Here is a 57,671-nt window from a genome sequence, read left to right on the forward strand (position 1 = left end):
TGGTGTAGCCGGCTTGGCCCCAGGCCATGGCATTGCCGATCATGATTTCTCTCCGATCACCCGCGCCAGCATGATGTCGGCCAGGTCATCCAGACTGAGCGGGCCATCGCGATCGAACCAGTTGGGGGTCCAGCCGGTCATGCCGGTAAGCAGACGGCGCATGATGAAGGGGCCATCCCGGAAGGCACCCTCGGCATGCAGCGCATTGAGGGCATCCAGCCACAGCTGCTCATAAATGCTACGCAGGGCCAATGCCTTGCGCTGCTTGTCTTCGCTGAGGCAGCGCCACTCGGTCACCATCACTGTCATGGCTTCCGCGGTATCCCCCACAATCGACTGCAGCTCGGCGCGAATCAGCGCACGCAACTGCCCCTCAGCGGTGGGCTCGCCGGCCACGGCCTGCTCCAGACGGGCAGTATTGAAATGAATCACCTCTTCCATCACGGCGTAGAGGATGTCTTCCTTGCTCTTGAAGTGATGGAAGATCGAACCACTCTGGATCCCCACCGCCGCCGCAATGTCCCGCACCGTGGTCCGGTCAAACCCCTTGTCCCGAAACAGATGCGCCGCCGCGCTGAGCAGTCGCCCGCGGGGAGAATCATCAATTCCATTGATTGCCAGTGATTCAGCCATTGTTACCCTCATCAATTAAGCCGCGCATTATCCCGGTTCCAGGCGATGGGCAGCAAGGCTGGGGACGAGTTCAAAGTTGAAAGTTTAAAGTTGAAAAGCGCGGGGCGTGCCTTGCCAACCTGGCAGGCTTTGCCCGCGAACCACTTTCGCGGCGGCGCGGCTCAAGCGCGGAATGGTTGGCTCCTTATCCTCACTCGCGCCTTTCAACTTTAAACTTTGAACTTTCAACTACGCTTCTCAGCCCTTTACAAACCAAGCGCTTGCTTGGTAGCTTACGAAACCATGCTCAAACAGGCAAATGGAGCCATCATGACCGACCCGATTCGCATCGGCTGCGCCGCCGGCTTCTGGGGCGACACCAACAGTGCGGCTTTTCAGCTGGTCCACCAGACCGATATCGATTATCTGGTCTTCGACTACCTGGCCGAAGTCACCCTGTCGATCATGGCCGGGGCACGCATGAAAGACCCGAACGCCGGCTATGCCCATGACTTCGTGACCAATGTTATGGCCCCACTGGCCCGGGACATCAAGGCGAAGAAGATCAAGGTGATCAGCAACGCCGGGGGGGTGAATCCCCGTGCCTGTCGTGATGCCCTGCAGAAGGTCTTTGCCGAAGCGGGTGTTGAACTGAATATTGCCCTGGTCGAGGGCGATGATCTGAACCCCCGCCGTGGCGAGTTTGCCGATGCCACAGAGCTGGACAGCGGCGCGGCCCTGCCCCCCGTCACTCTGACCATGAATGCCTATCTGGGCGCACTGCCCATCAAGGTGGCTCTGGATGCGGGTGCCGATATTGTTCTGACAGGACGCATTGCGGATTCTGTTCTGGTGCTTGGCCCGTTGATGCACGAATTCAGCTGGGCCGATGATGACTACGACAAGCTGGCCCAGGGCTCACTGGCGGGCCATGTGATCGAATGCGGTGCCCAGTGCACCGGCGGCAATTTCACCGACTGGCGAGAGGTGCCTGACTTCCACAACATGGGCTTCCCGGTCGCCGAATGTTATGCCGATGGTCACTTTATTATCAGCAAGCCGGACAACACCGGCGGGTTGATTACCCCTGCCACGGTGGGCGAACAGATCGTCTACGAAATCGGAGACCCCCGTGCCTACCTGCTGCCCGATGTGGTCTGTGACTTTACCGGTGTACAACTGGAACAGGTGGGAGAAAACCGGGTCAGTGTCAGCGGCGCCAGAGGCCGCGCCCCCACCGACAGCTACAAGGTGTCCGCCACCTATCCAGACGGCAACAAGATCACCGCCTCCTTCCTGATGGGTGGCATCGATGCCCCCGAGAAAGGCCTGGTGGTCGCCGATGCCATCCTGAAAAAAGTCAGTGGTCTTTATCAGCAGCTGGGCATGGCACCGTTCCGGGAAACCAGCGTGGAAATCCTCGGCAGCGAAAGCACCTATGGGGATCAGCGCCAACGGCAGGACACCCGTGAGGTGGTGGTCAAGATTGCTGCGCTGCACGATGACAAGAAGGCACTGGGCCTGTTCGCCCGGGAAATTGCCCAGGCGGCCACGGGCATGGCGCCGGGTCTGTCCGGTCTGGTCGGCGGCCGGCCCAAGCCATTCCCGCGCATTCGACTGTTCTCGACACTGGTGAACAAAAGCCTCGTGCCGGTCACGGTGGATGTGAATGGAGAAACGGTGCCCGTGGCTATTCCCGCAGGTCAGCCGTTCGACGTGGAGCAACTGCCTGCCGACCCGACACTGGATCTGGCCAATGGCGATGTCACTGTGCCCCTGGTCAAGCTGGCCTGGGCGCGCAGTGGAGACAAGGGCAACCACGCCAATATCGGCGTCATTGCCCGTCAACCCGAGTACCTGCCATTTATCAATGCGGCGCTGACGGAAGCCAGCGTTGCCGATTACATGCAACACGTGCTGGATCCGAATACCGGCAGCGTCAGCCGCTGGGCCATGCCCGGCATGAATGCCTTCAATTTTCTGCTGAAAAATGCGCTGGGCGGTGGCGGCATTGCCTCCCTGCGTATCGATCCGCAGGGCAAGGCCTTCGCCCAGCAGCTGCTGGATATGCCTGTCCCCGTCAGCAAGGACATTGCTGACGAACTGCTCTGATGATTTTGATTTAGGCGTCGGACGTCAGACGACGGACGTCCGACGCTTTCAACAACAAACAAGGAAACACCATGTCATACCGCTCCGTTTTCAAACCCGACCTGTTTGCCGGCAAGAACATCATCGTCACCGGTGGAGGCTCCGGCATTGGCCGCTGTACCGCCCATGAACTGGCTTCTCTGGGTGCCCATGTGGTGTTGATTGGGCGCAAGCAGGAAAAGCTGGATGCGGTTATCGCCGAGATCGAGGAAGACGGAGGCAGCGCCATCGGTTTCTCCTGTGACATCCGCGACGAGGACGCCGTCAAGGCTACCGTGGCCGACGTCTATAAGGCGGTCACTGTTGTCCACGGTCTGGTCAACAACGCTGGCGGTCAGTTCCCTAGTCCATTGGCGTTGATCAGCCAGAAGGGTTGGGAAACCGTGGTGCGCACCAACCTCACCGGCGGCTTCCTGATGGCCCGGGAAGTATTCACCCAGGGCATGAACCAGAATGGCGGTGCCATCGTGAATATCGTGGCGGACATGTGGGGGGGCATGCCAGGCATGGGGCACTCCGGCGCAGCCCGGGCCGGCATGGTGAACTTCACCCAGACGTCCGCCTACGAATGGGGCAGCTGCGGCGTGCGGGTGAACGCCGTCGCGCCCGGCTGGATCATGTCCAGCGGCATGGACACCTACCCGGAAGGGTTCAAACAAACGCTCAAGACGCTCAAGGCCGCCGTCCCCCTGCAGCGCATGGGTAACGAATCAGAGGTGTCCGGTGCCATCTGCTTCCTGCTTAGCGATGCCGCCGCCTTTATCAGCGGCGACACCCTGCGCATTGATGGCGCAGCCAGCCAGGGCAATGTGGCGATCTTCCCGCTGCCTCCCCACGACAAGAGCCAGCCCTTCGATGGTTTCCATCGAGCCACCACCCCGGATGTATTCAAGGATCTCTGATGACTGTTATTGAATCTGCGCTGGATACCCAGAGCAAAGAATACCGCCAGAACCGTGACGCCCTGTTGGCGGCGGTGGCGGAATTCCGTGGCATTGAAAAAACGGTAATGGATGCCACCGAAAGCAAGCGGCCCAAGTTTGAAAAGCGCGGCCAGTTACTGCCCAACGAGCGCATTGCTCGGCTGCTGGATCCGGGTTCGCCGTTTCTGAGCCTGATGAACCTGGCCGGCTTCAAGATGCATGATGACAAGGACGGCACCGAGGCCGGCGGTGGCGTGATCGCCGGGATTGGCTATGTATCCGGTGTTCGTTGCCTGGTCACTGCCTCCAACTCGGCCATCAAGGGGGGCACGGTAACCCCTTCCGGGCTGCACAAGACGCTGCGCCTGCAGCGCATTGCCCTGGAAAACAAACTGCCGGTGGTCAGCCTGTCGGAATCCGGTGGCGCCAACCTGAATTACGCCGCTGACGTGTTCGTGGAAGGTGCGCGCACCTTTGCCAATCAGGCGCGCCTGTCTGCCGCAGGGGTCCCCCAGATTACCGTGGTACACGGCAACGCCACCGCCGGCGGCGCCTACCAGCCTGGTCTGTCGGACTACGTCATCGTGGTACGCAACCGCGCCAAGATGTTTCTGGCCGGCCCACCGCTTCTGAAAGCCGCTACCGGTGAAGTGGCCACCGACGAGGAACTGGGCGGCGCTGAAATGCATGCCGGCATTGCCGGCACCGCCGAATACCTGGTGGAAAACGATGCCGACGGCATTCGTCAGGCCCGTGAGCTGATGAAGATGCTGGGCTGGCAGCGCGCCGCAGAACCCGCTCCTGCTCACCAGGCGCCCGCCTACGACCCGGAAGAACTGCTCGGCGTGATCCCGGCGGATTCCAAAAAACCCTACGACGTGCGCGAAGTGATCGCCCGCGTCGTCGACGGCTCGGAATTTCTGGATTTCAAGAGTGAATGGGACAACGCCACCGTGTGTGGCTGGAGCACCATTGAGGGCAAACCGGTGGGCATCATCGGCAACAACGGCCCTATTACGCCCCGGGGTGCCGCCAAGGCCGCCCAGTTTATCCAGCTGTGCGACCAGACCCGCCGCCCTCTACTGTTTCTTCACAACACCACCGGCTTCATGGTGGGTACCGATGCGGAACAGAACGGCGTGATCAAACACGGCTCCAAGATGCTGCAGGCGGTAGCCAACGCCCGGGTAGCGAAGATTTCAGTGGTCATCGGCGGCTCCTATGGCGCTGGCAATTACGCCATGTGTGGTCGCGGCCTGGATCCGCGTTTCATCTTCGCCTGGCCTAATTCAAAAGTGGCCGTCATGGGCGGTCAACAGGCTGGTACCGTGCTGCGCATCGTGGCCGAAGCCAAACAGCGAGCCTCCGGCATTGAACCCGATGAAAAGGTGCTCGACATGCTACAGCAATCCACCGCCCAAAAACTGGACAGCCAGTCCACTGCCCTCTACGGCACGGCCCGGCTGTGGGACGACGGCATCATCGATCCCAGGGACACCCGCAAGGTTGTCGCCTACGCCCTGGACGTCTGCGCCGACGCCGACCAGCGGCAGCTGCATCCGAATGCGTTTGGCATCGCGAGACTGTAGAGGCAGTTAACAGTGAATAGTGAACAGTTAACAGCAAAACCCCGTCCCTGCCAGCCATGGCGGTTTTGAATTAGCTATTCACTGTTAACTATTAACTGTTCACTCAACCACCAAATTCATAAACAACGACAGATCAAGAAGCGCTCGGCAAACCGAGCCAAACAACAGGACGCTTCCAATGATTTTCACTCAGGAACACGAAGAACTTCGCCGTACCGTCCGCAATTTTGTGGAAAAAGAACTGAATCCCCACGTGCGTGAATGGGAGGACGCCGGGCGTTTTCCGATTCATGAGGTGTTCAAGAAAATGGGGGATCTGGGTCTGCTGGGGGTGACCAAGCCCGAAGAGTTTGGCGGCATGGGGCTGGATTATTCCTACGGCCTGGTCATGAGTGAAGAGATGGGCCGGGTTCACTGCGGCGGCGTGCCATTGGCAGTGGGTGTTCAGACTGACATGGCCACACCAGCACTTGCTCGCTTTGGTAGTGACGAACTGCGCCGTGACTACCTGGCGCCGGCCATCGCCGGCGACATGGTGGCGTCCATCGCTGTGTCAGAACCCCATGCTGGCTCCGATGTGGCCAACACCCGCACCAGCGCCAAAAAAGACGGCGATGACTATGTGATCAACGGCACCAAGATGTGGATCACCAACTCCCCCAGTGCCGACTTCTTCTGCCTGCTGGCCTGCACCTCTGATGACAAGCCGCACATGAACAAGTCACTGATCGTGGTCCCCCGGGATGCCGCCGGCATTACCGTGGACAAGCCGCTGAACAAGCTGGGCATGCGCTCTTCTGAAACCGCACAGGTCTTCTTCGACAACGTGCGCGTGCCGCAACGCAACCTGATTGGTCAGGAAGGCATGGGCTTCATGATGCAGATGATGCAGTTCCAGGAAGAGCGCCTGTTCGCCGCCGCCAACAGCCTGATGGGTATGCAGCATGTGATCGATGAAACCATCGCCTATGCGAAGGACCGCGAGATCTTCGGCATGCCGCTGATCGACAACCAAAGTGTCCATTTCCGTCTCGCCGAACTACAGACCGACCTGGAAGCGCTGCGTGCCCTCACCTACCGTGCCTGCGAAATGTATGTGGGCGGCAAGGATGTGCTGCAGCTGGCCTCCATGGCCAAACTGAAAGTGGGCCGCCTGAGCCGCGAAGTGGCCGACAGCTGCCTGCAGTACTGGGGTGGCAACGGCTTCATGTGGGAAAACCCCGCCGGCCAGCTTTACCGTGACGGACGTCTTGGTTCCATCGGCGGCGGCGCTGATGAAGTGATGCTCGGGATTATCTGCAAGACCATGGACATTCTGCCGGGCAAAAAGAAATAAGAGTCCAAAGTTTAAAGTTGAAAGTTTAAAAGCGCGCTGATGGCCGTGCCACACGAGCAATGTCGTGCCCGCGCATACACGCCGAAGCGCGGCTCAGCGGAATGTCATGAGGCAAAGAATCTGGTCCGCGTTTCAACTTTGAACTTTTAACTTTCAACTCGCTTTTCGCGTCTCAAGCGGCGCTCCTGCAGCGGCTCTGTAGAGAGGATTTTATGGCATTACCCACAACCGAAACACTCAACCTCAGCCTGGACGGCCCAGTGCTGCACGTGACCCTGAACCGCCCCGACAGCCGTAACGCCATGAGCCTGACCATGGTCAACGAGCTGCTGGCGGTGTTTGAGGCGGTGAAAGATGAAGCGGAAGTTCGCGCCATCGTGTTGCGAGGGGCCGGTGGGCACTTCTGTGCCGGAGGCGATATCAAGGATATGGCCGGGGCCCGTCAGCAGGCCGCCGCCGGGGGCGGTGACGCCTATGTGTCCCTGAATCGACGTTTCGGCGAAATGATTACCGCCGCCAATCAGCAACCCCAGGTGGTGATCACCGTGCTGGAAGGCGCGGTGCTGGGCGGCGGTTTCGGGCTGGCCTGTATTTCCGATGTGGCACTTGCCCATAGCGAGGCTACCTTTGGTCTGCCAGAGACCGGCCTGGGCGTGATCCCCGCGCAAATCGCCCCCTTCGTGGTGGAACGCATCGGTCTGACCCAGGCACGCCGGCTGGCGTTGACCGGGGTGCGCTTCAAGGGCGAAGAGGCCCTGCGTCTCGGCATTGTCCATGAAGTCGCCAATGACGAGACTTCACTTGAAGCCGCTCTAGCCAACACCCTCAAGGCGGTGCGCCGCTGTGCGCCCCATGCCAACCGCGTGACCAAGGCGCTGGTTCTCAAGGTGGGCCATGAAGCCATGGATACCCTGCTCGATCAGGCCGCCGTGGATTTCGCCGCCGCCGTCAACGGCGAGGAAGGCCAGGAGGGCACCATGGCCTTCGTGCAAAAACGTCCGGCAAGCTGGAATCAATAGGTGTAGGGCGGAAATGGGCGTCAGCCCATCTCCGCCATGAACAAATCAGTTCGAGCCAATCACAAGGCCATGTCGGAGATGGGCTGACGCCCATTTCCGACCTACGCGGCTAAAGATTAAACCGGGTTGCCGGTAAGGAAACACAATGAGCTTTGAAAAAATCCTGATTGCCAACCGCGGTGAAATTGCCTGCCGGGTTATCCATACCGCCCAGTCGCTGGGTTACCGGACGGTGGCCGTGTATTCCGAGCCGGATGCCGACGCACGGCATGTGCAGCTGGCTGACGAAGCAGTCTGCATTGGCCCTGCCCTTGCCAGTGCGTCTTACCTGAACATGGAGGCCCTGCTTGAGGCCTGCCAGAACACCGGGGCCGATGCGGTGCATCCGGGTTACGGTTTCCTGTCAGAAAATGCTGGCTTCGCCAGGGCCTGCCAGGAAGCAGGCATCACCTTCATCGGCCCGGATGAAGATGCCATTCACCTGATGGGCTCCAAGCGGTTATCAAAGATCGCCATGATTGAGGCGGGAGTGCCCTGTATCCCCGGCTATGAAGGCGAAGACCAGAGTGACGAAACGCTGCTGAAAGAAGCACAACGAATCGGCCTGCCACTGATGATCAAGGCCAGTGCTGGCGGTGGCGGCCGTGGCATGCGGGTGGTGACCGACGCAGACGAGATCACGGCCCAGCTCAAGAGCGCCCGCCAGGAAGCCGCCAGTGCCTTTGGCAGTGATGAACTGATTCTGGAACGGGCGGTGATGGAACCCCGACATGTGGAGATACAGGTCTTTGGTGACCGCCATGGCAATGTCATCCATCTGGGCGAGCGCGACTGCTCGGTGCAGCGCCGACACCAGAAGGTGGTGGAAGAAGCGCCCTCTCCGGCCGTCAACGAAGCGCTGCGTCAACAAATGGGCGAGGCCGCCGTGAATGCCGCCAAGGCCTGCAACTACGTAGGCGCAGGTACGGTAGAGTTCTTGCTCGCCCCCAGCGGCGAATTCTTTTTCCTGGAAATGAATACCCGGCTCCAGGTGGAGCACCCGGTGACCGAACTGGTCACCGGACAGGATCTGGTCGCCTGGCAGATCAAGGTGGCACGTGGCGAGCCCCTGCCTCTCACCCAGGAGCAGGTTCGCCTCAGCGGTCATGCCATGGAAGTACGGCTCTATGCCGAAGACCCGGCGCAGAACTACATGCCCCAGACCGGCCCGGTGCTTCAGTGGCAGCCGGCTACTGGTGATGGCGTCCGCATTGATCACGGCCTGGTCGAAGGCCAGGAAATCGGCAGCCACTACGACCCCATGCTGGCCAAGATCATCGCCTGGGGGGACAGCCGTGAAGATGCCCGCCGTCGGTTGCTCCGTGCCGTGGAAGACACCGGTCTGATGGGCGTGCGGGACAATCGCCAGTACCTGGCCGCCATCCTTCGCCACCCGGTGTTTGCCAGCGGCGATGCCACCACCGCCTTTATCGGCAATGATTTTGCCAATGACCCTTGCCTCACGGGTGCCGATTTGCCCGATAGCCTCTGGGCACTGGCTGCCATGCTGATCAGTCGCCAACACAGTGCCCACCCGGCACTGGCCGGCTGGCACTCCAGCTCGGTGGGGCATCAGCCATTACAACTTGGCTGCCAGGACGAGGAAAGGGCTGTCAGTCTGTACTATTCACAAGACCATATCGCCGTCACCCTGGGAGACAGCACTGTTCGACTGGCTCACACCTGCCAGGGGCGCATCAGCGTGGACGGCATTACCCGGGAATACCAGATGTTCCAGCAGGAGGGACAGCTGTGGCTGCGATTCATGGGCCACACCGCCTGCTTCGAGGATCGTACCCATGCGGCCGTGGGCGGCGCCGATCAGGCCGGCTCCGGGCAGATACGGGCGCCCATGGATGGCGCCATCGTGGAAGTGCAGGTGCAGGCCGGCGACGCCGTCAGCAAGGGCCAGGTGCTGGTCACCCTGGAAGCCATGAAAATGGAGCACAGCCTCAAGGCGGACTGCGACGGCGTGGTGGAATCCCTGTCGCTGAAAGCTGGTGATCAGGTCAAACGCCAGCAGTTACTGGTTAACCTGACGCCCACAGACAGCGCCTCGGCCAATGCATCATAATGGCTGAAATTGCCATCGTGCATTTTGGGCCAAAACCTGCCAGCCCACGTATTTCGCGGGCTGGCAAGGGGCACTCAGCTTGCCCTGCCCTGGTGCTACGGTTAAGGTAAGCGCCCCGCTTGCCAATTTCAGGGCCTGACCGAGACGTCAGGGGAGATCACCATTTTGCCCGCCTTGATTAGGGCAAGGCCTCCCCCTTGAACCTCTCCGGCCTTTCCAAGAACACACATAACATGGAGCTCCCATGAGCAGCGCAGACATCATTACGTTGCCCCAGATCCTGTCCCGGGTTCCCGAACTGGTTTCCAATCTCCCCGCCATGATCAAGGGTTCCCGGATGGCGAAGACCACCGATACCAACAAACCGCTTGGTCTGGGTGTTGCCATCGAGCATGCCACCAGCATCAACCCCAACGGCGCCGCGGTGCTCTATGAGGACACCGAGCTGACCTACAAGCAGTTCAACGCCTGGGCCAACCGTATTGCTGACTATCTGGCGTCCATTGGCCTGAAAAAGGGCGACACCATTGCGGTCAACATCGAGAACCGCCCGGAGTTGCTGGCCACCGTGGTTGGCTGTGCCAAGCTGGGCATCTGTGCCGCCCTGATCAACACCTCGCAACGCGGCAAGGTGCTGGTTCACTCCTTCAACCTGGTCAATCCCAAGGCCGCCATCGTTGGCGCTGAACTGGTGGAGTCCATTGAAGAGGTACGCGCTGATCTGGATCTGAAGGACAACTACTTCTACTTTGCCGATCAGGACACCCTGGAAAACCCGGGTGATGCCCCCGAGGGCTACAAGAACCTGGCCAGCGAAATCAAGGATTGTTCCAGCGAGAATCCTGCCTCCACCCGCCAGACTTTCCTGAAAGACCCGCTGTTCTACATTTACACCTCCGGCACCACTGGCCTGCCCAAAGCGGTCGTGTTCAACCACGGTCGCTGGGAAAAAGCCTACGGCGGCTTTGGCTTCTCTGCAGTTCGCCTTGGCAAGAACGACCGTATCTACACCACCCTTCCCTTCTACCATGCAACCGGCATGGTGGTCTGCTGGGCTTCCGCCATTGCCAACGCGGGCTCTCTGGTAATCGCACGGAAATTCTCCGCCAGCGGCTTCTGGGAAGATATCCGTCGCTACAACTGCACCGCCTTTGGCTATGTGGGTGAGCTGTGCCGCTACCTGCATGAGCAGCCGGAGAAGCCCAACGACCAGGACAACCAGGTGCATACCATTGTTGGCAACGGCCTGCGTCCAAGCATCTGGAAGGACTTCAAACAGCGTTTCGGCATCGACCGTGTGGTTGAGCTGTATGCCTCTTCTGAAGGCAACGTGGCGTTCTCCAATGTGTTCAATTTCGACAACACCGTGGGGTTCTCTCCGGTGAGCTATGCCATCGTCAAGTACGACAAGGAACGCGAAGAGCCGGTACGCAACAGCAACGGCAATATGATCAAGGTGAAGCGTGGTGAAGCGGGGCTGATGCTCGGTGAGATCACCGACAAGACCCCCTTCGATGGTTACACCGATCCGGAAAAGACCGAGAAGTCCATCTTCCGTGATGTATTCAAGAAAGGTGACGCCTGGTTCAACACTGGCGACATGATGCGCGACATCGGCTTCCGTCACGCCCAGTTTGTGGACCGCCTCGGCGACACCTTCCGCTGGAAAGGCGAGAACGTGTCCACCACCGAAGTGGAACAGATTCTGGATGGCTACGATGGTATTCAGGAATCCGTGGTCTACGGTGTGGAAATCCCCAACACCAATGGCCGTGCCGGCATGGCCCAGGTTCGCCTGACCTGCTCCCATGAAGAGTTTGACTACCCGGGTCTGTGTGCTTATCTGAAGCAAGAGCTGCCGCCCTATGCGATTCCGGTATTCCTGCGCATCAACGAGCAGGAAATGGAAACCACGGGCACCTTCAAGCACCAGAAGAACAAGCTGAAAGAGCAAAAGTACGATCTGACCCAGCAGGACAACCCCGTGTATGTCCTTCTGCCCGGTGAGAGCTGCTACCAGCGCCTGGACGAAGAAACCCAGAAAGGCATTGATGGCGGCGCGTACCGTTTCTAAGGCACGCTGCACACATCACGCCTGAGGCAATACGCCAGGGCGCATAAAAGGCCGTCCCCGGCAACGGGGGCGGCTTTTTTTTGGCTCTTCGCGGATTTGAGGGAAAGTTAAGCGGCCTGGTCGAAGGTCGGACGTCAGAAGTCTGACGCCCAAATCAAACCCCGGGTTTGCAGTCATGCTGTTCATTTAGGTCGTGATTTTAGTTTTTTGTGGGAGCGTGCTCGCACGCGAAGCCTTTATTTCAGAGCGCGCCATTCGCGTGCAAGCACGCTCCCACAGAGACCTTGAGCTTAAGTGAACAGCATTGCGGGTTTGCAGTGCTTGTGAGCGTAGTGGCAGGTGCATTGCGCAAGAGCTTGGGGGCTGCCTGTTTTCTGTCTTTTGCGTCAGACGTCCGACTTCAGACGTCTGACCAATCTGCTTTCCCGCTAATCCGCGATGAACCTTTTTTTGTTGCCCGCTTTGCGGGCGCAGCAAGCATCATGCTTCACGCAACATGCTGAAGCCGAAATCGGGAGAAGCCGCACTGTGGGAGCGGGCTTGCGGGCCAAATGGTTTTGGTGAAGGTTGGGAAAGGCTTCGTTTGCAGGCAAACTCCCACAGCGGACAGCGGCACCCGTGGAAGCACTCTGTGCCCTTCAGGGTATGCCTGCATTTCACTGTCGCGGGGCAATCGCCTGCAGGCAGGCTCCTACCGAGAGAGGGTACGACACCTTTCATCTTTTCGTGGTGCGTGAAACCTGATGCATTCGCGAAGTATCGTAGGGTGGAAATGCCTCAGGGCATCTCCGCCACAGAGACCACGGCGGAGACAGGCCTTCGCCTGTTTCCGCCCTACGGCGCCCTTGCCACAGAGCAAACACCCTTGTTCGAGATCTGCCAAGAACCGTTCTCTGTAACCTCTGTGGAAAATAGCGCCTTTAGTCTTTTCGCGTGGGGCATGTTGCCTGGAGCGTGCTGCGGCCGCAGAGCGGCAACAAAAAAAGCCCGCCATAAAGGCGGGCAGCTGTCACTTGCGTCGAGGAAATCACGGCCGGGGTAACGCGGTGAAGCGCACCCGGCCTTATTATTTTAGAACTTGTGTTCCATACCGATACCGAAGATGGTCTCTTCAGTGTCAGCTACGTCGAACTCAAGCTGGGTACCGTAAGCGTAGACCTTGCTGGCTTTGGCCAGTTTGTAGTCTGCACCCAGGCTCACCTGAGTCACTTCTTCTTCAGACACATCACCTTCGGTCATGCCGTACTGGGCTTTCAGCTTCACGCGATCAATCTTGAAGGCAGCGCTGGCCACAACGGAATCTTCTTCGCCATCACCTTCAGTTTCTTCAGCCATCTGGTACAGCAGGCCCAGTTCCAGGTTGCCCGGCTTCAGACCAACCGCGGCGCGGGTGATATCGATTGCGGGGCTAACGCCAGTCTCGTCAGATACCAGCTCGTCTTCCATGTCAGCATCGTGAGAGAGTGCACCGAAGAACATGTCTTTTTCAGCCACCAGAGAGATGGACAGGGTATCAGCCAGGCCAGTTTCAGCTTCGCCGTCACCGTCCAGATCATCGCCTTCAGCGGGGATGAAAGCAGCGTTCAGGGTCAGCATGTCAGCCAGTTTCGGAGTGCTGTACTGGATGATGTTGGAAGCACGGTTTTCACCGGACAGGATGTTCTTGATATCACCGCCGATATCGTTGAACTGGTCGATCTTGCCCTGGGCTTTCTTGGTGGGAGTATCGAATTTACCCACTTTCAGGGTACCGAAACCGCCTTTCAAACCACCGTAGATGTTACGCTGGGTGATGGTCTGGCCACTCTTGTCGCCGTCATCAACGTTGATTTCGAACTCAGCCTGGTAGATGGCTTTCAGGCCAGCAACGTCCAGGTCAAAATCGCCTTTCACGCCCAGACGGGAAGCATTGCTGTTCAGTTCCCACTGGTCTTCGCTCGGGTTAACACCATCATCGAACTCAGCGTTCTCAAGGGATACGTTTACTTTACCGTAAACGGTCGGACCGTCAGCCAGAGCAACAACAGGCATGGCAACGGCAGCCCCCACAGCGATCGCAAGCAAATTCTTCTTCATTCCAACACTCCTTCAATCAGGCAATATGTAATTGGCAAAGCAACAGTGAGACTGATGCCTTGTCTTTAAAGCATCGCTTAACTGCTTGGCTGCGCAGTATGGGGAGTAGTAATGACGGAAAAGTTGCTCTTATATGAAGTTTTTATTTCAGAGGAACAAGCACGGGTAAATACGGGTCAATCTGCAGTTTTTTTCGCTGCTTTCCAGGCCGCCTCCAGGGCCTCAGACCCCAGAGAATTCAAGGGCTGCGGCTGATTCCGTTCCATTGCGCGGAAACGCCGTTCAAACTTGGCGGTGGATTTTCGCAGTGCCTGTTCAGGATCGATTTTCAGGTGCCGGGAGAGGTTGACCAGGGTAAATATGACATCGCCAAGTTCATCTTCGATGGCCGCTTTGTGACCGTTCTGCAGCGCCTCATCCAGTTCCGCCAGCTCCAGATTCACCTGTCCACGCACCGGGTCAGTCTCCGGCCAGTCAAACCCCACCCGGGCGGCCTTCTTCTGGACCTTGGCGGCACGCTGCAGCGCTGGCAGGCCTGCAGGAACACCATCCAGAGCACTGTCATGGTCTCGTCCCTTGGCAGCCCGCTCCTGCTGCTTGATCTGCTCCCAATTGGCTTTCACCGCCTGCTCGTCTGCGGCCGGATCATCGGCAAACACATGGGGGTGGCGACGAACCATCTTGTCGCACAACACCTGAACCACATCATTAAAATCGAACAGCCCCTGCTCCCGGGCCATCTGGGAGTGGAACACCACCTGCAACAGCAGGTCACCCAGCTCCTCCTTCAACTCCGGGTAATCCCGCTGCGCAATCGCCTCCGCCACCTCAAAAGCTTCTTCAATGGTGTAGGGAGCAATGGAATCAAAGTCCTGCTTGATATCCCACGGGCAGCCAGACTCGGGGTCGCGGAGGCGGGCCATGATGGAGAGCAGTTTGGAAATCGGGGAGTCAGACATAGCAGTGAACAGTTAACAGTGAATAGTGAGCAGCGGCGCGGTCACCCGCCGTTCATTCTTCATGGCTTTACGCCGCGCCCATGCCTGAGCGCGGCCCGCGTGCTTCAAATACAGGTAACGCCAGCTCGCGAACTGTTAACTATTCACTGTTAACTGTTCACTACTTTTTATAGCGCCGAACCTCAAGCACCCCCTTGAGCTGATCCATCTTGGCCAGCACCTTGCCCAGGTTGCCCAGGGAGGCGATCTCCAGGGTGAGGAGCATGGTGGCGGTGTTGTCATCCTGATGGGATTGGGTGTGGACCGCGGTGACATTGACCTTTTCGTTGGCCAGCACCGCGATCACATCCTTGAGCAGCCCCTGCCGGTCCCAGGCGCGCAGGAAGATGTCCACCGGGTAGGTAATCCGGTCCGCTTCCCCCCAGGTCACCTCGATAACCCGGTTGGGGTCTTCGCTCTGCATGGCCAACAGTTTTTCACAGTCCGCGCGGTGTACCGTCACGCCACGCCCCTGGGTAATGAAGCCCATGACCAGATCACCGGGGACCGGCTGGCAGCAGCCCGCCATGTGGGTCAGCAGGTTCCCTACCCCCTGGATGGTAACATCACCACTCTGGGTCGCCTTGGGACGGGACGGCACAAAGTCCAGCTCTTGCTGGCTGTGATCCGGCTGCAGGGACTGCACCTGATTGACCACATGGCCGGGGCGCAGATCGCCGGCCCCCAGGGCTGCCAATACGTCGTCGCCGGCTTTCAGATTAAGGTGGGGCGCCAGCTCATCCAGGTCCACCTTGTCCAACGCCAGCCGGGACATCTCTTTTTCGAGAATGGCACGCCCCTGGGTAATATGGACATCACGATCCTGTTTCTTGAACCACTGCTGTATACGGGCGCGGGCCGAGGATGTGGCCACATAGCCCAGTGACGGCGTCAGCCAGTCACGGCTGGGCCCCCCTTCCCTGGCGGTGAGAATGGAAACCTGCTCGCCGGTGTTCAAGGTGTAGTTGAGCGGCACGATCTGGCCGTTCACCTTGGCACCCCGGCAACGATGCCCTACCTCGGTATGGATGTGGTAAGCGAAATCCACCGGCGTAGCACCGGATTCCAGATCCACCACATGGCCTTCCGGGGTGAACACATAGACACGCTCGCTGGCCATGCCATGACGCAGCTCGTCCACCATGGCATCGGGGCTGTCTTCGCCCAGCTCTTCGTGCCACTCCAGTACCTGGCGCAACCAGGCAATGCGCTGTTCGTAATCGCTGACGCCACCCTTGCCTTTCTTGGCCCCTTCCTTGTAGCGCCAATGGGCACAGACACCCAGCTCCGCTTCTTCGTGCATGTCGAAGGTACGGATCTGCACTTCCAACATCTTGCGCTCAGGCCCCACCACCGCAGTGTGCAGGCTCTGGTAGCCATTGCCCTTGGGGCTGGCAATATAGTCGTCGAATTCCTTGGGGACGTGTTTCCACAGGGAATGAACAATCCCCAACACGGCGTAGCAATCCCGGACCTCGGGCACCAGAATGCGCACGGCCCTCACATCATAGACTTCGCCGAAGTCCAGATGCTTTTTCTGCATTTTCCGCCAAATGCTGTAAATGTGCTTGGCCCGACCGTGCACTTCCGCACCCGGGATACCGTTCTTGTCCAGATAACCACGCAGCTGCTCAAGTACATCCTGAATGTACTGCTCGCGATCCAGCCGTTTTTCATCCAGCAACTTGGCGATCTTCTTGTAGGCACCGGGCTGCAGGTACCGGAACGACAGATCTTCCAGTTCCCACTTCAGCTGCCCCACCCCCAGACGGTGTGCCAGTGGCGCATAGATATCGAAGATTTCCTGGGCGACCTTGCGCTGGCGCTCCGGCTCGGCCTCTTTGACTGCACGGATGATAACGGTTCGTTCCGCCAGCTTGACCAGGGCCACGCGCACGTCGTCCACCATGGCCACCAGCATCTTGCGCATGTTGTCCAGCTGGCCATCCTGCTGGCCCAGCACCGCCTTGCGGGTGGGGTTAAGCGAAGTGCTGATGGCCGCCATGCGCAATACGCCCTCAATCAGGCGCGCCAGCTCCGGGCCGAACTCCTTCTCCGCTTCGACCAGGGACATCTGCCCCTCACGCACCGTCCGGTAGAGGATCGCCGCGGGCAGTACATCCGTATCGGCGCCCAGGTCCACCAGCACTTCGGCCATTTCCAGACCGATATCCAGGCAGCCCTTGCCGTAGGGCCAGTGCCGGCCTGCCGCTTCGCCTGCCAGCTGACATTGCTCGGCCCGCTCACAGGCCTGCTCCAGCTGTTCAAGGTTACGCAGCGGCGCACGGGCTTCCAGCTGGGCCAGCCAGTCACGCCAATGACTGGCGGCGCCTTCAGGCTGTCGACGAACAGTTACCATTAGAGTTCCTCACGCAGCACGCAGCACGCTTCACGCACCACGCAACATGCGGAGGTTCTTTTCCCGTGTTGCGTGAAGCGTGCTGCTTGTTGCTATCTTTTTTCAAACAACGCGATGGATTCCACATGAGTGGTGTGCGGGAACATGTCCATCACGCCCGCTGCCTTGAGACGGTATCCCAGGGCAGTCAGTTCCCCGGCATCCCGAGCGAGTGTGGCCGGATTGCAGGAAACGTAAACAATTTTCTTTGCACCAAACCTGGGCATGAGCTTCACCATCTCCAGCGCGCCGGTGCGCGGTGGATCGATGAGAATACGATCATACTCCTTTGTCGCCCACGCCTGACCATGCACATCCTGGCTCAAGTCCCAGGCGTGAAACTCCAGGTTATTCAAGCCGTTACGCTCAGCGTTCTCGTAACCACGCTTGACCATGGACTGACTCACTTCCACACCCACCACCTTGGCCGCCCGTTTTGCCGCCGGGATGGTGAAGTTGCCCAGGCCACAGAACAGATCCAGCACCGTGTGCTCCGGCGCTATGTCCAGCAAATCCAGTGCCAAGGGCACCATCTTGCGGTTGATCTCGGCGTTCACCTGGGTGAAATCCGTGGGGTGGAAAGCCAGCTCCACGTCCGCTGAGGGATGACGATAGTAAAGCCGTTCTTCATGCTCGGCGCCGGTCAGTTCCGGCCAGATGCGATGCACCGTGCTTTCGTTGCCCGGCTGCAGGTAAAGATGCCAACCGAGAGGCTGGCAGAACGCCAGCAGGGCCTGCTGATCGTCTTCGGGCAGTGGATCCAGATGACGAATAATCAACGCCACAATGTCATCGCCCGCCGCCAGTTCGATCTGGGGAATACGGCTACGGCTCTTGAGGCTGTGCATCAGTGCCCGCAACTCATCCAAACGGTGTCCCACCTGGGGTACCAGCACCTCACAGCCATGCAGCTGGGCGATAAAGCTGTTGCGCTTCTCGCGGAAGCCCACCAGGGTTTCCTCCTTGGCCTCCACATATTTCACCCCCATACGCGCCTTGCTGCGGTAACCGGTTACTGGCCCGGTCAAGGGTTCCAGCCACTGCTCCGGGGCCAGCCCGCCGAAATGTTCCAGCTGCTCACGCAGCACCGCTTCCTTGCGCGCGATCTGCACCTCGGGGCTCATGTGCTGCAAACTGCACCCGCCACACAGGTTGCTGTGTTCACAGGGCGGCGTGACCCGGTCCGGCGATGCCTTGACGATCTCTACCGCCTTGCCCTCGTCGAACTTCCTGCGCATGTAGGTGAACTTGAACATCACCTCTTCGCCAGGCAGGGCGTTGTCGATAAAGGTGGTCTTGCCATCCCGGCGGGCAATACCCCGACCATCGTGACTCAGGGATTCAATGCTGGCGGGTTCCGGTGTCTCCGGAAGCGGCTTGCGTTTACGTGCCATGGTTTCTCAATCGGTGGGATTCATGAACCCCAGGACGTCATCACCGACGTCCTGCAGAGTATCGGATTGGTTTCGCTGTTAACTGTTCACTGATAACTGTTAACTGCCTTTTTGCCAGGACTCAAGGAAAGACTGGAAATGCGGCAGGCCCTCTTCCGCCAGGTAGTCCTTGAGCAGGGTCAGTTCCTGCTCATAGCCCACCGGGTCCAGGTCTCCGCGCATCAGTTGGAAGCGCAGATAGACCAGCCAGGTGTTCAACACATCGGTTTCGCAGTAATCACGAATGCCTTTGATGTCCCCGTCCTGGAAGGCATCAAACACCTTGGCACCACTCATGCCCATCTTGCCGGGAAAGCCCAGCAGGGTGGCGATCTGATCCAGCGGTGCATTGGCACGGCCATTGTACATGGCCAGCACATCCATCAGGTCAAGATGGCGCTGATGGTAGCGGCTGAGGTAGTTGTTCCATTTGAAACTGGAATCTTCGTTGCCGGTGTCCCAGTAACGGCGTGCCTGCACACCGTGCTTTAGCGCGCGGTAATGCAGTACAGGCAAATCAAAGCCGCCCCCATTCCAGCTCACCAGATTGGGGGTGAAGCGCTCGATGCCATCGAAGAAGCGCTCGATCAATTCCTTTTCCGAGCTGTCCTCATCGCCCAGCGACCATACCTTGATCCCCTGCGTGGAACGCAGCACCACAGAAATGGCCACGATGCGATGCAGGTGCAGACGCAGGAACTCGGTACCGTTCTCCTGGCGACGCAAATTGAGCAGCGCACTGGCGGTGTCCTTGTCGTTCAGGCCGTCCAGATCATAGATCTTGCGACCGCCATCCAGATCCGGAATGGTTTCAATATCAAATACCAGTACGTTCATCCCTGCTCCTCATTTGCCTGAAATACCCCGGTGGACAGGTAGCGGTCACCGCGATCACAGATAATCGCAACAATCACCGCATTTTCCAGCTGCTCACTCAGGCGCAAAGCACCGGCCACCGCGCCTCCAGACGAGACTCCGCAGCTGATGCCCTCTTCCCGGGCCAGGCGACGCATGGTCTGCTCCGCCAGTGCCTGATCCATATCCATCACCTGATCCACACGGCGATCATCATAAATGGACGGCAGGTACTCCTTTGGCCAGCGACGTATGCCGGGAATGGCAGAGCCCTCGGTGGGCTGGAGACCCACGATCTGGATATCCGGATTCTGTTCCTTCAGATACATGCTGCAGCCCATGATGGTGCCTGTGGTCCCCATGGAGCTGACAAAGTGGGTGATACCACCCGCGGTGTCGCGCCAGATCTCCGGCCCAGTGCTTTCATAGTGAGCCAACGGGTTATCCGGGTTGGCGAACTGGTCCAGCACCCGGCCTTCACCGCGGGCCTGCATGGCCTGGGCCAGATCCCGGGCCCCTTCCATGCCCTCTTCCTTGCTCACGGAAATGAGCTCCGCGCCATAGGCCGCCATGGCATCTCGACGCTCCTGGCTCTGATTGGCCGGCATGATCAATTTCATGCGATACCCGCGCATGGCGGCGGCCATGGCCAGGGCAATACCGGTATTGCCGCTGGTCGCTTCGATCAGGGTGTCACCCGGTTTGATCTCACCGCGGGCTTCCGCCTTGAGAATCATGTTCAGGGCAGGACGGTCCTTCACCGACCCCGCCGGATTATTCCCTTCCAGCTTTACCAGAAGGGTATTGGTGGTATCGCCCGGCATCCGCTGCAGGCGCACCAGGGGCGTGTTGCCCACGGTCTGTTCGATGGTTTTCAGATTCATGGCGCGAATTGTACCTAATTCCGGGAGCCTTGGGCGGCAACATGACAAATGAAACCTGGCCGGGTTGCCGACACCATGGCAGCGCCGGCATTCTCGGGCATAATGACAGGAAACAACAGTGATCACTCACAACCTTTACCCGGGGATTCATGGCAAACCGTAGTCTGCACTCTCGTCTGATGGTCATGGCGGTTCTTCCCGCCATGCTGGCAGCACTGCTGGTGGGCGGCTATGCGCTGATCAGTCACCTGCTGAACGTCCAGGAGAGTAACGCCGAGCGGCAACAGCTGATGACCGAGAGCTTCGCGGCTCAGCTGCAGAGCATACGCCCCAACGATACGCAGACCCAACGGGCGCTGCTGCGTGCGCTGCTTGAAGAAGACGATGTGCGCGCCGCCAATCTGGAGTTTTTCGATGGCCGTCCCCAGCAACATGCCGGCCCACGACTGCTCCCCACAGACAATGCCCGTCGGGACGCCAACGGCCGACTTGATACCGGTGAGAGCTGGCACATCAGCCGCGACATAAACCCGGGCAACCCGGCCACCCTGACCATTGAATTCACCCGCCAGGGCCAGTACGTCGCCATTCTGGAAAGCGTTGTCACCCTGATATTGATCATGCTCGCGGTGGTCATCGTGGCCATGATCCCGGCCCTGCGCTTTGGCCGGCAGTTGACTCTGCCCATCAACGACATGGTCTCGGCAGTCCAGCGTATCCGGGACGGCGACCTGTCCATGACCCTGCATTCCCACGCCAGAGGCGAACTGGCAGACCTGGAAACAGCCCTGCGCCAGATGGTGTCTGCCCTGGCAGACGCCCAGACCGAACTGCAACAGAACGTGGACCAGGCCACCCAGGACCTGCGCGAGACCCTGGAAACCATCGATATCCAGAACATCGAACTGGACATGGCCCGCAAGGAAGCGCTCAAGGCCAGTCAGATCAAGTCGGAATTCCTGGCCAACATGAGTCACGAAATTCGCACCCCGCTCAACGGCATCCTTGGCTTTACCAAGCTGCTGGGGCGCTCTGACATGACCCCGCGCCAGCAGGATTACCTCAACACCATCCACAAGAGCGCAGATTCCCTGCTGGCTATCATCAACGACATTCTCGACTTCTCGAAGATTGAGGCCGGCAAATTGTCCCTTGAGCACAGCCCGCTCAACCTGCACGACCTGATTGAAGATGTGCAGACCATGCTGGCGCCCATGGCGCAGGAGCGAGGCCTGGAGCAGGCGGCCATCATTTATTCCGATGTGCCCTTGAACCTGCTGGGTGATCCCCAGCGCATTCGTCAGGTACTGACCAACCTGATCAACAACGCCATCAAGTTCACCGAAAAGGGGTCCGTAGTCGTACGCGCCATGCTGGAAGAGAACCGTGGTGCGGAAGCAGTGATCAAGATGACGGTCACCGATACGGGCAGTGGCCTCAGACCGGAACAGCAGAAGACCCTGTTCAGTGCCTTTACCCAGGCAGATCAAAGCGCCCGGCGCCATGAAGGTGGCACGGGACTGGGCCTGGCCATCAGCAAGCGGCTGGTGGAAGGCATGGGCGGCGAGATCGGCATCGAGAGCAGCGAGGGGAAAGGGTCCACCTTCTGGTTCACCCTGCGGGCCGAGCGAGATCCCAGACAGCGCCCCTCCATGTTCACCGAGGAGCTCAAACACAAGACCGTCACCCTGGTGGAAACCGACGAGTATGGACGCCTGGGTCTCTACCACATGCTCAGCCACTGGCAGATGGAAATCCGCGAATACCACAGCCTTCAACACCTCATGGAAGCCGCGGACCAGGGCGAACTGCCACAGAGTGATTTTATGGTGGTGGGCGTGCCCAACCTGGATATCAGCCAGCAATTGCAGCAACAGGTCGACGATCTGGCTGCCCTGGGGCGGCCCATGCTGGTACTCAGCAACAACCCGGAAACGGTGTCGCGCTGGCTGGAAGACCTCCCTCACTGTCAGGTGCAGGGCAAACCGGCCACCCGCCAACGGCTGCTCAATGCCCTGTTGGCGCTGGGAGGCGATGAAGGCAGCGACTACCCGGCAACAAACCCCACCCTGCAACTCGAGTACCCGGTCTCTGTGATGGTTGTCGATGATCACCCCGGCAACCTGAAGCTGGCCCGGGTGTTCCTGGAAGAATTGGGAGCGGAAGTCACCGCTTGTGACAGTGGTAGCGCCGCGCTGGAAGCGTTCCGGGAAGAAGACTTTGACCTGGTCTTCATGGACATCCAGATGCCGGGTATGGACGGCAAGACCACCACGGCCGAAATGCGGACAATGGAAAACGGTAGCAAGCACACCCCCATCGTGGCCCTCACCGCCCATGCCCTTGAGAACGAACGCCGGGATCTGCTGGATAGTGGTCTGGACGACTATCTGAGCAAACCCATTAATGAAAAGCAGCTACGCCATACACTGGAAAAATGGGTACTCAAGACAACCCGGGACGACCTGATCCAGCAACAGGAAGAACCGGAGCCCCACAATCTGGAGGTATTTGATGCAGCCCTGGCCCGCCGCCGTGCCGGCGGCCGTGAAAACCTGGCCAATGAAATGCTGACCATGCTGCTGGAAAGCCTGGAGACGGACCGGCCAGCCATTTCGGCCGCGTTTGACCTGGGTGACGATGACACCTTGCTGGAAAAGGTGCACAAGCTCCATGGCGCCACCCGCTACTGCGGAACCCCCCGCCTGGAACAGGCCGCCAAAGCGCTTGAGGAGTCGCTGAAAACCGGCCAGGCCCGAGAAGACTTTGCTCCCCTGGTCGCCACGCTGTGCGATGAAATCTGTGCTCTGGAGCATTACTGCCAGGCTCCGGACGTGGCCGGCTAGAGGAACTCCCTTGCGCATAGACCAGCTGCACCGGCTCGATTAAACTCGCCCTCCATGCGCGACGATACCCGTGATTTCCTCGACCTGTTTCTCAACGACATCCCGCTGATGGATGTTCGCGCGCCCGTGGAGTTCCACAAGGGCGCCTTCCCCCACGCCACCAATCTGGCCCTGATCAACGATGACGAACGTCATCAAATTGGCATCTGCTACAAACAGCACGGCCAACAGGCCGCTATCGACCTGGGCAACCAGCTGGTCAGCGGCGCAGAACGGGAAGCGCGCATGCAGGCCTGGCAGGCCTGGTGGCAGGCCAACCCGCACGGCTATCTGTATTGTTTTCGTGGCGGGCTGCGCAGCCAGACCACCCAGGCCTGGTTGCGCGAGGCGGGGATCGATGCGCCGTTGGTGACCGGTGGCTACAAGGCCATGCGCAGCTTCCTGCTGGAACAGCTGGAACAGTGCATCGCCACCCTGCCGTTCGAGATTCTTTGCGGCCGTACCGGTTGTGCCAAGACCCGTGTGATTGAATCACAGCCCCATGCCGTGGATCTTGAGGGGCTGGCCCACCATCGCGGTTCGGCATTCGGTCGTCGCCCGGGGGGCCAGCCCAGCCAGATCGATTTCGAAAATGCCCTGGCCATCGCCCTCATCAAGATGCGTCATCAGCAGTATCCATGGGTGCTGCTGGAAGACGAGAGCAAGCTCATTGGCCGTTGCCACCTGCCATTTTCCCTGCAGGACAAAATCAAGTCCCGCCCCCGCATCATCATCAATGAGACGCTGGCGTCCCGGGTGGAGGTAACCCTCGAAGATTATGTGGCCGGTCCACTGGAGGAATACCGGCAACACTTTGGGGACGAGGAAGCCCTTCAGCGGCTGGGTGAAGAATTGCTGTCGGCCATGGATCGAATCAAACGACGACTGGGCGGGCTCCGTCACCAGCAGCTGCGCCAACAACTGCAGGAAGCGCTGGCGGTTCAGGCAATCAACGGCGAAACCGAGCTGCATCGCGAGTGGATCCATTCCCTGCTGGCGGATTATTACGACCCCATGTACGACTACATGCTGTCGAAACGCGAAGGCGAGGTGCTTTTCGAGGGCGGTCGGGATGAAGTCAGCGCCTTTCTCAACGAGCGCACAGCCACTAGCTGAAAGACGGTTTTCTACCGAGGTCACAGAGATCACGGAGGGCAAGGTCCGATGGTGCTGCAGGGCCGTGCCCGCGCCTGAGTTATCGGCGCGTCTGAGGGCGGAGAGGCCACCTCCAAATTTCGGCTCGCGTTGTAGCTTGAAGCTTGTAGCTTGCGCTCCTCCGCCAGCAGGCTGCCTCCTGCGGCAAGGGATAATCACCGGCATACCGGCCCTGCCATACTCCTTACAGCCGCACATGGCTAGGCCTGCAGCGCCAGCACGGTTGCCTGCTGGCCCGACCCATCAGTCACGCTGGTCAATGTGACTCCCCCCCCCGGCTTCATAATCGACGGCAATCGTTTAAAAACAACAGGGACTACACCCCATGGCTAAAGATGCAGTAGGTTACGCGCTCACCGCGCTGAACCGGCTCGCCAGCTCCGAAGTGCTGGACAAGATGGGCATGCGCAAAAGCGTTGAGCGCCTTGCCTATACACTCACCAAGAGCGGCTTCCAGGTGATCACCACCACCGCACGTACCTTCAAGTCCAGCAAACCCGGCAACAAGCCCGAGCGTCTCAATGCTCCCGGTCACACCCGTGACCTGTTTGACCTGGGCATTACTGACGAACAACAGATGATTCGCGAGAGCATGCAGGCCTTTGCCCGTGACATTCTTCGCGAGAAGGCCGAGCACGCCGATGCCGAACAGAAAACCGCTGACGAAGTACTGGCACAGGCTCAAGAGCTGGGTCTGAACTTCTTCGCTGTGCCGGAATCCCTGGGCGGTGCCGCCAGTGAGCGCTCTACCGTCACTTCCATGCTGATCGCCGAGGATCTGGCCCACGGCGACATGGGCCAGGCGGTGGCCATTCTGGCTCCCATGAGCGTGGCCAATGCCCTCACCCAATGGGGCAGCGCCCTGCAACAGGACAAATACCTGAGCACCTTCGCGGAAGAAAACCCGCCCAAGGCCACCATTGCCGTCAGCGAACCTCGCCCGCTGTTTGATCCCATGTCCTTGCAGACCACCGCCCGCAAGGACGGCGACAGCTACGTGCTCAATGGCGAGAAATCCCTGGTTCCCCTTGCCGGCGAAGCCGAACTGTTTCTGGTGGCGGCCCAGGTCGAAGACGGCCCCGCCGTGTTCATCATTGAAGGCGGCAGCGAAGGGCTGACCGTGGGCGACGATCCCTCCATGGGCATTCGCGCCAGCGCCCAGCGTCCGCTGACACTGGATAACGTCCGGGTGGCGGCGGAAAACCGTCTGGGCAACGGCGATTTTGATTATCGCGCTTTTGTCGACCTGGGCACCCTGGCCTGGTGTTCACTGGCCATTGGTACCTGTCAGGCGGTACTGGACTATGTGGGGCCGTACTGTAACGAGCGCACGGCGTTTGGTGAGCCCATCAGCCACCGCCAGGCCGTGGCCTTCATGATCGCCGATATGGCCATCGAACTGGATGCCATGCGCATGCTCACCTACCGCGCCGTATGCCGCGCGGAACAGGGCAAATCCTTCCAGCGTGAAGCTCACCTGGCACGCACCCTGGTAAAGGACAAAGCCATGAAGATCGGCACCGACGGCGTACAACTGCTCGGCGGCCACGGCTTTACCCATGAGTACCCGGTCGAGCGTTGGTATCGGGATCTGCGTGCCATCGCTGTCGCCTTTGGCGGCCTGCACCTGTAAGGAGGGTTCAGACAATGAATATCGAGATTCCCAAGAAGTTCAAACCCCTGATCAACAATGCTTATCAGGTGGCGCAAAGCACCCTCCGCCCGCTGTCCCGCAAGTACGACCGCGGCGAGCACGAGTACCCGAAAGAACTGGACATGCTGGCGTCCGTACTGGATGGCTTCAACGAGGGTGACCCGGCCAATTCTGCCGGTGCCGCTACCACCGGTAGCGGCAAGGTTCAGGACGACGGCAGCGTCAAGAATGGTTCCAATATGGGCGTTTGCCTGGGCGCCATGGAAATGTGCTACGGCGACACCGGCTTCCTGCTGGCCATGCCCCGCCAGGGCCTGGGTAACGCCGCCATTGCCGCCGTGGCCAATGACGAACAGCTGGAACGCTTCAAGGGCAAGTGGGCCGCCATGGCCATCACCGAGCCCAGCTGTGGTTCTGACTCCGCCGCCATCCGCACCACCGCCAAAAAGGATGGGGATCACTACGTCCTTAATGGCGAAAAGATCTATGTCACCTCCGGCCAGCGTGCCGACTGCGTGGTGGTGTGGGCCAGCCTGGATCCGAAGCTGGGCCGTGCTGCCATCAAGTCCTTCGTGGTGGACTGGGGCACGCCTGGCATGGAACTGGCTCGGCTGGAAAAGAAACTGGGCATCCGCGCCTCAGATACCGCCGCGATCAACTTTAATGACTGTCGCGTCCCTGCGGAGAATCTGCTCGGCAGCCCGGAAATCGACACCAAGAAAGGGTTTGCCGGGGTGATGGAAACCTTCGACAACACCCGCCCGCTGGTGGCAGCCATGGCCATTGGTTGTGCCAAGGCCTCCCTGGAGCGTATCAAGGAGTTGCTCAAGGACCACATTCAGTACGACTACAGCAAGCCCGTAGACAACTGCTCGGCCATGGAAGCGGAAATCTACAAGATGGAAGCGGAGTGGGAAGCCGCCTACTGGCTGGCGGTGAAAGCCGCCTGGATGGCCGATAACAAGAAAGCCAACACCCTGGAGGCCTCCATCTCCAAGGCCAAAGCCGGCCGGGTGGGCAATGCGATCACCCTGCGCTGTGTGGAACTGGCAGGTACCTTGGGCTATACCGAAGACGAACTGCTGGAAAAGTGGGCCCGTGACTCGAAGATTCTCGATATCTTCGAGGGTACCCAACAGATTCAGCAGCTGGTCATTGCTCGCCGGGTGCTGGGACTGAGTTCCAAAGAGCTGAAGTAACCTCACCCCGCCGTCACGGCCTCGCCCCATGGGCGTGGGCGTGGCGGCAACCCACTGAAAACCAATAAAAAACCAATCTCTGCTTTGTCATACTCCCTCCCCCTGTACCGGCTATCCGAAAAACCCTCCGGCTGACCTTGTGAAGTAGGTGACCGCACAGTCAGATGTTATTTTGCTACCGTATAGCAAATGGATTTTGTCCGATCATGGAACTGAACGATATTTGCGCATGACACTGCATAATAACGAACAACAACAACAAAAAAGCGCAGCCCCAGCCGACTCGAGTGCCCCTGACGCTCCGGCCAGTGCGGCTGAGAAGGCAGAACTCGCCCGTCTCAACAGCCTGCTGAATGAGCGCCTGCGTGAACCCAGAGGCATGCAGCGCGCCTTCCCCGAACCCCTGGAGCGCCTTTACCGCAGTAACCACCTGGCACTGACCCTCAACCAGCAGAAGACATTCTGGCCTTGGGTGGTCGCCACCGTCGGCATGTTCTGTGTGTTCGGCGTGATCATGGCCCAGAACCAGCAGGGGGTCATTTATCCCCTGAATGCGGTGATCTCGCTGGCTGTGCTGGCACCGGTTATCGCCATCAAGGTCAAGGCGCTGTCACGCCACGTGCTGTTTATCAACGGCCTCGCCGCCTCTGTAACCCTGCTGGCCTTTCAAATTGCCAGCGTGGTGTTGCCTGATGCTGCTCGGCAAAAAAGCGTGTCGGAATACGCCATCATCTTTATCACCATTGCTGCCTTTACCATCGCCCGTTTACCGCTGCGCCACGCGGTGATCTGGGTCACCCTGAGCCTGTTGCTGTCCCGCCTGATTGCCCTTGCCCTGGGCGTGGATCTGGAACTGGATCGCCTGCTCTATTTTGGGGGGGGCTCCATCACCTTTGGCTACCTGCTGGGGTTCATCCAGTACGCCCGGGAAAGAACCGTGTTCGCGCAGGAATATCTGCTGGAAGAGGAAAAACGCCAGCTCAGACAGCTTTCCAGCGAACTGGCGCAGCTCTCTCGCAGCGACCAGCTCACCGGCCTGCCCAACCGGCGCTACTTCGATGAAATGCTGGAAATGCAGTGGCAGAAAGCCCTGCGCGAAGGCAGCGATGTGAATCTGATGTTCATGGACATTGATGACTTCAAACTCTACAACGACCACTACGGCCACCAGGCCGGGGATGACTGCCTGCTTCAGGTCGCCAGGGCCCTGGGCGGCCAGGTACTGCGCTCCTCAGACTTTGTGGCCCGCTATGGCGGGGAGGAATTCGTCGCCCTGTTCCACCATACCAATCGGCAAGGCCTGGAGAAGATTGCCCAGCGCCTGATTCAGTCGGTGGACGAACTGGCGCTGCCCCACGAGAAAAGCCGTTGCAGTGACTGCGTGACACTTTCAATCGGTATTGCCAGCTTGCGCCCCGGTGCCGACAACGGCCCGCAGACCCTGATCAAGCTGGCCGATGAAGCGCTCTACGAAGCAAAAAGACAAGGGCGGCATCGCTATCTATTCAGCGACACCGCACAAGCCAACTGAACAATGATTCATCGCCTGGCCGCGGCAAGGGGCGATGAGAAGAAGGCTCCGGCCTTGATCGAGCGCAGAGGTCGACTGACGCCTGACATCAGAATGACAACATTGGTTTACAACGTTCGCTTGTGCCTCACTCAGCGGTTACAGGGATCACAGACAAACTGAGCGCGCTCTTTTTCAGCATCAGGCATCCGGCGTCGAACATCCGCCGAAGAAAGGCTTTCTCACCAGGCAGGAAAACCAAAGGGCGCTGTTATCCCACTGCTGTCCCACCGTTTCCTGAAGGTCCTGAGGGAGCGGAGACGCTTTCTCTTGTGGGAGCTCTCTGTGCTCGTCAGGGTATGCTTGCAAGCGAATTGCCGTTTCCGCACCAACATTCGCCTGCAAGCAGGCTCCCACGAGACAGGCATCTGCGAGCGTCAAACTGTGGGACAGCAGTGGCCGTTACCCCTCAATTCCGCGATGAACCAAAATTTCAACGCAACGCAAAACCTGCAAACAGCACCAGGAAGCCACCGACTTCCGCCACGATGAGCAACAGCATGAAGACCAGCATGGTCGCTCCGGGGACATGAACCCTGCCCAGCTTATGGGGAGACTGTAGCTGATTGCGCGTGTCCCGCAGCCAGCCATGCAGAATATAGCTACCCACCGCCAACGCAAAAAACACTACGCTGGCCAGCACGGCGGCGGTATTCACCGCATTGCTCCAGGCACTCAGCATCGCAAACCGCTCCAGCACCAGGCAGGCAAAGGCATACATCAGGCTGGCCCTGTGGGCCACATCCACATAATAGTGCGCGCGGGATTTTTCACTCTGCGCGATCTGCCAGTATTTCCACACCCCGGTTAACAAGCCGGTGAGGAAAAACAGGCCACAGGCCCAAAGGGCCAACTCTGATGCCAGCATTCAGCCTCCTTAAAGCTCGAAAAATGCCGCCAGCCGAGCCTGCATGGCAGGCTCCGCATGGCAATAACGTCGTCTACCCGCTCGTTCAACGCGGATCAGGCCCGCCTCGGCCAACTCACGGACATGGTGAGACACGGTAGGCGCACCTATATTCAAGCGCTTCATGAAATCACCAAACGCACAACCTGCCGGCACATCCTCCAGATCCGCCTTTCCATGTTCACGACAATGCGACACGATCACCTGATAAATGCGTAACCGGTTAGCGTTGGAAAGCGCCCGAAATGCACCCGCCAGCTGTTCTGCTGTTTGTGTGTCCTTCTGTGCCAAAACGGTAACTCCCCGCCACATTAGTTTGACGGGTATAAAACTAATGGATAGTTTGACCAACATCAAACTAAACAGCCCAGCTAACATTGTACCGGGAGGCCCCGTGAGCTACGCAGATACCCTGAACCAATCCCTGGCGCTGCCGTGCGGCGTGAGTATTCCCAATCGTTTTGGCAAGTCCGCCATGAGCGAAGCCCTTGGCACCATCGACAACCACGTCACCCCCGCTCTGGAAACGCTGTACGGGCGCTGGTCCGATGGCGGCACCGGGCTGCTGATCACCGGCAACATCATGATTGATCGCAACCATACCGGTGAGCCCAACAACGTGGTGCTGGAAAATGAAAACGACCTGCCCCTGCTGCAGCGCTGGGCCGAAGCCGGCAAACGCCAGAACAATCAGATCTGGGTACAGCTCAACCATCCCGGTAAACAGATCCCGCGCATGCTTGCCAGCGGTGACACCCTGGCTCCTTCCGCTGTGCCTTTTGGCAAAGAGCTGAAAAGTGCCTTTAAAACACCACGGGCGCTGACCGAGGAAGAAATCCGCGACATCATTAAACGTTTTGCCACCAGTGCGGCCATTGCCAAAAAAGCTGGCTTTACCGGTGTTCAAATCCATGGCGCCCATGGTTATCTGGTCAGCCAGTTCCTGTCCGGTCACCACAACCAGCGTGACGACCAGTGGGGCGGCTCGCTGGAAAACCGCATGCGCTTCCCGCTGGAAATCTACCGCGCCATTCGTAAAGCCGTGGGCGAGGATTACCCGGTCAGCATCAAGCTCAACTCCGCCGACTTCCAGCGCGGTGGCTTTACCGAAGAAGAATCCATGACAGTGGCTCAGACACTGGCTGAGGAAGGCCTGGATCTGCTGGAAATTTCCGGGGGCAACTATGAAAACCCGGCCATGGCGGGTGCCAAGGGCGTACGTGACAGCACCGCTGCTCGAGAGGCCTACTTTCTGGACTATGCCCACAAGATCCGCGAGCGGGTCTCCATCCCGCTGATGGTCACCGGAGGCTTCCGCTCCGCCAAAGCCATGGCGGAAGCGGTAGACAGCGGCGCCACAGACATCGCCGGCATCGCTCGCCCTCTGGCCGTGGAACCGGACCTGCCAAAACGCATTCTGGCCGGACAGGACGGCGTGGTCAGCCGCGTGACTCCGCGTAAAACCGGCATCAAGGCCATTGATGAAATGGCCATGATGGAAGTGTCCTGGTTCTCCCGTCAGCTGCACCGCATGGGCAAGGGGCAGGAGCCCAAACCGGACGAGAGCGTGTTGCTGTCGCTGTTCAAGGTGATTACCAGCATGGGGCTTGGCAGTTTTCGGACGCGGCGGATGCGGGCAAACACCTAACAGCAGTTAATAGTTAACAGTGAATAGTTAATAGCGAAACAAGAAAGCCCCGCATCGCGGGGCTTTTGATTTTCCTTGTAGCTTGCGGCTTGAAGCTTGTAGCTGTTTATTAAAGCTTCGCTGCGACTTCCGCACCTTGGCGGATGGCGCGTTTGGCATCCAGTTCAGCCGCCAGTTCGGCACCACCAATCAGGTGGAAGTTATCCTTGCCTTCCTGATACAGCTCCTTCAGGGATTCCTGACCGGCACAGAGGATCACATTGTCCACGTCCAGTACCCGGGTCTCCTCACCGATCTTGATGTGCAAACCGGCATCGTCGATTTTCTCGTAGCTGCAGCCCGCCAGCATGTCCACGTTGCGGGCTTTGAGGGTGGCGCGGTGTACCCAGCCGGAGGTCTTGCCGAGATCTTTGCCCAGGGAAGTGGTTTTTCGTTGCAACAGGGTCAATTGGCGAATCGGTTTCTCCACGTCGGTTTCAACCAAACCACCCCGGGCATCGCTGTCCATGTCCACGCCCCATTCCTTCATCCACTCTGGCAGAGGTTGTTCGCCATCACGGGGGGCCTCGGCCAGAAATTCACAGACATCGAAGCCAATGCCGCCAGCGCCGATAACCGCCACTTTCTTGCCCACTTCCGCGTTACCGCGCAGTACATCCACGTAGGACAGCACCTTGGGGTGGTCCACCCCGGGAATGCCCGGGGTACGCGGCGTCACGCCCGTGGCGATGACGATTTCATCAAATCCCTGTTTTTCCAGGTCGGCTACTTCCACACGGGTATTCAGCTTGAGCGTCACGCCGGTGCTCTCAATGCGCTTGGTGAAGTAACGGATGGTGTTATGGAACTCTTCCTTGCCGGGGATCACCTTGGCCATATTGAACTGACCACCGATTTCACCGGCCTGATCAAACAGTGTCACGTCGTGACCACGCTCTGCCGCCACCGTGGCACAGGACAGGCCTGCCGGACCGGCCCCAACCACGGCCACCTTTTTCGGTTTGGCGGTTTTCAGGTACAGCAATTCAGTTTCGTGACAGGCACGAGGGTTCACCAGGCAAGAGGCTCGCTTGAGCTGGAACGTATGATCCAGACAAGCCTGGTTGCAGGCGATGCAGGTGTTGATTTCATCCGCTCGGCCTTCTGCGGCCTTATTGACGAACTCCGCATCCGCCAGCATCGGGCGGGCCATGGATACCGCATCCGCATCGCCATCGGTCAGGATGCTCTCGGCCACATCCGGGTCATTGATCCGGTTGGATGCCACCACAGGAATGGACACCACATCCTTCACCTGGCGCGTCGCCTTTACAAAGGCTGCGCGGGGCACCGATGTCACGATGGTGGGTACCCGTGCTTCGTGCCAGCCGATACCGGAATTGAGGATATCCACACCCGCTTCTTCCAGCTCCCGGGCCAGATCCAGCACTTCTTCCTTGGTACAGCCGTCCGGCACCAGATCAATCACGGACAGGCGGAACATGACGATGAAGTCCGCACCACAGCGATTCCGGATTTCGCGCACGATCTCCAGCGGGAAACGACGGCGATTTTCAGCGCTGCCGCCATATTTGTCCTTGCGCTTGTTGGTACAGGGCGCCGTGAACTGGTTAATCAGGTAACCCTCGGACCCCATGATTTCCACACCGTCATAGCCTGCCTGTTTGGCCAACCACGCGGTGTGGGCGAAATCCTTGACGGTCTTTTCCACTTCTTTGGTGCTCAACGCCTTCGGCTTGAAGGGGTTGATGGGGCTTTTCAGGGCCGACGCCGAGCGGGAAAAGGGGTGGTAGCTATATCGGCCCGCATGGAGGATCTGCAAGGCGATCTTGCCCCCCTCCTGGTGAACGGCGTCAGTCACCTTGCGGTGGTTACGGATATCCAGCCGACGGTTGAAGAGGCTGGCGAAGGGATAAAACCAGCCCTGTTTGTTGGGGTTGAAGCCACCAGTCACCATCAAGCCAACCCCGCCACGGGCACGCTCGGCAAAATACGCGGCCAGCTTGGGAAACTGCCAGAAGCGGTCTTCCAGGCCGGTGTGCATGGAACCCATGATCACGCGGTTCTTCAGTTCGGTCTGGCCCACTTTCAGGGGGGAAAGCAGTTGCGGATAGTGCTTGGCTGTCATGGCGGTGTCTCCGGGGGTTCACCAATGATGGCTGAATTGTATCTGGACAGCGTCAAGTTAAGGGGTTATGTTGACGGTGTCAAGATGGTTTAGAGTGACGCAGCATGCATCACGCTGCACGCAACACGCGAAAGGCTTGAAAAGACAGGACACGCATGGCACAGGGCTTGAAAAGACAGGACACGCATGGCACAGAGCGCCCGTTATCATCATGGAGACCTGCACGACACCCTGCTGCAGGAGGCTAATACCCTGCTCAATGAGCAAGGGGTGGAAGGGTTGTCCCTGCGCAAACTGGCGGAGCGGGCCGGCGTGTCCCGTACTGCCCCTTACCACCATTTCCGCGACAAGAACGCCCTGCTCTGTGCTCTGGCCACCCGTGCCTTCGCCCAGCTGGACGAACTTATCGAGCGCCAGCTGGAAACCGCTGGCAACTCCCCCGATATTCAGGCTTTCGTCATTGAATACCTGCGGTTTGCCACCGAGAACCCGGAACAGTACGAACTAATGTTCGGGCGCACCCTGTGGAAAAGCGGTGAACCCACCCCGGAACTGAAAGAAGTGGCTTACCGCAGCTTCCGGCGCTATGCAGAAGGGCTTGGCGGCTTGCTGAAAGACCGCCTCCCCACCGGGACCGATCCCCTTCGGGTGGCCCAGGCCAGCTGGGCGACCATCCATGGCCTGTGCCGCCTGACCATTGATGGTATCTATGTGAATCAGGAAGACATGGAGGCGGTCAGCCAGCAGGCGGTAGCGCTGATCATGGCGGCGCTGAGTTAAGGAGCCTCTGAATAACTCCTTGCATGCTCAGTCTTTCAGGCTGGCCCACACCCTCGGCAAAGGTAAAGAGGGGCGCACTTTTGAAGGCATGCTGGTTGCCTGTCGAGGCTCACACCTTCAAGAACAGGCAACAACGAGTGTGGGTCAGCCTGGAAGACCCTACGTACCCTGACGGGCATAAAGGCGCGGCCCGGAGCGCCCATCTGCTGCGCCTTTCCTCTCGGAAAGGGAACCACCCTGACCACCGAGACAAGACACAACAGCTGAGCGCTCCAGGTCACGCTGAGTACGCAAGGAGTTATTCAGAGGCTCCTTAACACTGATCGCATCAGGCATCTGCCGTCAGGCGTCCATCATCCTTTTCACTGCCTCAAGCGACTGATACACCGCCATTAACGCCCCTGTGAGTGGTCTGGTCATGTCCTCCCCCCGAGGTTGCCGATAGCCTGATAAAAATTCATCGCAGTATGAGGTGAGAGGGGCTGGCTGAGCATGTTGCTGTCCGAACGCAACCAACCCAACCGAAGCCCGACGCCGGAAGCCTGATGCCTGACGCAAAAGGCGTTATCCGCTCCATCTCGCAAGAAGCACAACAACAAGGATGCCGCCATGAAATCGATCCCCACGTTCTGTCGTGTCTGCGAACCGTCCTGCGCACTGGTAGCACAGGTGGAAGAAGGTCAGGTGAAACGGCTGCAACCGGATCGTGATCATCCGGTCACCCAGGGCTTTGCCTGCCACAAGGGGGTCAACTATCTGGCTATCCATCAGGATCCGGATCGCCTCAATACCCCGTTGATGCGTCAGGGCTCACGGCAACCCGGCGAAGGGCAATGGCAGCCACAGGACTGGGATAGCGCCACTGCCGACGTGGCCGGCGCCCTCAAGCAGATTCTTGAGGCACACGGTCCTGACGCCATTGCGGGCTACATCGGCAACCCCACTGCCTTCAATGCCCTGGGCAGTCAGGCCATTGGCGAATTTTTCATGAGTCTGGGCAGCCGCCGGCTGTTCAACTCCGGCACCCAGGACTGCGCCAACAAGTTCGCCGCCGGTGAAGCGGTGTTCGGCACCAGCACCCTGCACCCGCTGCCGGATTTTGATCACACCGATTGTGTGCTGATCTTTGGTGAGAACCCGAAAGTCTCACACATGAGCTTTATCTCCATCGCCGATCCCATGGCCAAGATCCGGGCCGCCTGCCAGCGCGGCGCCAGCGTCTATTACATCAATCCCCGCAAGATCGAATCTGCCAGCCCCAAAACCGGCGAAGTAATCCAGATTCTGCCGGATACCGACCTCTACCTGATGGCGGCCCTGCTTCACGAGATCGATGCACTGGGCCGCTTTGATGAAGACGTGCTGCGCGAGCATGGCAAGCATGTGCAGGAGCTGCGGGACTTTATCGCGCCCTACTCCGCCGACGCCGTCGCCGACATCGTGGGCCTGCCTGCTGAGCAGATTCGCGCCCTGGCCGCTGAATTCAGTGGCGCCGAGCGTGCCGCAGTGCACATGTCCACCGGGGTCAACATGGGGCGCCATGGCACCCTCTGTTACTGGCTGCTGCAGATGCTCAGCTTTGTTACCGGCAATCTGGACAAGGAAGGCGGCAACTTCTACAGCGAAGGCTTCTACCCCGCGGCCAAGGCCGGCCGGGTACGCAGTGATGAGGTGTTCTGCTCCAGCGCCTACGGCGAGCTACGCCATATCCGTGGCGCCCTGCCCGGCAATTTGCTGCCGGACCTGATTCTCGATGACGACAACCCGATTCGCGCGCTGGTGGTGATTGCCGGCAATCCACTGCTCAGCGTGGGTGGCGAAGCGCGCTGGCGGGAAGCACTGGAAAAACTGGATCTGCTGGTAGTCATCGATCTGTTCCGCAACGCCACCGGCGAGTATGCCCATTACCTGCTGCCCTCGGCAGACATGCTGGAACGGCCCGACATCAACATCTGTGGCCTGGGCATGCAATACCAGCCCTACGTGCAGTACACCGATGCGGTGGTGCCGCCCGCCGAGGAGCGCAAGGAAGAATGGTGGATTCTGTCGCGCCTGTTACAGCAGATGGGCATGCCCGCCTCCCTGCTGGATCAACCGGGCAATCCGTTTGGCCGCCTGGAACACATGATGTCCCGCCATGATCTCAACGTGGAAAAGCTCAAGGCCTCACCCTCCGGAACTGCCGTGCTGGACACCCAATCCATCGGCCGCTTCTACGACGACTTCCTGCAGACCGATGACAAGCGCGTGGACTGCTGCCCGCCCCTGTTTGCGGAGGCCATGGCGCTGGCCAACGCACAGTTCGAGGAACTGAAACAGGATGCCCCCACTTTCCGGCTGATCAATCTGCGCACCAACTACATGCACAACAGCTGGTACCAGAACGTACCGAAACTGAAACGCGGCAAGCATGATCACAACCCGCTGCACATGAGCCCCGAAGACATGGCTGCACTGGGTCTGGAAGATGGCGACAGCCTGACGGTCAGCAATGAGTACGGTGAAGTACAGGCACAAGCGCGGTCCGATGACAGCCTGCGCCCGGGCGTTGTGGCCATGACGCACGGCTGGGGTAACAAGAAGACCCCGGGCATGACCGTGGCCAACCGCTACCCGGGCGTGAACATCAATGCTTTGCTGCCCAACGGGCCCGGCAGTTTCGAGAAGCTCAGTAACCAGGCCTTCATGAGTGGCGTACCGGTGAATATCAGCGCCTGATGCCTGATGCCTGATGTAAAAAGTCCCGCCCGGTAACCCGGGCGGGCTTTCTGGCATCGGTAAAACCCTCGCTATACCCCGCTGTAGGAGCGCATCTTGAGGAGCGAACCGAGCGACAGCGAGGCAATCGCTCCTCCTCCCCGCCCCGCTGTCAGAATGAATGGACGAGAACATCTCTTCCCAATCCGCCTTCTCACCCCTTCGGCCAACAAGTTGGCTCTCCTACACAATCATTTCCTCGCTTAGGCTCGGATCGCGGTCGAACGACCGCTCCTACAGCCGGGGTCGGGCCGCCGCAGAAGATCAAGAGCGTTTCCCGCGGCGCCGGGTTAGCGGGTGGTTGACGCCAGAAAGTCTTTCAACGCTGCAATGTAATCCTCGAACGCTTCAAACTGCGGTACATGACCAATGTCATCCAGTTCTACCAGGGTCGCATCGGGAATGCGGGCGGCGGCCTGTTTGCCCAATTCACCATACTGGCCCAGCGTGTCCCGCATATCCTCAGGCGCCCGGTTCCGGCCCAGCGCAGTGCGGTCCCGTGAGCCGATGATCAGCAGGGTTGGCACAGCCAGGCGTTCAAACTCATGCACTACTGGCTGGCTGAAGATCATGTCGTAGGCCAGGGCCGAGTTCCACGCAATCAGCGGGTAGTCCGGCCCCCGAATCCAGCCTTGCTGCAAGGCCAGCAGTGGGTCATAGGCAGGCTTCCACTCGCCATCGAAATAGCTGCGCGTCATGTAGGCCTTCACCTGTTCCGGCGTTTTGCCCAGATCACCCTTGTACCAGTCATTCACGGATTGCCACGGCACCCCCTTGCGCTGCCAGTCTTCCAGGCCAATGGGATTCACTAGCGACAATGAACTGGTGCGCTCCGGGAACATCAAGGCAAAGCGGGTGGCCAGCATACCGCCCATGGAATGCCCGACCACGGATACCTGCTTTACTTGCAGATGGTCCAGCAACTGCCGGGTATGGTCCGCCAGGGTATGGAATGAGTACTGGAAGGCTTTCGGCTTGGAGGATTTGCCGAAGCCAATCTGGTCCGGCACCACCACCCGGTAACCGGCGTTACTCAACGCGGTGATGGTGTCATGCCAGTAGGCGCCGGAGAAATTCTTGCCATGCAACAGCAGTACCGTCTGACCATTGGCGCTCCCCGGCCGCACATCCATATACGCCATCTGCAAGGACTGCTGCTGACTATTCAGTGCCAGCTCCTTCACCGCAAAGGGGTATGGGTATTCGCTCAGTCGGGCATCCAGTGTCTTGGGGGCCGCCAGCAACGATGAACAGGCAAACAGGCTCAACAACAATCCAAGGACGTGGACTCTCAAGGCAGGCATGGCGTCTCCAGTGTATTGGGTGTGTCAGAACTGAGAACGGCCGGCACCGGCAAAGTTCCCCCTGCTCCAACGACCGGCTATCCGCCTGACCGTACCACACACGCCTCTGCATGTGATGTAATTGGCATAATCAGTGTGACGCCCTATATTCTCCCTATTGGGACGACACCCCCAGTTTGGGGGATAAAATCAGGGATTGGTGGTTTGCGTTGTCTGCCTCTTTGAGGGCAGCACATCAAATACTCTGAGGGGGAAGTCATAATGGAAGCGTTGCTGGATTTCGTGGGGGAAATCTATGAAGCCTCCTACAAGCCTGATCACTGGGATCATGTGATGGAACAGCTTTGCAGCCGTTTCATGCAGGCCAAGTCAGGCGCGATTTTCATCGAAGATCACTCCAGCAATACTCGCAGCATGATTGGCGCCTACGGATTGCCCGCCGCTGTCCGCACCTCCTATCGCTTTGGCATGGGCAAATACGACCATACTTTCAAGATCCAGAGCCGCATGCCCGTGGGCGAAGCCTCTCAAGTCACCGAGGCAGAGCGGGTGCGCAAGGACCACCCCTTTTATTACCGCCTGATCCTGAAACCCAATGACATTGGCTACATCTCTGCCATTAACATCTACAACGATGAGGAATGGCATGTGGGCATTGGTCTGCATCGCTCATTCTCTGCGCCGCCATTCTCTGAACAGGACTGCAAGACCCTGACCCTGCTGTATCCGCACTTCAACCGTGCTCTGCGTATTCACCGTGAATTCCACCGACTTCGCACCCGGCAACAGACCCTGCATGAGGCGCTGTCCCGTTTCATGATCGGGCTCATTATCGTGGGGCCGGATGGGCGCGTCAGCTACCAGAACCCGGTGGCTGAAACCCTGATGGCCAACCACGGCGGGCTCAGCCTGAAAAATGGCAGGCCCAGTGCCCACTACCCTGATGAAGACCACCGCCTGCAGACCCTGATCAACAAACAACGGAATATGGACAGCCAGGACATCAAGGCCAGAACAGAGGCGCTTGGCGTGCATCATCCGGATCGGGAAATGAACATGAATGTGATCGTGTCGCCCCTGGCCACAGAGCAGAACATTGTTCCGCAACAACCGGGCAGCGTGGCACTCTACCTGTCAGACCCGGACTCCGCACTCAACCTGCCGGCCTCTGCGATCCAGTCCCTCTATGGCATGACCCCCAAGGAAGCCCATGTGGCCATCGCCCTGACCAACGGCCTCAACCCCAGCCAGATCAGCGAGCAGAACAACGTGTCCGTGGACACAGTGCGCTCCCAGCTAAAAAGCATCTATTCCAAGATGGGCGTGAACAAACAACAGGACGTGATTCGGGTACTGCTGTGCAGTGCGCAGGTTAATTGAACGCCTGAGGCTGGACGCCTGACGCGGGCAGATTCTTCAGCCTCTGGCATCAGGCATCCAGCAGCCGCGCAGCGGCAAAAAAAACCGGCCTCGAAGGCCGGTTTTTTTTAGGCGCTGTAGCGATTACTTCTCGAGAATCGCTACCACACCCTGACCGCCAGCAGCACACACGGAGATCAGTGCACGGCCGGAGCCCTTCTCGTTCAGCAACTTGGCGGCGTTGGCGATGATACGGCCACCGGTGGCAGCGAACGGGTGACCGGCTGCCAGAGAGGAGCCTTTCACGTTCAGCTTGCTGCGATCGATGCTGCCCAGGACTTCTTTGCGGCCCAGGGTTTCCTTACAGAATTTCTCGTCTTCCCACATCTTCAGGGTAGACAGGACCTGGGAAGCGAAGGCTTCGTGGATTTCGTAGAAATCGAAGTCCTGCAGAGTGATGCCCGCCTTGTCCAGCATGCTCGGCACAGCGTAGGCAGGGGCCATCAGCAGACCTTCTTTCTTGCCAATGAAGTCCACAGCCGCCGCTTCACCCAGGGTCAGGTAAGCCAGCACCGGCAAACCTCGCTCCTTGGCCCACTCTTCGGTGGCCAACAGTACCGCGGAAGCACCATCCGTCAGCGGCGTGGAGTTCGCCGGGGTCATGGTGCCGTCCGGCCCACCGAAACAGGGCTTCAGGGTAGCCAGCTTTTCCAGGGTGGAATCACCGCGCATGTTGTTGTCGCGGGTCAGGCCCTTGAACGGGGTGATCAGGTCATCCTGCCAGCCGTCTTCATAGGACTTGGCCAGGTTCTGGTGGGATTTCCATGCCAGCTCGTCCTGCTCTTCGCGGGGAATCGCCCACTCTTTGGCAGTAATCGCCTGATGGTCACCCATGGCCAGACCGGTGCGCGGCTCGCCATTCTTGGGGATATCGGGCATCAGGGACTTCGGGTTGAGCAGCTTCAGACCCAGCTTGGCACGCTCGCCATTGGTCTTGGCGCGGTTCAGGGCCATGAACACCTTGCGGGCTTCCTCGTTCACACCAAGGGGGGCGTCAGAGGTAGTGTCTACACCGCCAGCGATGGCACAGTCGATCTGGCCGAGAGCGATCTTGTTGGCCACCAGAATGGCGGCTTCCAGACCAGTGCCACAGGCCTGCTGCAGGTCATAGGCCGGGGTTTCCGGGGCCAGCTTGGAACCCAGTACGGACTCACGCACCAGGTTGAAGTCACGGGCGTGCTTCATCACCGCACCGGCCGCCACTTCATCGATCTTCTGACCGTGCAGCTTGAAACGATCCACCAAACCATCAATGGCAGCAGTCAGCATGTCCTGGTTGCTGGTATCGATGTAGGCAGTGTTGGAACGGGCAAACGGAATACGGTTACCACCAATGATGGCAACCTTGCGTACGGCTTTACCTGCCAGCATAACAATGTCCTCTAACAGAATCAGGCGGTCATACAGGATGACCGGAGTGGTCAGCGCGACCACAGGAAGGAGTCTGTGTACCACTCCTTGCGTTCTCAGCGAGACCAGAAGTGTGCAGCTGTTGCGTCTTGCCTCGCCGGTCAGGGTAGAATCCTTTCCAAGAGGCTAGGCGCAGCAGATGCGCGCTTCTGGTCTCGCCCTTCGGGGCTTTCAGGCTGGCCCACACTCGTTGTTGCGCTTTCTCGGCAGGCAACCAGCATGTCTTCGAAAGCGCGCCTAGATTGTGGACCAGCCTGAAAGCCTGAGAATGCAAGGAGTGGTACACAGACTCCTCATCACTCTCAGGGCGCAGTCTACTCCCCAGCGTCCATGCCTCATTGGCTCAAACGACTGTTTGAACCCGGGGGCCGGTCAATACACCGGCAACATTGCAGTGATTCAATACGCGCCAGTGTGCGACAGGGCTGGTTGTTTGGCCCTACGAAAGAAGACTGATTTTTCACCGACTTTCTCTGGCACCCTTTAAATCAGTTCCGGTTGGCATAAGGTTAACCGGACACATTCATCTCACGATGGCGAAGGACAGGATCATGAGCGATACCTATCAGGCGATTGCGAATTCTCCCATGGGCAAAGCGCTGTTTGGCGCAGTGAATCTCCCCATTCCGGTCATTCTCGACCGCTGGCAGCCGGGGCAGGCCTCTTTCATCAAGGGCCGCGTTCTGGTGGGTGCCGCCAATGGCTCCACCGGTGTTGATAGCATTCTGTCCACCCTGAAAGGCGCGCCGGAAGCCCAGCTGAGCGTGCTGGCCAATACCAGCACCGCCACCGAGCTGCAGAAGAAAGCCGGCAAGGCAGGCGTGGATGCGGAAAACTACACCGCCACCCGCGAAGACGATGCCAAGTTCAAGGGCCTGGTATTTGACGCTACCGGTATCCAGAACCCGGACGAACTGAAAGCCCTGTGGGAATTCTTCCACCCGGTGATCCGCAAGCTGGACAAGTGCGCTCGCGTTGTCGTGATCGGCCGCACTCCGGAAAAGCAGTCTGGCGCCACTCGTGTCGCCCAGCGCGCTCTGGAAGGTTTCACCCGTTCTGTGGGCAAGGAGATCAAGAAAGGCGCCACCGTGCAGCTGGTCTATGTGGATGAAGGTGCGGAAGCCCAGCTGGCCTCTCCCCTGCACTTCTTCCTCTCACCCAAGTCGGCCTATGTGTCTGCCCAGGTAGTGCGTGTGACCGAGTCCGGTTTCAAGGCAGCCAAATTCAACTGGGACAAGCCGCTGGCCGGCAAAAAAGCGCTGGTTACCGGTGGCTCCCGTGGTATCGGTGCAGCCATCGCCGAAGTGCTGGCCCGCGACGGCGCCACCGTGACCGTGCTGGACATTCCGCCCATGGCCGAAGACCTGAGCAAGGTTGCAGGCCAGATCGGTGGTGACACTCTGGAGCTGGATATCACCGCCCCGGAGGCGCCGGACGCCATTGCCGCCAAGGGCAAGGAAGTTGGTGGTTTCGACGTGATCGTGCATAACGCCGGCGTCACCCGCGACAAGATGCTCGGTAACATGTCCGAGAAGCTCTGGGACATGGTGCTGGACATCAACATCGCCAGCCAGTTGCGCATCAATGAAAAACTGCTGGCTGAGGGCGCCATCAACAAGGGCGGCAGCATCATCTCCATCAGTTCCATTGCCGGCATCGCCGGCAACCTGGGCCAGACCAACTACGGTGCCTCCAAAGCGGCCGTGATCGGCATGATCGATGCCTTCAAGGACGAATACGCCGAGAAGGGCATCACCATCAATGCCGTGGCGCCGGGCTTCATCGAAACCCAGATGACCGCCGCTATCCCCTTCACCATCCGTGAAGCAGGCCGTCGCATGAACGCCATGAGTCAGGGCGGTCAGCCGGTGGACGTGGCCGAAACCATCGCCTTCTTCGCCAGCCCGGCCTCCCAGGGCCTGACCGGCAATGTTGTGCGTGTTTGTGGTCAGATGCTGTTGGGGGCGTAACAGCCTCAAGCTACAAGCTTCAAGCTGCAACGCGGTTTGAAGCTTCAGCCACACGATCAACAAAAGAGCCGCGCCGAAAGGTGCGGCTTTTTTGTGGCCCCCCCCATTCTTTAGCCGCTGTAGGAGACTCAACTTGTTGAGCGAACCGTGCGAAGCACGGAATCGACCGCAGGGCGATCAGGGCATTTCAGAGCTCGACACATCAGGGAAGGTGCCTGCCTCCCCGTTTTCCCTCGCCAAGGCTCGGGTTCGCTCAACAAGTTGAGTCTCCTAGAGTGGCTTTGTCGAAAGATTGTTGAGTAAAGCGAAAAGCAGCCGCAACGCAACCAAAAAAAACCCCGCCGTTTGCCCGGCGGGGCCTTGAAGTCCAACGCTCTCCCGAGATGACGTTGGCACACGCTTGGGTTCGGTTCAGGCCGCTTTCGGGGCTTTTTCCTGTTCCAGGTTGGAGGCCTTCCTGGCGGCCTTGGCTTCAGCTCGGGCCTTGGCCTTGGCTGCACCACCCGGCATGAACTGACGGACATCCCAGAAGAAATAACGTTTCAAGACACTGTTCGCTTCCTCATCATTCTGGCGCCAGCCATACATGGTCGGCTTTTCCTTCTCGATGGCCAGGGTGCCAAACACCAGCCAGTCATAGATCGCCAATGTGGAGGTCACATTCTTTGCGGAATTCGGCCCACGGGCATGATGATGGTGGTGCTGGGTCGGGAAAGTGATGATGTGCGCCAGACACCACATGGTTTTGCGCACCCAAGCCCACTGATGATTGTGGAAATACAGATCCCAGTTCCAGTTCACGTGGGTCTGTGCGGCCCACAGGCCCTTGAACGCCGTTGCGATCAGGAAGACTTCCACCAGCCCCAGATACAGGCACACCAACTGAAAGGTGTAATTAGGCATGATAAACCACCAGGCCCAACCGTTCACGAAGGTCTGGGTCACAGAAAGTTGGCCCTTATTATCCTGCCCACCAGCCAGGTGATGGGGTCGATGGCTCATCTTGTAGAACGCCTGCACCCACTGTAGCAGCTTGTTCTTGGGGCGACGGCTATGGGCGAACAGGTGAAAGGAGCCATGAAGGAATTCTTCAATGCAGAAGAACACGATCAGGGTTGGCCAGAAATAATCGGTTTGCAGCCAGGCAAGGGAACCGGCACTGCCCGGGAACAGGGCGGTCAGGCCAACCGTAATCAGCAACAGCACCAGAGGACGCTGAATTGCCACCATCATGAAGGTGGCCAGAAACGCCACCTTCCAGTCCTGGCGGGTTTTTCTGCCCTCACGGGTTCGACCTGCGAACACTTCCCAGATGGCAGTGATGATAATGAAGGTGGTGACCGACAAGGTCAGTAGCTGGTCCATGGGTATTCTCCCGGTTTGTTGTTATGCGCCCCACCAAACTAGACAGAGTGTATTTATTTTCCCAATTGATATTTGATATAACTAATATCCATGAAACTGAATTTACGTAGTATCGACCTGAATCTGCTGCCGGTATTTGCGGCCATCATGGAGGCCGGTCAACTTTCCCGGGCAGCCGACCAGCTGGGCATGAGCCAGCCCGCCATCAGTGCAGCCCTGCAGCGTCTGCGGCACACCCTGGGCGATGAGCTGTTCGTTCGCACCCATCAGGGCATGGAACCGACCCCGCGAGCCCGGGAACTGCATGACTTGCTGAGCCCGCAGCTCAACGCCCTGCGAGACGCCCTGGATCCCGGCAACCGCTTCGATCCGGCCACCAGCCAGCGTCACTTTCGCATCATCAGCGTGGATTATTTTGAGATGGTGGTGCTGCCCCCCCTGCTCGCCCGTATTCGCCAACAGGCACCGGATGTTCAGCTTGAGATCGTCCCCAGTGGCGACACCATGGCAGACGATCTGCACAAGGCCCGTGCCGATCTGGCGGTGGATGCCTTCATTGCCGACGACGACCGCCTTCAGCGGGATATTCTGCTGGAGGAAGAGCTGGTGGTCGTCGCCCGGCAGGGGCACCCGATACTCAAGGGGAAATGCGGCAAGGCCCAGTTTCTCCAGGCCGAGCACGTGGTGCTTCCTGACCGCAATCGGCGTCTGCCACTGGATCAGATTCTCAACGCACCGGGCTGGCAACGGCGTACCGGAGCACGGGTTTCCCAGTTTGCCAGCATGCTGGCCGCTGCCGCCGGCTCGGACATGATCGCCACCGCCCCCAGACGGCTCGCCACCCAGTATGCCGGCGCGCTGAACCTGCAAGTGCTTCCCTTCCCGGTCCCGGTGCCACCGGTACCGATCTATCTGCTCTGGCCCCCTGCTCAGGATCAGGACGTGGCGCATCAGTGGCTGCGTGAGCAGCTGAGTGCCACCATACAGGCGCTTTGATTGTCGATGTTCACTGTGGGAGTGTGCTTGCACGCGAAGGGCGAGTTGTCACAGCCAAGGCATTCGCGTGCAGGCACGCTCCCACAGGTGGCTCCCGTCGGGCGTCGGGCGTCGGGCGTCGGGCGTCGGGCGTCGGGCGTCGGGCGTAAAACTGAACCCTGACCTTGAATCCTTGTCCAATCACCACCATTTACTGATTACATACTCCCAACAGGACAGCTCATGAGTTTTGGCCGCATTTTCTTCTTTATCTTCGGTTTTGCCCTGCTGGAGGTCCTGGTACTGGCCAAGGTGGCCGGGCTGATCGGCTGGCCCATTACCATTGTCGCCACCGTGGCTACCGCCCTGCTGGGCAGCTATCTGTTTCGCAGCCAGGGACTGGAAACCTGGGTGCGTCTGAATCAGAAAATGCAGCAAGGCGAGATGCCCGGTCAGGAAATGGTGGAAGGCATCATGCTGTTGCTGGGCGGCGCCCTGCTGATTACCCCCGGCTTCATCACCGACGCGGTGGGCTTCGCCCTGTTGCTGCCCACCTCGCGCCGATTGATGGCACGCAAGGTCATCGACAAAGGCACACTGCAAAGCTTTACGTCCGTGCAGGGCGGCGGCTTTACCTATACCCACTACACGCGTAGCGGTGGAGGCAACCCCTTTCAGCAACCCGGAGGTCCCGGCGATGGCCATGTGACCATTGATGGCGAATCCCACCGCGAGGATCGATAAAAACGGCTTCACGCCTCACGCAACAGGCACCATGCCAACACCTGGAAGATCGCTCTTCATAGTGGGCATGGCCCAAGGCACGGCGTGCCGCAGAGGAAACCCCAAACGACATACTCGAAGCCAAACCAGGACCGTCTCCTTCATGTTTGTGGGAGATTCAGCTTGATGAACGAACTGCCCTGGCTATGCCGCAAACAATCGTCCGCGGTTCATTCAGCAAGCTGAATTTCCTACAAAAGCACAACCGCTGACCATGAACCGCTCCAGCGCTTACCGAGCGTCTCAGCGCCGACAGCGGATGCCCAACAATGCCCCAATGATTCACCCGACGGGTTAGGAAGCACTTGCTGTCCCTGCTAGACTTTGCCTCCTTCCCCCGACATCCCGTGCCGGTATGAATACCGGAGGCCCCATGACCCTCACCCTGCTCAATCCCGTTGTCTGGTCTGTGCTGTTGCTCATGGGGCTCAGTCTTGCCCGCATGAATGTGGTGCTGGCGCTGTTATGCGCGGCACTGGTGGCTGGTCTTGGCAGCGGGCTGGACCTGGAACACACCCTTGCCGCCTTCAGTGATGGCCTGGGCGGAGGCGCCAACATTGCCCTGAGTTACGCCCTGCTGGGCGCGTTTGCGGTGGCCATCGCCCGCTCCGGGATTACCGAATGGCTGGCCGGGCGTATTATCGTGCGCCTGGGCGGAACGCCCGCCCCCAGCCAGTTGCGCCGTATACGCACTCTGGTACTCAGCGTACTCCTGGTGGCCGCGATCATGAGCCAGAACCTGGTGCCGATTCATATCGCCTTTATTCCGATCCTGGTGCCGCCCCTGCTGGAGGTGATGCACCAGCTGAGACTGGATCGCCGACTGGCCGCCTGTGTACTGACGTTTGGGTTGATCACGCCCTACATGGTTCTACCGGTAGGCTTTGGCAGCATCTTCCTGCACACCCAGCTAGGCCCGAGCATGGCCAAAGCAGGACTGACTCTGGAGAAGGCGGATTTGCCGGTCGCCATGATCCTGCCCGCCGCCGGCATGGTAGTCGGCCTGCTGTTGGCCTTTATTCGCTATCGCAAACCGCGGGACTATCAGCCTGTGCAGCTGCCCGGCGAAGAGCAGCATGCGCCCCTGTCCCCCCGTAATGTAGTGGTGGCGGCCGTGGCACTGACGGCAGCCCTGGTACTGCAGCTAACCACCGACTCCATCATCCTCGGCGCCCTGGTGGGCTTTCTGGTGTTCACTGCTGGCGGCGTGGTGCCGTGGAAGGAATCCCAGGACGCCTTTACACAGGGCGTAAAGATGATGTCGCTGATCGGTTTTATCATGATCGCGGCCAATGGCTATGCCTCGGTGGTGCAGGCTGGCGGTCAGGTGCCGGCACTGGTGGAAGCCGTCACCAGTGGCCTGCAGAGCCCGCCGATTGCGGCAGCGCTGCTGCTGGTGCTGGGCCTGTTTGTGACGCTCGGCATCGGATCTTCATTTTCCACCATCCCGATCATCACCACCCTGTATGTGCCGCTGTGCATTGCGTTGGGCTTTTCTCCACTGGCCACCGCCGCGCTGGTGGGCAGTGCTGCCGCCCTGGGTGACGCCGGATCCCCGGCATCGGATTCCACCCTGGGGCCCACCGCTGGCCTGAATGCCGACGGCCAGCACGATCATATTCGCGATACGGTGATTCCCACCTTTATTCACTACAACCTGCCGCTGATGATGGCGGGGTGGCTAGCCGCGATGGTGCTTTAGGAGACGCTGCCCGCAGCATGCGGCACGCTTGAAGCGAACACCTTAATAACGGGTTTACCACAGAGGGCACAGAACTCACTGAGGAGAACAAAGGTTTTGCCTCATGCCTCTGTCCACTCTGCGCTAATAACGCAATTAACCATTAACCTGCCTACAGAGCCGCTGTAGGAGTTCCACTTGAGGGACGAACCGAGCGCAGCGAGGCTTGTGATTTGCCAATACCTGATCGCCTTTCGGTCGATTCCGTGCTGCGCACGGTTCGTTCCCTGGAAGGGAACTCCTACAGCATTGGCACAGGTGATTGTTAACCTGCAAAGCATGGGGCCGCTAACGATCCTGACAAGACAAACCCTTTCTCGCGTTGTAGCTTGTGGCATGTAGTTTTTTCACAAGGACACGCCATGGCGCGCCACAATTTTCTTGCCCGGCTGGAAGCGTTGGGGAATCGGTTGCCGCATCCGACGTTGTTATTTGTCTGGCTCTGCCTGCTGCTGTTGCCACTCACGGCACTGCTGAACGGGCTTGGACTGACCACCACGCACCCGATTACCGATAATACGGTAGCGGTACGTTCCCTGGTGGACGGCGAAGGCATTCGCTATCTGTTTACCTCCCTGGTAGGCAACTTCACCGGCTTTGCGCCTTTGGGGGTGGTGCTGGTGGCTATGCTCGGTCTGGGTGTGGCTGAGCAATCCGGGCTGCTGTCAGTGAGCCTGGCCGGGCTGGTGAAGAAGGCATCCGGCAAGATGCTGGTGATTACCGTGGCCTTTGCCGGGGTACTTTCCAGCATGACGGTGGATGCGGGTTATGTGGTGCTTATCCCGCTGGCTGGGCTGGTGTTTCAGCTTGCCGGGCGCTCTCCCCTTGCGGGTATCGCCACCGCCTTTGCCGCGGTGTCGGGCGGCTTCAGTGCCAACCTGCTAGTGGGGCCGGTGGATGCGACACTGTCTGGGCTAACGACAGAGGCCGTTGCCCTGGTGGATCCTTCCCGGACAGTCGAAGCCACCGACAACTACTGGTTTATCATTGCTTCAACCTTCCTTGTCACCGCATTGGTCAGCGTAGTAACTCTTCGCTTCACCGAACCCCATCTAGCCGGGCAGGCAGCGGCCGACGCATTACCCGTGGAAGCGCCGGCCAGCGATGCCCGGGCCATACGCTGGACTCTCGCCAGCCTTGTTATCCTGCTGATAGCCATCGCCCTGCTGGTGATTCCGGCCAGCGCCCCGCTGCGCCACCCGGAAACGGGCAGCGTACTGGGCTCGCCCTTTATTCATGGGTTAGTGGTGATCGTGGCGCTGATTGCCGGAGTCTGTGGTGCCGTCTATGGACGCGTCAGCGGTCAGTTCCGCAATGCCGGCGATATCATCACCGCCATGGAAACCACCATGGCCTCCATGGCCGGATACCTGGTGCTGATGTTCTTTGCCGCGCAGTTTGTCGCCTGGTTCAACTACAGTCAGGTGGGGCTGCTGCTGGCCGTGGAAGGCGCCGCCTGGCTTGGCAGCCTGTCGATTCCAAAGGTCGCCCTGCTGTTGTTGTTCGTTCTGCTGGCAGCGGCCATCAACCTGATGATCGGCAGCGCCTCCGCCAAGTGGTCGATCCTGGCTCCGATCTTTGTGCCCATGCTGATGCTGATCGGCATCGACCCGGAAGCGACCCAGGCGGCCTATCGGGTGGGCGACTCCAGCACCAATATCATCACCCCCCTGATGCCCTACTTCGTGCTCGTGCTGGGCTTCGCCCGCCGCTACAAGCCCGACACGGGCATCGGCACCCTGATGGCCATGATGCTTCCTTACAGCATTACCTTGTTGCTGGGATGGTCGGTGTTGCTGGGAGTGTGGATCGGGTTTGGCTGGCCGCTGGGCCCCGGCTGAGTTGAAAGTTCAAAGTTAAAAGTTGAAACGCGAAGGCGGATCTGTGGCCCCCAAACTGAAAGAGGCCGCGCCCATACTCTGGGCGCGGCCTCTTGGCTTTCCGTTCTCTACGGGCCTTTGCCCGCGTTTGAACTTTCAACTTTCAACTTTCAACTATCAGTTAATCAACCGCAGCGTCAGCGGGTAACGGTAAGTCACACCTTCGTTGGCTTTCAGGCCGGCGATGATGGTCATTACCAGCCAGAAGAGGCCGATGATGGGCATCAGGATGGCGCCGATGACGACGAAGGTCAGCAGGAAGCTCACGAAAAAGGCGATCAGGATGGTGATATTGAAGTTCACCGCTTCCTTGCCCTGGTCGTCTACAAAGCTGCTTTCATCCTTCTTGACCACCCACATGATCAGCGGACCGACAAGGTTGCCGAAGGGAATCACGAAGCCGATCAATGCCAGCAGGTGACAGGCCATGGCCTGGCTTCGCTCTTCCTTGCCTGGGCCGGCTTGTTGCGTTGTAGCGTCTTGCGCTTTTTCAATATCAGTCATCTTGCTTTCCCTGTTTATGACGGTGAATGATACGCCGCATTATAGACAAGGCTGCACATAAATCACTGCCGCACAGTTCTCCGATTGGGCAATGGCTGTTCGCTGTTGGAACGGAACGGATTGATATCGATGCCACCACGACGGGTAAAGCGCCCGTACACCGTCAGCTGACGCGGTGAACACTGTGCCATCAAGTCCACAAACATCTGCTCAATGATCTGCTCATGGAAACCCTGATGATTGCGCAGGGAAACCACATAACGCAGGAAGCTGGCCGGGCTGATAGCGCGGCCGGTATAACGCACCACCACGGTGGCCCAATCCGGCTGATTGGTGACCGGGCAATGGCTTCTCAGCAAATGGGAATAGAGTTGGCCGGTCTGTTCGGCCCCCTGATCGCACAGCAGCAAGTCGGGGTTGTACTCATAATGCTCGAAGTTGAGGTCAATGCTGTCCACGCACTGGCCACGATCTTCCCATAGTGGCAATTCCGACGCTTCTTCCAGGGAAAACAACAGCACATCGATGTCTCCGCCAACGGTCTGGGCCACATCCTTTTCGATGGCCGCACGGACCTCATCACGGCTGGCAAAGCGGGTGTTGGCAAAGGAATTGAGATACAGCTTCAGGGATTTGGACTCAACGATGTTGGGCGTGGTGCACGGAATGCGTAACTCACACATGGCCACCACGGGCTTGCCTTTCTCAGTGAGCCATGACAACTCATAGGCATTCCATATGTCCGTTCCGTGGAACGGCAAACGGGTGCCCTCATCAAGGGGTTCCAGCTCCAGGGTTTCGCGGGCATCCCAGCGCGGCACAGGGCACAGCAGGGCCGGGGTGTACTCATCCACATAATCGCTGGAACGCCCCAGCGGGGTGTCTTTCAAGTGACTCATGCTTTCTCCCCGGGCAACACACCTGCCCTCTTCTATCCGTCCTTTTGACAGATCTAAGTGTAATTAATGACGAATACCAGTACCACGGTGCAACATCCATAACGCGATCACAAAAAATACCGCCACAAAACCGGCAATCGCCATCAGGGAGGCATACACATTCACATCACTGACACCCAGAACGCCATAGCGGAAAGCATTCACCATATACACGATGGGGTTGGCCAGACTGATGGTACGCCAGAAATCCGACAATAGGTCGATGGAGTAGAACACCCCACCCAGATAGGTAAGCGGCGTGAGCACGAAAGTGGGCACGATGGAAATATCATCGAATTTCTTGGCCAGGATTGCATTGATGAACCCCCCAATGGCAAACAGCGCCGCTGTCAGCACCACTACCAGTATGGTCACAAACACGTGCTGCATGGATAACTGGGTAAAGAACAGGCTTAACAGGCTGACAATCAGCCCCACCAGCATGCCGCGCACCATTCCCCCCACCACAAAGCCGCTGAGAATGATCCAGGACGGCATGGGCGAGACCAGCATTTCCTCAATGGAATGCTGGAACTTGGTGGAAAAGAACGAACTGACCACATTGCCGTAGCTGTTCTGTATCACACTCATCATGATCAGGCCCGGGACGATGTACTGCATGTAATCGAAGCCGCCCATTTCCCCGACCCGGCTGCCAATCAGGTTACCGAAGATCACGAAATACAGGGTCATGGTAATCGCCGGCGGCAACAGGGTTTGCGGCCAGATGCGGGTAAACCTGCGGATTTCCTTGGTAACGATGGTAAGGAACGCTACCCATTGCTCGCGTGGACTCATGCGGACTGTTCTCCAGGCAGGTTCTGTTCAACCAGGCGCACAAACAACTCTTCCAGGCGGTTCGCTTTGTTGCGCATACTCATAACTTCAAACTGTTGCTCGGCCAGCGCCACGAACAACGTATTCAGACTCTGGGTCTTGGGGACGGCCACCTCCAGCGTCTGGGAATCCCGCAGCGACACGTCGAAGCCGTCCAGCTCGGGCACGCTATCAACAGGACGCGCCAGATCGAGAATGAAGGTCTCCACCTGCAGTTTCTCCAGCAAGGCACGCATGCTGGTATTTTCCACAATGGTGCCATGGTCAATGATGGCGATATTACGACAGAGGGATTCCGCCTCTTCCAGATAGTGGGTGGTGAGGATGATGGTCTTGCCTTCGTTATTGATGCGGGTGAGAAAATCCCACATGGAACGGCGCAGTTCGATGTCCACGCCGGCGGTGGGCTCATCCAGAATCAGCAGATCCGGCTCATGCACCAGCGCCCGGGCAATCATCAGGCGACGTTTCATACCACCGGAGAGGGTACGCGACTGCTTGTCCCGCTTGTCCCACAGGCCCAGCTGACGCAGGTATTTCTCTGCCCGCTCACGGGCAAGCGGCGCAGGAATACCGTAGAACCCCGCCTGGGTGACCACAATGTCGAACACCTTTTCGAACTGATTGAAATTGAATTCCTGCGGTACAACGCCGATTTTCGTCTTGGCCCGGGAGCGGTCGTTATCCAGCGAATGGCCAAAGATGCTGACCTCACCGCCGCTCTTGTTCACCAGCGAACTGATCACTCCGATGGTGGTGGATTTACCGGCCCCGTTGGGCCCCAGCAAGGCGAAAAAATCGCCCTGCTCTACCTCAAGATCAATACCCTTGAGCGCCTCGACACCATTGGCATAGGTCTTGGTGAGATTACGAATCGTCAATGCTGACAAGATTCACCTCGAATTCAGACAGGTACAAGAAAATACAGACAGGTTTACAGCGCGCAGCGACCGTGGTCTCCCCGCCAGATCCAGTGCATCTGGCCGGGACTGAACCATACCCACAGCCCTTCCATCATCCATGGCCAGTCGTCCTCGGTGATCTGGCGCCGGCCATGAAGCTCGGCCACCAGTACCGCCAGAATGGTGTCATGGGTTACGTGGACATTGAGGTTGCCCGGCTCAGGCTCCCGTTCCTGCAGGTAGGCAGCCAGTTTGGCGCGACCTTCTGCGGGAGACAGCATGCCCTCAAAAGGCTCCTGAAGGTGCTGATTGAGGAAGCGAAATGCGCCCAGTTTGAAGAAGGTGGGGCCGACTTCGTTGATATCAACCACGTAGCAGCCTGGTTCCACCAGGGTGGTATCGACTTCGATCTCTTCCGGGGCCTGCGCCATCAAGCCGGCCTTCACCGCCCCTTCCGCCATGGCTTTGGCGGTATTCACGCAACGGCCTACCGGACTGGAATAGAAGGTCTCCACCGGACGATTCAGCTTGCTCCCCCAGTCCCGCGCCATTTCCACCCCTTCCGGCGTCAGTGGCAGACGATAATCAGCAAAGCCATTCTTGGCCAGTTCCCGTACGGAGTGACGGGTCAGCAGATGGACAGGCTTGTCCTTCGGCAGGAGGTTCAGGGCTTCCAGTAATCGCGGGTGTAGGCGGGCCATAGTCGTATCGCTTCTGGTCAGCCCTCAGTGTAGGCAGCAAAGCGGGGAATGCCAATGGTAGAAGAAACGCCAGATGCTTGATGCATGACGCCTGACGCTTTAACCAAACCCGCAGGGGAAGGGATACCGGTTTCATGCCTTTCGCGTCAGACGTCCGACCTCTGACGTCAGACCAACAGGTGTTTAGCTTCTGGCGTGAGGCGTGATGCGGCCGCGAAGCGGCCATAAAAAAAGGGACCCGATTGGGTCCCTTTTTTATTTGGAGCGGGAAACGAGATTCGAACTCGCGACCCCGACCTTGGCAAGGTCGTGCTCTACCAACTGAGCTATTCCCGCTTGACTTGTTGCCAGCTAACTACCAGCGAATTAGTGGCGTCCCCTAGGGGAGTCGAACCCCTGTTACCGCCGTGAAAGGGCGGTGTCCTGGGCCACTAGACGAAGGGGACCCGGGCTTGACGTGGTGCGTCAAAGCGGCGCGTAGAATAGGTATCTGATGGCCCCTCGTCAAGGACAAATTTTCAAATCATCAGCGACTGGGTATTTTTTGAGCCACGGGCAGCCCCCACGCCCTTTGCGCCCAGTATTGACCCACTCCCACCATTGACCCGGCACCCCGGCACTGCTCTGATAATGACGCGCTATAACAGCATCCGGGCCCGGTGCACGGATGCAGACCATGATTGATCGGGAGAACCACATGTCCATCAAGTTGTACGGGGCCGCCCTGTCGCCCTTTGTCCGCAAGACCCGCGTTGCCCTGGCCCTCAAGGGGGTCGAGTACGAAGCTGTGCATATCGATCCCAGTAATACCCCGGAGGGTTACGAGAAGATCAGCCCCATGAAGCGGATCCCGGCGCTGGAAGTTGACGGTCAATATCTGGCGGACTCTGCGGCCATCTGTACCTGGCTGGAGAAAACCCACCCGGAACCCGCGCTCTACCCGCAGGATGCCATGGAACATGGCCGGGTGATCTGGTTTGAACGGTTTATCGATTATGACCTGGCCATGCGCTGCACCTTCGCGGTGTTCCGCAACCGCATCGTCATGCGGCTGATGGGCAAGGAATGCGACGAAGACAAGGTCCAGCATGCCCTCACCACCACCATCCCGCCCCTGTTCGAGTACCTCAACAGTGAATTGGACGGCAAGGACTACCTTGTGGGCGACAGCATGACCATCGCCGACATCGCCCTGGCCAGCCAACTTGTCAACTTCCGCCATGGCGGCGAAAGCATCGATGCCGACAAATACCCCCATCTGGCCGCCCACACCCAGCGCATGCACGCCCTGGAGCCATTCGCCAAGACCATCGAGAAAGAGGCAGGGTTTGTGCAGAAGGTGCTTGGAGGGCAGTGAACAGTTAACAGTTAACAGTTAACAGTGAATAGTGAACAGCGTGCGAATTAACGCCTGTTCTTTCTGCAATGCATGAGGCCGCGCCCAGACCATGGGCGCGGCCTCATGCGTTTCAGGATCGAGCAAACCCGACCGCGCCGCTGTTCACTGTTAACTATTCACTATTCACTGTTACCAGGGCTGCTCGCCCATTAGGCGCCACCCTGACCACCGCCACCGCCTCATCACGTAGCTGGCGCTCCAGTGCCAGCGCCTTCTCTTTTGGCGCGAACAGGGCTTCGATGCCGAAGATAGCCTCGCGTCTCTCAGACCAGCGAGCGCCGGTCACCCTGCCACGCAGGAACAGCCCCTGCTCCGGGGCATCATGCCGAGGCTCTCCGGTGGTCCACAGGTCTCCCTCCTGTTTCAAGGGCAGGAAAACCACTGCTCCGGGCAGGAACTCTGAACTATCCAGGGTACTGAATTCATAACCCAGTCGCGCATAGTTACCGCGGAACAGGTCTCGCGGATCCACCGGTTGTGTCTGCAGCCGCACTTCCTCACCCAGCCACAGCGGATAGAAGCCGTTCACGAAAACCCCGGCCATGATCACCAGTTGCAGCCCCACAGCGGCAATCAATGCCGGTTTCAGCCATTGCTCACGCATTGCCCTGCCCTCCCTGCTGGCGGGCCCGCCAGTAACGGGCCGCCGCAAACAGAATGCCGGCGGCGATCAGGAACATGACCGCCGCTCCCACATAGTCGCCTACCAGGTCCAGGTAGCGGACCATGGCCAGCACCAGTAGCAGCCCCACACCACTGTAGAAAAACTGGCTGAGCCCCTTGTCCAGGCCCTGCTGGATCAACACGATGGCTGACACCAGCACCAGCAGGTTCACTACCAACGCGAGGGGGATCGCCAGGGTGTCGCTATCGACGCCATGGAACAGCAACAACAACACCGGCAGCCCGATCACCAGCGCGCGGGCCAGCAGATGTGACGCCCGGTCGCGCACCGCCAGCCATGCCGCCGGCACCGCCGCCAGCAAGCCCCCCCACAGCCCCGGGTCCTGCAAGCCTTGAAGCTCTTCGAGAAAGGCCTCACAGACTTCCATGATGGTAAAAGGCACCAGCAGTACCAGATACCCCCGCAGCGACCACAGGGACAGCAAGGTGCCGGCGCGCCGCAGATGGGGGAACGTGGAGGGGGCCAGCGCATGGCTGCCCATAAACAGCAGCGCCAGCAAGCCCATGTTCAGGCTGACCATGCCTGCTTCGATTTCAGGCCAGAACGGATAGCCGTAAATCCAGCCCAGCAGCAGATTCAGCCAGCTCACGGTCAACGCCACGGTCACTACCAGCAGTCCGGCAGAGCGGGCCAGCCAGGCCACCATGACCGCAGCGCCCAGAAACAGGGGCATTTCCCAGGGGGGCGTAAACTTGCCCTCACTGAGCATCCACAGCGTCGCAATCGCCAGCATCAGCAGGGCCAGTACCCGACTGCGCACCAGCCAGGCCATGGGTACAAGACCCAGTGCCCAGTAAAAGAGGCCATCGGGGAAGTGCTCCCCCAGGTGGTAGATCTGCGCGATCAGCATGATCGAGGCGCCATAGCTGATCCCGCCCACAAATAGCCAGCCCAGACCACTGCGATCCTTGAGGTAGTGGTAAATGCCGATGCCGTTGAGTATCAGGGTGGTACTGATCAAGCCCAGCATCCGCACCGCGCGGGGAATCTCTTCCCAGTTGGCGGAGACCAGCAACAGCAGCGCCATGCCCACAAACAGCAGGGCGACCCCCACCAACACCTTGTAGGCCAGCGAACCATCACCGCCATCGTCCAGGCTGATGCCATAACGGGCCAGGATACGATCGCCCTGCTCCGCACTGATATCCCCATCATCCACCCACTGACGACACTCACTGCGCAGTTCACGGCGTAATAATCCGAGAAGTTGCATGAAAACATCCTGTGTCTTTTTTTTGATCAAAGCGCAGAGCCGATGGAAACGCAATGGAGGGGTGTTACGGGGTATTTGGGAAGGTGTTCAATAGAGCGACGCAGCACGCAACATGCAACATGCAACATGCTTGACGCTAGACAACCCATAAACCAGGGCTTAACACAGAGGACAAGAACGTAGGGCGGAAATCGGCGAAAGCCGATCTCCGCCAGCGAGCGAGGCTTGTTGGGCCTCTTACTGGGGCTCTTATACAATTCGAACAGCGTCTCTGGGATCCTTACCTCGCTTGGGCTCGGATCGCTTGCAGGCAAGCTCCTACAGCAGGCATCAGATCCTGCATGCCGCCGAGCTCGACGATCGGGAAGGCTTTTCCACTAACCAAAAAACCGGGAACTATTTGAGGTTTTCCTATCCGCGCAAGCGTAGCTTGTAGCTTGTAGCTTGTAGCTTGTAGCTTGTAGCTTGTAGCTCGTGGCTCGTGGCTCGTAGCTGCTTATA

At 59.0% G+C, this 57,671-nt stretch carries 44 protein-coding genes and 2 tRNA genes (2 of these 46 running past the window's edge); 22 read left to right on the forward strand and 24 right to left on the reverse strand.

The features are described 5' to 3' along the window. Positions 1-43, reverse strand: the start of a protein-coding gene (locus tag HF945_RS10125) for a hypothetical protein (RefSeq protein ID WP_290522490.1). Its footprint begins 146 nt before the window's first position; the window shows 43 of its 189 coding nt (coding positions 1-43); its start codon is at positions 41-43; its stop codon lies beyond the left edge, outside the window. Next, on the reverse strand, positions 40-633 hold the full coding sequence (locus tag HF945_RS10130; protein WP_290522491.1) for a TetR/AcrR family transcriptional regulator: 594 nt from the start codon (positions 631-633) through the stop codon (positions 40-42). Before HF945_RS10130 ends, HF945_RS10125 begins: the two co-directional genes overlap by 4 nt. Positions 634-942: 309 nt before the next feature. Here HF945_RS10130 and HF945_RS10135 point away from each other — a divergent pair, with 309 nt between their 5' ends. The 7 genes from HF945_RS10135 to HF945_RS10165 all read left to right on the forward strand — a co-directional run bounded on the left by HF945_RS10135 (position 943) and on the right by HF945_RS10165 (position 11,817). Further along, complete coding sequence (locus HF945_RS10135) at positions 943-2,724, forward strand: acyclic terpene utilization AtuA family protein (RefSeq protein WP_290522492.1); 1,782 nt, start codon at positions 943-945, stop codon at positions 2,722-2,724. Between the two features lie 71 nt (positions 2,725-2,795). Then, positions 2,796-3,665: an SDR family oxidoreductase gene (locus HF945_RS10140; protein ID WP_290522493.1), complete on the forward strand. Its 870-nt coding sequence runs from the start codon at positions 2,796-2,798 to the stop codon at positions 3,663-3,665. Further along, the gene (locus HF945_RS10145; RefSeq protein ID WP_290522494.1) at positions 3,665-5,275 is read left to right on the forward strand and encodes an acyl-CoA carboxylase subunit beta; all 1,611 of its coding nucleotides are present in this window, start codon (positions 3,665-3,667) and stop codon (positions 5,273-5,275) included. The genes HF945_RS10140 and HF945_RS10145 overlap by 1 nt, the downstream gene beginning before the upstream one ends. Positions 5,276-5,453: 178 nt before the next feature. Next, positions 5,454-6,611 (forward strand): acyl-CoA dehydrogenase family protein, encoded by a 1,158-nt coding sequence (locus HF945_RS10150; protein WP_290522495.1) that lies wholly within the window; start codon positions 5,454-5,456, stop codon positions 6,609-6,611. A 212-nt stretch (positions 6,612-6,823) separates the two neighbouring features. Continuing rightward, on the forward strand, positions 6,824-7,630 hold the full coding sequence (locus HF945_RS10155) for an enoyl-CoA hydratase-related protein (RefSeq protein ID WP_290522496.1): 807 nt from the start codon (positions 6,824-6,826) through the stop codon (positions 7,628-7,630). A 145-nt stretch (positions 7,631-7,775) separates the two neighbouring features. Then, complete coding sequence (locus tag HF945_RS10160; RefSeq protein WP_290522497.1) at positions 7,776-9,743, forward strand: acetyl/propionyl/methylcrotonyl-CoA carboxylase subunit alpha; 1,968 nt, start codon at positions 7,776-7,778, stop codon at positions 9,741-9,743. A gap of 244 nt (positions 9,744-9,987) precedes the next feature. Next, positions 9,988-11,817 (forward strand): long-chain-acyl-CoA synthetase, encoded by a 1,830-nt coding sequence (locus tag HF945_RS10165; protein WP_290522498.1) that lies wholly within the window; start codon positions 9,988-9,990, stop codon positions 11,815-11,817. A 1,071-nt stretch (positions 11,818-12,888) separates the two neighbouring features. Here HF945_RS10165 and HF945_RS10170 read toward each other — a convergent pair. The 6 genes from HF945_RS10170 to cysM all read right to left on the reverse strand — a co-directional run bounded on the left by HF945_RS10170 (position 12,889) and on the right by cysM (position 20,461). Next, complete coding sequence (locus tag HF945_RS10170; RefSeq protein WP_290522499.1) at positions 12,889-13,893, reverse strand: porin; 1,005 nt, start codon at positions 13,891-13,893, stop codon at positions 12,889-12,891. 176 nt (positions 13,894-14,069) lie between these two features. Then, entirely contained in the window at positions 14,070-14,852 is a 783-nt protein-coding gene (gene mazG / locus HF945_RS10175) for a nucleoside triphosphate pyrophosphohydrolase (protein ID WP_290522500.1), read from the reverse strand. Between the two features lie 160 nt (positions 14,853-15,012). Beyond that, entirely contained in the window at positions 15,013-17,250 is a 2,238-nt protein-coding gene (gene relA, locus HF945_RS10180) for a GTP diphosphokinase (protein WP_290522501.1), read from the reverse strand. A 92-nt stretch (positions 17,251-17,342) separates the two neighbouring features. Beyond that, positions 17,343-18,683, reverse strand: a complete 1,341-nt coding sequence (rlmD, locus tag HF945_RS10185; RefSeq protein WP_290522502.1) for a 23S rRNA (uracil(1939)-C(5))-methyltransferase RlmD — start codon at positions 18,681-18,683, stop codon at positions 17,343-17,345. A gap of 99 nt (positions 18,684-18,782) precedes the next feature. Then, the gene (locus HF945_RS10190) at positions 18,783-19,559 is read right to left on the reverse strand and encodes a 3'-5' exonuclease (RefSeq protein WP_290522503.1); all 777 of its coding nucleotides are present in this window, start codon (positions 19,557-19,559) and stop codon (positions 18,783-18,785) included. Beyond that, complete coding sequence (gene cysM / locus HF945_RS10195) at positions 19,556-20,461, reverse strand: cysteine synthase CysM (protein WP_290522504.1); 906 nt, start codon at positions 20,459-20,461, stop codon at positions 19,556-19,558. The genes HF945_RS10190 and cysM overlap by 4 nt, the downstream gene beginning before the upstream one ends. 149 nt (positions 20,462-20,610) lie before the next feature. Here cysM and HF945_RS10200 point away from each other — a divergent pair, with 149 nt between their 5' ends. From HF945_RS10200 to HF945_RS10220, 5 genes are all read left to right on the forward strand, one after another. After that, positions 20,611-23,307 (forward strand): response regulator, encoded by a 2,697-nt coding sequence (locus HF945_RS10200; RefSeq protein ID WP_290522505.1) that lies wholly within the window; start codon positions 20,611-20,613, stop codon positions 23,305-23,307. Between the two features lie 54 nt (positions 23,308-23,361). Then, positions 23,362-24,462, forward strand: a complete 1,101-nt coding sequence (gene mnmH, locus HF945_RS10205) for a tRNA 2-selenouridine(34) synthase MnmH (protein WP_290522506.1) — start codon at positions 23,362-23,364, stop codon at positions 24,460-24,462. Positions 24,463-24,826: 364 nt separating this feature from the next. Beyond that, entirely contained in the window at positions 24,827-26,134 is a 1,308-nt protein-coding gene (locus tag HF945_RS10210) for an acyl-CoA dehydrogenase family protein (protein WP_290522507.1), read from the forward strand. A gap of 14 nt (positions 26,135-26,148) precedes the next feature. Beyond that, a complete protein-coding gene (locus tag HF945_RS10215; protein WP_290522508.1) occupies positions 26,149-27,354 on the forward strand; it encodes an acyl-CoA dehydrogenase family protein in 1,206 nt (401 codons plus the stop codon). 229 nt (positions 27,355-27,583) lie between these two features. Next, a complete protein-coding gene (locus HF945_RS10220) occupies positions 27,584-28,885 on the forward strand; it encodes a GGDEF domain-containing protein (protein WP_290522509.1) in 1,302 nt (433 codons plus the stop codon). A 472-nt stretch (positions 28,886-29,357) separates the two neighbouring features. Here HF945_RS10220 and HF945_RS10225 read toward each other — a convergent pair whose 3' ends face one another. Then, positions 29,358-29,792: a hypothetical protein gene (locus HF945_RS10225; RefSeq protein ID WP_290522510.1), complete on the reverse strand. Its 435-nt coding sequence runs from the start codon at positions 29,790-29,792 to the stop codon at positions 29,358-29,360. 9 nt (positions 29,793-29,801) lie between these two features. Next, complete coding sequence (locus tag HF945_RS10230) at positions 29,802-30,122, reverse strand: winged helix-turn-helix domain-containing protein (RefSeq protein ID WP_290522511.1); 321 nt, start codon at positions 30,120-30,122, stop codon at positions 29,802-29,804. A gap of 103 nt (positions 30,123-30,225) precedes the next feature. Here HF945_RS10230 and HF945_RS10235 point away from each other — a divergent pair, with 103 nt between their 5' ends. After that, the gene (locus tag HF945_RS10235; RefSeq protein ID WP_290522512.1) at positions 30,226-31,479 is read left to right on the forward strand and encodes an NADH:flavin oxidoreductase/NADH oxidase family protein; all 1,254 of its coding nucleotides are present in this window, start codon (positions 30,226-30,228) and stop codon (positions 31,477-31,479) included. Between the two features lie 109 nt (positions 31,480-31,588). Here the strand turns inward: HF945_RS10235 and HF945_RS10240 are convergent, their stop codons facing one another. Continuing rightward, positions 31,589-33,607: an NADPH-dependent 2,4-dienoyl-CoA reductase gene (locus HF945_RS10240; protein ID WP_290522513.1), complete on the reverse strand. Its 2,019-nt coding sequence runs from the start codon at positions 33,605-33,607 to the stop codon at positions 31,589-31,591. Between the two features lie 186 nt (positions 33,608-33,793). On the opposite strand from HF945_RS10240, the gene HF945_RS10245 reads away from it, so the two are divergent. Next, a complete protein-coding gene (locus HF945_RS10245) occupies positions 33,794-34,387 on the forward strand; it encodes a TetR/AcrR family transcriptional regulator (protein WP_290522514.1) in 594 nt (197 codons plus the stop codon). Between the two features lie 609 nt (positions 34,388-34,996). Beyond that, the gene (locus HF945_RS10250) at positions 34,997-37,105 is read left to right on the forward strand and encodes a molybdopterin-dependent oxidoreductase (RefSeq protein WP_290522515.1); all 2,109 of its coding nucleotides are present in this window, start codon (positions 34,997-34,999) and stop codon (positions 37,103-37,105) included. A 329-nt stretch (positions 37,106-37,434) separates the two neighbouring features. Here the strand turns inward: HF945_RS10250 and HF945_RS10255 are convergent, their stop codons facing one another. After that, entirely contained in the window at positions 37,435-38,448 is a 1,014-nt protein-coding gene (locus HF945_RS10255; RefSeq protein WP_290522516.1) for an alpha/beta hydrolase, read from the reverse strand. Positions 38,449-38,709: 261 nt separating this feature from the next. Between HF945_RS10255 and HF945_RS10260 the strand changes: the two genes are divergently transcribed. After that, positions 38,710-39,828, forward strand: a complete 1,119-nt coding sequence (locus HF945_RS10260; protein ID WP_290522517.1) for a LuxR C-terminal-related transcriptional regulator — start codon at positions 38,710-38,712, stop codon at positions 39,826-39,828. Between the two features lie 123 nt (positions 39,829-39,951). Here HF945_RS10260 and HF945_RS10265 read toward each other — a convergent pair whose 3' ends face one another. Beyond that, complete coding sequence (locus tag HF945_RS10265; RefSeq protein WP_290522518.1) at positions 39,952-41,238, reverse strand: acetyl-CoA C-acetyltransferase; 1,287 nt, start codon at positions 41,236-41,238, stop codon at positions 39,952-39,954. 590 nt (positions 41,239-41,828) lie between these two features. Between HF945_RS10265 and HF945_RS10270 the strand changes: the two genes are divergently transcribed. Continuing rightward, a complete protein-coding gene (locus HF945_RS10270; protein WP_290522519.1) occupies positions 41,829-43,247 on the forward strand; it encodes a 3-oxoacyl-ACP reductase in 1,419 nt (472 codons plus the stop codon). Between the two features lie 411 nt (positions 43,248-43,658). On the opposite strand, the gene HF945_RS10275 is transcribed toward HF945_RS10270, so the two are convergent. Continuing rightward, on the reverse strand, positions 43,659-44,612 hold the full coding sequence (locus HF945_RS10275; RefSeq protein WP_290522520.1) for a sterol desaturase: 954 nt from the start codon (positions 44,610-44,612) through the stop codon (positions 43,659-43,661). Positions 44,613-44,702: 90 nt separating this feature from the next. Between HF945_RS10275 and HF945_RS10280 the strand changes: the two genes are divergently transcribed. The 4 genes from HF945_RS10280 (at position 44,703) to HF945_RS10295 (ending at position 49,952) form a co-directional block, all read left to right on the forward strand. Then, positions 44,703-45,608, forward strand: coding sequence for a LysR family transcriptional regulator (locus HF945_RS10280; protein WP_290522521.1), 906 nt, complete (start codon positions 44,703-44,705; stop codon positions 45,606-45,608). A gap of 222 nt (positions 45,609-45,830) precedes the next feature. After that, positions 45,831-46,331, forward strand: coding sequence for an FxsA family protein (locus HF945_RS10285; protein WP_290522522.1), 501 nt, complete (start codon positions 45,831-45,833; stop codon positions 46,329-46,331). A gap of 412 nt (positions 46,332-46,743) precedes the next feature. Next, entirely contained in the window at positions 46,744-48,072 is a 1,329-nt protein-coding gene (locus tag HF945_RS10290; protein ID WP_290522523.1) for a Na+/H+ antiporter NhaC family protein, read from the forward strand. Positions 48,073-48,473: 401 nt separating this feature from the next. After that, positions 48,474-49,952 (forward strand): AbgT family transporter, encoded by a 1,479-nt coding sequence (locus tag HF945_RS10295; protein ID WP_290522524.1) that lies wholly within the window; start codon positions 48,474-48,476, stop codon positions 49,950-49,952. 156 nt (positions 49,953-50,108) lie between these two features. Here HF945_RS10295 and HF945_RS10300 read toward each other — a convergent pair whose 3' ends face one another. The 7 genes from HF945_RS10300 to HF945_RS10330 all read right to left on the reverse strand — a co-directional run bounded on the left by HF945_RS10300 (position 50,109) and on the right by HF945_RS10330 (position 54,319). Continuing rightward, positions 50,109-50,495 carry a DUF4870 domain-containing protein gene (locus HF945_RS10300; protein WP_290522525.1) on the reverse strand — a complete coding sequence of 129 codons (387 nt, stop codon included), beginning with the start codon at positions 50,493-50,495 and terminating at the stop codon, positions 50,109-50,111. Between the two features lie 62 nt (positions 50,496-50,557). Then, positions 50,558-51,394, reverse strand: coding sequence for an NADPH-dependent 7-cyano-7-deazaguanine reductase QueF (gene queF, locus HF945_RS10305; RefSeq protein WP_290522526.1), 837 nt, complete (start codon positions 51,392-51,394; stop codon positions 50,558-50,560). A 63-nt stretch (positions 51,395-51,457) separates the two neighbouring features. Continuing rightward, positions 51,458-52,231 carry an ABC transporter permease gene (locus HF945_RS10310; RefSeq protein WP_290522527.1) on the reverse strand — a complete coding sequence of 258 codons (774 nt, stop codon included), beginning with the start codon at positions 52,229-52,231 and terminating at the stop codon, positions 51,458-51,460. Then, the gene (locus HF945_RS10315) at positions 52,228-53,160 is read right to left on the reverse strand and encodes an ABC transporter ATP-binding protein (RefSeq protein WP_290522528.1); all 933 of its coding nucleotides are present in this window, start codon (positions 53,158-53,160) and stop codon (positions 52,228-52,230) included. Before HF945_RS10315 ends, HF945_RS10310 begins: the two co-directional genes overlap by 4 nt. A gap of 44 nt (positions 53,161-53,204) precedes the next feature. Next, the gene (locus tag HF945_RS10320; protein ID WP_290522529.1) at positions 53,205-53,873 is read right to left on the reverse strand and encodes a histidine phosphatase family protein; all 669 of its coding nucleotides are present in this window, start codon (positions 53,871-53,873) and stop codon (positions 53,205-53,207) included. 260 nt (positions 53,874-54,133) lie between these two features. Beyond that, positions 54,134-54,209, reverse strand: a tRNA-Gly gene (locus HF945_RS10325). A 34-nt stretch (positions 54,210-54,243) separates the two neighbouring features. Next, positions 54,244-54,319: transfer RNA gene (locus HF945_RS10330), tRNA-Glu, on the reverse strand. 251 nt (positions 54,320-54,570) lie between these two features. On the opposite strand from HF945_RS10330, the gene HF945_RS10335 reads away from it, so the two are divergent. Continuing rightward, entirely contained in the window at positions 54,571-55,230 is a 660-nt protein-coding gene (locus tag HF945_RS10335) for a glutathione S-transferase family protein (protein WP_290522530.1), read from the forward strand. Between the two features lie 154 nt (positions 55,231-55,384). On the opposite strand, the gene HF945_RS10340 is transcribed toward HF945_RS10335, so the two are convergent. The 3 genes from HF945_RS10340 to HF945_RS10350 form a co-directional block, all read right to left on the reverse strand. Further along, positions 55,385-55,876, reverse strand: coding sequence for a GDYXXLXY domain-containing protein (locus tag HF945_RS10340; protein WP_290522531.1), 492 nt, complete (start codon positions 55,874-55,876; stop codon positions 55,385-55,387). Then, positions 55,869-57,170, reverse strand: coding sequence for a DUF2157 domain-containing protein (locus HF945_RS10345; RefSeq protein ID WP_290522532.1), 1,302 nt, complete (start codon positions 57,168-57,170; stop codon positions 55,869-55,871). The genes HF945_RS10340 and HF945_RS10345 overlap by 8 nt, the downstream gene beginning before the upstream one ends. A gap of 496 nt (positions 57,171-57,666) precedes the next feature. After that, positions 57,667-57,671 carry the 3' end of a RimK family protein gene (locus HF945_RS10350; protein WP_290522533.1) on the reverse strand. 1,483 nt of this gene lie beyond the right edge of the window, so 5 of the gene's 1,488 nt are visible here — the last part of the coding sequence; its start codon lies beyond the right edge, outside the window; it ends in the stop codon at positions 57,667-57,669.

Source organism: Alcanivorax sp. (assembly GCF_017794965.1).
GTDB lineage: Bacteria > Pseudomonadota > Gammaproteobacteria > Pseudomonadales > Alcanivoracaceae > Alcanivorax.

What these genes read in the sequence shown, in the direction of transcription:
- queF (WP_290522526.1), bottom strand. Translation starts at nt 51,394, where the DNA reads ATGAGTCACTTGAAAGACACCCCGCTGGGGCGTTCCAGCGATTATGTG.
- HF945_RS10335 (WP_290522530.1), top strand. Translation starts at nt 54,571, where the DNA reads ATGTCCATCAAGTTGTACGGGGCCGCCCTGTCGCCCTTTGTCCGCAAG.
- HF945_RS10320 (WP_290522529.1), bottom strand. Translation starts at nt 53,873, where the DNA reads ATGGCCCGCCTACACCCGCGATTACTGGAAGCCCTGAACCTCCTGCCG.
- cysM (WP_290522504.1), bottom strand. Translation starts at nt 20,461, where the DNA reads ATGAATCTGAAAACCATCGAACAGACCGTGGGCAACACGCCCCTGGTG.
- mazG (WP_290522500.1), bottom strand. Translation starts at nt 14,852, where the DNA reads ATGTCTGACTCCCCGATTTCCAAACTGCTCTCCATCATGGCCCGCCTC.
- HF945_RS10295 (WP_290522524.1), top strand. Translation starts at nt 48,474, where the DNA reads ATGGCGCGCCACAATTTTCTTGCCCGGCTGGAAGCGTTGGGGAATCGG.
- HF945_RS10300 (WP_290522525.1), bottom strand. Translation starts at nt 50,495, where the DNA reads ATGACTGATATTGAAAAAGCGCAAGACGCTACAACGCAACAAGCCGGC.
- HF945_RS10250 (WP_290522515.1), top strand. Translation starts at nt 34,997, where the DNA reads ATGAAATCGATCCCCACGTTCTGTCGTGTCTGCGAACCGTCCTGCGCA.
- HF945_RS10215 (WP_290522508.1), top strand. Translation starts at nt 26,149, where the DNA reads ATGAATATCGAGATTCCCAAGAAGTTCAAACCCCTGATCAACAATGCT.
- HF945_RS10270 (WP_290522519.1), top strand. Translation starts at nt 41,829, where the DNA reads ATGAGCGATACCTATCAGGCGATTGCGAATTCTCCCATGGGCAAAGCG.
- HF945_RS10160 (WP_290522497.1), top strand. Translation starts at nt 7,776, where the DNA reads ATGAGCTTTGAAAAAATCCTGATTGCCAACCGCGGTGAAATTGCCTGC.
- HF945_RS10130 (WP_290522491.1), bottom strand. Translation starts at nt 633, where the DNA reads ATGGCTGAATCACTGGCAATCAATGGAATTGATGATTCTCCCCGCGGG.
- HF945_RS10255 (WP_290522516.1), bottom strand. Translation starts at nt 38,448, where the DNA reads ATGCCTGCCTTGAGAGTCCACGTCCTTGGATTGTTGTTGAGCCTGTTT.
- HF945_RS10145 (WP_290522494.1), top strand. Translation starts at nt 3,665, where the DNA reads ATGACTGTTATTGAATCTGCGCTGGATACCCAGAGCAAAGAATACCGC.
- HF945_RS10260 (WP_290522517.1), top strand. Translation starts at nt 38,710, where the DNA reads ATGGAAGCGTTGCTGGATTTCGTGGGGGAAATCTATGAAGCCTCCTAC.
- HF945_RS10345 (WP_290522532.1), bottom strand. Translation starts at nt 57,170, where the DNA reads ATGCAACTTCTCGGATTATTACGCCGTGAACTGCGCAGTGAGTGTCGT.
- HF945_RS10285 (WP_290522522.1), top strand. Translation starts at nt 45,831, where the DNA reads ATGAGTTTTGGCCGCATTTTCTTCTTTATCTTCGGTTTTGCCCTGCTG.
- HF945_RS10340 (WP_290522531.1), bottom strand. Translation starts at nt 55,876, where the DNA reads ATGCGTGAGCAATGGCTGAAACCGGCATTGATTGCCGCTGTGGGGCTG.
- HF945_RS10240 (WP_290522513.1), bottom strand. Translation starts at nt 33,607, where the DNA reads ATGACAGCCAAGCACTATCCGCAACTGCTTTCCCCCCTGAAAGTGGGC.
- HF945_RS10200 (WP_290522505.1), top strand. Translation starts at nt 20,611, where the DNA reads ATGGCAAACCGTAGTCTGCACTCTCGTCTGATGGTCATGGCGGTTCTT.
- HF945_RS10290 (WP_290522523.1), top strand. Translation starts at nt 46,744, where the DNA reads ATGACCCTCACCCTGCTCAATCCCGTTGTCTGGTCTGTGCTGTTGCTC.
- HF945_RS10245 (WP_290522514.1), top strand. Translation starts at nt 33,794, where the DNA reads ATGGCACAGAGCGCCCGTTATCATCATGGAGACCTGCACGACACCCTG.
- mnmH (WP_290522506.1), top strand. Translation starts at nt 23,362, where the DNA reads ATGCGCGACGATACCCGTGATTTCCTCGACCTGTTTCTCAACGACATC.
- HF945_RS10155 (WP_290522496.1), top strand. Translation starts at nt 6,824, where the DNA reads ATGGCATTACCCACAACCGAAACACTCAACCTCAGCCTGGACGGCCCA.
- relA (WP_290522501.1), bottom strand. Translation starts at nt 17,250, where the DNA reads ATGGTAACTGTTCGTCGACAGCCTGAAGGCGCCGCCAGTCATTGGCGT.
- HF945_RS10170 (WP_290522499.1), bottom strand. Translation starts at nt 13,893, where the DNA reads ATGAAGAAGAATTTGCTTGCGATCGCTGTGGGGGCTGCCGTTGCCATG.
- rlmD (WP_290522502.1), bottom strand. Translation starts at nt 18,683, where the DNA reads ATGGCACGTAAACGCAAGCCGCTTCCGGAGACACCGGAACCCGCCAGC.
- HF945_RS10275 (WP_290522520.1), bottom strand. Translation starts at nt 44,612, where the DNA reads ATGGACCAGCTACTGACCTTGTCGGTCACCACCTTCATTATCATCACT.
- HF945_RS10265 (WP_290522518.1), bottom strand. Translation starts at nt 41,238, where the DNA reads ATGCTGGCAGGTAAAGCCGTACGCAAGGTTGCCATCATTGGTGGTAAC.
- HF945_RS10210 (WP_290522507.1), top strand. Translation starts at nt 24,827, where the DNA reads ATGGCTAAAGATGCAGTAGGTTACGCGCTCACCGCGCTGAACCGGCTC.
- HF945_RS10220 (WP_290522509.1), top strand. Translation starts at nt 27,584, where the DNA reads ATGACACTGCATAATAACGAACAACAACAACAAAAAAGCGCAGCCCCA.
- HF945_RS10190 (WP_290522503.1), bottom strand. Translation starts at nt 19,559, where the DNA reads ATGAACGTACTGGTATTTGATATTGAAACCATTCCGGATCTGGATGGC.
- HF945_RS10150 (WP_290522495.1), top strand. Translation starts at nt 5,454, where the DNA reads ATGATTTTCACTCAGGAACACGAAGAACTTCGCCGTACCGTCCGCAAT.
- HF945_RS10225 (WP_290522510.1), bottom strand. Translation starts at nt 29,792, where the DNA reads ATGCTGGCATCAGAGTTGGCCCTTTGGGCCTGTGGCCTGTTTTTCCTC.
- HF945_RS10135 (WP_290522492.1), top strand. Translation starts at nt 943, where the DNA reads ATGACCGACCCGATTCGCATCGGCTGCGCCGCCGGCTTCTGGGGCGAC.
- HF945_RS10280 (WP_290522521.1), top strand. Translation starts at nt 44,703, where the DNA reads ATGAAACTGAATTTACGTAGTATCGACCTGAATCTGCTGCCGGTATTT.
- HF945_RS10310 (WP_290522527.1), bottom strand. Translation starts at nt 52,231, where the DNA reads ATGAGTCCACGCGAGCAATGGGTAGCGTTCCTTACCATCGTTACCAAG.
- HF945_RS10165 (WP_290522498.1), top strand. Translation starts at nt 9,988, where the DNA reads ATGAGCAGCGCAGACATCATTACGTTGCCCCAGATCCTGTCCCGGGTT.
- HF945_RS10140 (WP_290522493.1), top strand. Translation starts at nt 2,796, where the DNA reads ATGTCATACCGCTCCGTTTTCAAACCCGACCTGTTTGCCGGCAAGAAC.